At 72.2% G+C, this 57,671-nt stretch carries 46 protein-coding genes, 1 tRNA gene, 1 pseudogene and 1 CRISPR repeat array (1 of these 49 cut by a window edge); of the genes and pseudogenes, 29 read left to right on the top strand and 19 right to left on the bottom strand.

The features are described 5' to 3' along the window. Positions 1-42: 42 nt before the first annotated feature. Positions 43-948: a homoserine kinase gene (gene thrB / locus ACSJJR_RS02265; protein WP_435941901.1), complete on the bottom strand. Its 906-nt coding sequence runs from the start codon at positions 946-948 to the stop codon at positions 43-45. After that, on the bottom strand, positions 945-2,288 hold the full coding sequence (locus ACSJJR_RS02260) for a homoserine dehydrogenase (RefSeq protein WP_435941900.1): 1,344 nt from the start codon (positions 2,286-2,288) through the stop codon (positions 945-947). The genes thrB and ACSJJR_RS02260 overlap by 4 nt, the downstream gene beginning before the upstream one ends. Positions 2,289-2,523: 235 nt before the next feature. Here ACSJJR_RS02260 and ACSJJR_RS02255 point away from each other — a divergent pair, with 235 nt between their 5' ends. Genes ACSJJR_RS02255 through ACSJJR_RS02235 form a run of 5 tightly spaced genes read left to right on the top strand, consistent with a single transcriptional unit; the run spans position 2,524 to position 9,286 of the window. Beyond that, complete coding sequence (locus tag ACSJJR_RS02255; protein WP_435941899.1) at positions 2,524-3,120, top strand: ECF transporter S component; 597 nt, start codon at positions 2,524-2,526, stop codon at positions 3,118-3,120. Next, a complete protein-coding gene (locus ACSJJR_RS02250) occupies positions 3,117-4,883 on the top strand; it encodes an ABC transporter ATP-binding protein (protein ID WP_435941898.1) in 1,767 nt (588 codons plus the stop codon). Before ACSJJR_RS02255 ends, ACSJJR_RS02250 begins: the two co-directional genes overlap by 4 nt. Next, entirely contained in the window at positions 4,880-5,650 is a 771-nt protein-coding gene (locus tag ACSJJR_RS02245) for an energy-coupling factor transporter transmembrane component T (RefSeq protein ID WP_435941897.1), read from the top strand. Before ACSJJR_RS02250 ends, ACSJJR_RS02245 begins: the two co-directional genes overlap by 4 nt. Positions 5,651-5,675: 25 nt before the next feature. Then, complete coding sequence (locus tag ACSJJR_RS02240; protein ID WP_435941896.1) at positions 5,676-7,502, top strand: ABC transporter ATP-binding protein; 1,827 nt, start codon at positions 5,676-5,678, stop codon at positions 7,500-7,502. Beyond that, on the top strand, positions 7,499-9,286 hold the full coding sequence (locus tag ACSJJR_RS02235) for an ABC transporter ATP-binding protein (protein ID WP_435941895.1): 1,788 nt from the start codon (positions 7,499-7,501) through the stop codon (positions 9,284-9,286). Before ACSJJR_RS02240 ends, ACSJJR_RS02235 begins: the two co-directional genes overlap by 4 nt. Here ACSJJR_RS02235 and lysA read toward each other — a convergent pair. Together lysA and argS are read right to left on the bottom strand one after the other, a co-directional pair. Next, positions 9,275-10,771 carry a diaminopimelate decarboxylase gene (lysA, locus tag ACSJJR_RS02230; RefSeq protein WP_435941966.1) on the bottom strand — a complete coding sequence of 499 codons (1,497 nt, stop codon included), beginning with the start codon at positions 10,769-10,771 and terminating at the stop codon, positions 9,275-9,277. The genes ACSJJR_RS02235 and lysA overlap by 12 nt on opposite strands. Before the next feature lie 77 nt (positions 10,772-10,848). Next, entirely contained in the window at positions 10,849-12,525 is a 1,677-nt protein-coding gene (argS, locus tag ACSJJR_RS02225; protein ID WP_435941894.1) for an arginine--tRNA ligase, read from the bottom strand. A gap of 144 nt (positions 12,526-12,669) precedes the next feature. Between argS and cas3 the strand changes: the two genes are divergently transcribed. The 9 genes from cas3 to ACSJJR_RS02180 all read left to right on the top strand — a co-directional run bounded on the left by cas3 (position 12,670) and on the right by ACSJJR_RS02180 (position 25,663). After that, positions 12,670-15,624 (top strand): CRISPR-associated helicase Cas3', encoded by a 2,955-nt coding sequence (gene cas3, locus ACSJJR_RS02220; RefSeq protein WP_435941893.1) that lies wholly within the window; start codon positions 12,670-12,672, stop codon positions 15,622-15,624. Next, a complete protein-coding gene (gene casA / locus ACSJJR_RS02215; protein ID WP_435941892.1) occupies positions 15,621-17,279 on the top strand; it encodes a type I-E CRISPR-associated protein Cse1/CasA in 1,659 nt (552 codons plus the stop codon). The genes cas3 and casA overlap by 4 nt, the downstream gene beginning before the upstream one ends. Next, positions 17,276-17,968: a type I-E CRISPR-associated protein Cse2/CasB gene (gene casB / locus ACSJJR_RS02210; RefSeq protein ID WP_435941891.1), complete on the top strand. Its 693-nt coding sequence runs from the start codon at positions 17,276-17,278 to the stop codon at positions 17,966-17,968. Before casA ends, casB begins: the two co-directional genes overlap by 4 nt. Before the next feature lie 2 nt (positions 17,969-17,970). After that, entirely contained in the window at positions 17,971-19,101 is a 1,131-nt protein-coding gene (cas7e, locus tag ACSJJR_RS02205) for a type I-E CRISPR-associated protein Cas7/Cse4/CasC (protein WP_435941890.1), read from the top strand. Next, positions 19,098-19,829: a type I-E CRISPR-associated protein Cas5/CasD gene (gene cas5e / locus ACSJJR_RS02200; protein WP_435941889.1), complete on the top strand. Its 732-nt coding sequence runs from the start codon at positions 19,098-19,100 to the stop codon at positions 19,827-19,829. Before cas7e ends, cas5e begins: the two co-directional genes overlap by 4 nt. Then, complete coding sequence (gene cas6e / locus ACSJJR_RS02195) at positions 19,820-20,509, top strand: type I-E CRISPR-associated protein Cas6/Cse3/CasE (RefSeq protein ID WP_435941888.1); 690 nt, start codon at positions 19,820-19,822, stop codon at positions 20,507-20,509. The genes cas5e and cas6e overlap by 10 nt, the downstream gene beginning before the upstream one ends. 10 nt (positions 20,510-20,519) lie before the next feature. Next, positions 20,520-21,455 (top strand): type I-E CRISPR-associated endonuclease Cas1e, encoded by a 936-nt coding sequence (gene cas1e, locus ACSJJR_RS02190; protein ID WP_435941887.1) that lies wholly within the window; start codon positions 20,520-20,522, stop codon positions 21,453-21,455. Beyond that, positions 21,455-21,841, top strand: coding sequence for a type I-E CRISPR-associated endoribonuclease Cas2e (cas2e, locus tag ACSJJR_RS02185; RefSeq protein ID WP_435941886.1), 387 nt, complete (start codon positions 21,455-21,457; stop codon positions 21,839-21,841). The genes cas1e and cas2e overlap by 1 nt, the downstream gene beginning before the upstream one ends. A gap of 56 nt (positions 21,842-21,897) precedes the next feature. Beyond that, positions 21,898-24,674: direct repeats of the CRISPR family, unit length 28 nt; unit sequence GTTTCCCCCGCGCAAGCGGGGATGATCC. 913 nt (positions 24,675-25,587) lie between these two features. Next, positions 25,588-25,663 (top strand) — tRNA-Arg (locus ACSJJR_RS02180). Positions 25,664-25,834: 171 nt separating this feature from the next. Here ACSJJR_RS02180 and ACSJJR_RS02175 read toward each other — a convergent pair. The 5 genes and pseudogenes from ACSJJR_RS02175 to ACSJJR_RS02155 form a co-directional block, all read right to left on the bottom strand. Further along, positions 25,835-26,095: pseudogene (locus ACSJJR_RS02175) on the bottom strand (carboxylesterase family protein); the annotation flags it as partial. Between the two features lie 140 nt (positions 26,096-26,235). Continuing rightward, on the bottom strand, positions 26,236-27,045 hold the full coding sequence (locus ACSJJR_RS02170) for a glycerophosphodiester phosphodiesterase (RefSeq protein ID WP_435941885.1): 810 nt from the start codon (positions 27,043-27,045) through the stop codon (positions 26,236-26,238). Between the two features lie 24 nt (positions 27,046-27,069). Then, a complete protein-coding gene (locus ACSJJR_RS02165) occupies positions 27,070-28,083 on the bottom strand; it encodes a M23 family metallopeptidase (RefSeq protein WP_435941884.1) in 1,014 nt (337 codons plus the stop codon). A gap of 104 nt (positions 28,084-28,187) precedes the next feature. Then, entirely contained in the window at positions 28,188-29,255 is a 1,068-nt protein-coding gene (locus ACSJJR_RS02160; protein ID WP_435941883.1) for a hemolysin family protein, read from the bottom strand. Next, a complete protein-coding gene (locus ACSJJR_RS02155) occupies positions 29,252-30,580 on the bottom strand; it encodes a hemolysin family protein (protein ID WP_435941882.1) in 1,329 nt (442 codons plus the stop codon). The genes ACSJJR_RS02160 and ACSJJR_RS02155 overlap by 4 nt, the downstream gene beginning before the upstream one ends. 367 nt (positions 30,581-30,947) lie before the next feature. Here ACSJJR_RS02155 and ACSJJR_RS02150 point away from each other — a divergent pair, with 367 nt between their 5' ends. Further along, positions 30,948-34,832: a multifunctional oxoglutarate decarboxylase/oxoglutarate dehydrogenase thiamine pyrophosphate-binding subunit/dihydrolipoyllysine-residue succinyltransferase subunit gene (locus ACSJJR_RS02150; RefSeq protein ID WP_435941881.1), complete on the top strand. Its 3,885-nt coding sequence runs from the start codon at positions 30,948-30,950 to the stop codon at positions 34,830-34,832. A gap of 267 nt (positions 34,833-35,099) precedes the next feature. Next, positions 35,100-35,690 (top strand): GDSL-type esterase/lipase family protein, encoded by a 591-nt coding sequence (locus ACSJJR_RS02145; protein WP_435941880.1) that lies wholly within the window; start codon positions 35,100-35,102, stop codon positions 35,688-35,690. A 20-nt stretch (positions 35,691-35,710) separates the two neighbouring features. On the opposite strand, the gene ACSJJR_RS02140 is transcribed toward ACSJJR_RS02145, so the two are convergent. The 3 genes from ACSJJR_RS02140 to ACSJJR_RS02130 form a co-directional block, all read right to left on the bottom strand. Then, positions 35,711-35,995, bottom strand: coding sequence for a hypothetical protein (locus ACSJJR_RS02140; RefSeq protein ID WP_435941879.1), 285 nt, complete (start codon positions 35,993-35,995; stop codon positions 35,711-35,713). Positions 35,996-36,384: 389 nt separating this feature from the next. Beyond that, the gene (locus ACSJJR_RS02135) at positions 36,385-37,371 is read right to left on the bottom strand and encodes a LysR family transcriptional regulator (protein WP_435941878.1); all 987 of its coding nucleotides are present in this window, start codon (positions 37,369-37,371) and stop codon (positions 36,385-36,387) included. 26 nt (positions 37,372-37,397) lie between these two features. Beyond that, on the bottom strand, positions 37,398-38,048 hold the full coding sequence (locus tag ACSJJR_RS02130) for a TetR/AcrR family transcriptional regulator (protein ID WP_435941877.1): 651 nt from the start codon (positions 38,046-38,048) through the stop codon (positions 37,398-37,400). Between the two features lie 72 nt (positions 38,049-38,120). On the opposite strand from ACSJJR_RS02130, the gene ACSJJR_RS02125 reads away from it, so the two are divergent. Both ACSJJR_RS02125 and ACSJJR_RS02120 read left to right on the top strand, forming a co-directional pair. Then, complete coding sequence (locus ACSJJR_RS02125; protein ID WP_435941876.1) at positions 38,121-39,059, top strand: ATP-binding cassette domain-containing protein; 939 nt, start codon at positions 38,121-38,123, stop codon at positions 39,057-39,059. Next, the gene (locus tag ACSJJR_RS02120) at positions 39,056-40,660 is read left to right on the top strand and encodes an ABC transporter permease (RefSeq protein ID WP_435941875.1); all 1,605 of its coding nucleotides are present in this window, start codon (positions 39,056-39,058) and stop codon (positions 40,658-40,660) included. Before ACSJJR_RS02125 ends, ACSJJR_RS02120 begins: the two co-directional genes overlap by 4 nt. Before the next feature lie 233 nt (positions 40,661-40,893). Here ACSJJR_RS02120 and ACSJJR_RS02115 read toward each other — a convergent pair whose 3' ends face one another. From ACSJJR_RS02115 to ACSJJR_RS02105, 3 genes are all read right to left on the bottom strand, one after another. After that, on the bottom strand, positions 40,894-40,968 hold the full coding sequence (locus tag ACSJJR_RS02115; RefSeq protein WP_396121345.1) for a 50S ribosomal protein bL37: 75 nt from the start codon (positions 40,966-40,968) through the stop codon (positions 40,894-40,896). 103 nt (positions 40,969-41,071) lie between these two features. Further along, the gene (gene rsrA / locus ACSJJR_RS02110) at positions 41,072-41,410 is read right to left on the bottom strand and encodes a mycothiol system anti-sigma-R factor (protein WP_435941874.1); all 339 of its coding nucleotides are present in this window, start codon (positions 41,408-41,410) and stop codon (positions 41,072-41,074) included. After that, the gene (locus ACSJJR_RS02105; protein ID WP_435941873.1) at positions 41,410-42,099 is read right to left on the bottom strand and encodes a sigma-70 family RNA polymerase sigma factor; all 690 of its coding nucleotides are present in this window, start codon (positions 42,097-42,099) and stop codon (positions 41,410-41,412) included. The genes rsrA and ACSJJR_RS02105 overlap by 1 nt, the downstream gene beginning before the upstream one ends. Before the next feature lie 215 nt (positions 42,100-42,314). Here ACSJJR_RS02105 and ACSJJR_RS02100 point away from each other — a divergent pair, with 215 nt between their 5' ends. The 6 genes from ACSJJR_RS02100 (at position 42,315) to ACSJJR_RS02075 (ending at position 49,213) form a co-directional block, all read left to right on the top strand. Then, the gene (locus ACSJJR_RS02100) at positions 42,315-42,734 is read left to right on the top strand and encodes a DoxX family protein (protein ID WP_435941872.1); all 420 of its coding nucleotides are present in this window, start codon (positions 42,315-42,317) and stop codon (positions 42,732-42,734) included. A gap of 39 nt (positions 42,735-42,773) precedes the next feature. Continuing rightward, positions 42,774-44,999: an NADP-dependent isocitrate dehydrogenase gene (locus tag ACSJJR_RS02095; RefSeq protein WP_435941871.1), complete on the top strand. Its 2,226-nt coding sequence runs from the start codon at positions 42,774-42,776 to the stop codon at positions 44,997-44,999. A gap of 210 nt (positions 45,000-45,209) precedes the next feature. Then, a complete protein-coding gene (locus tag ACSJJR_RS02090; protein ID WP_435941870.1) occupies positions 45,210-46,694 on the top strand; it encodes a 3-phosphoshikimate 1-carboxyvinyltransferase in 1,485 nt (494 codons plus the stop codon). Further along, positions 46,694-47,806, top strand: a complete 1,113-nt coding sequence (rsgA, locus tag ACSJJR_RS02085) for a ribosome small subunit-dependent GTPase A (RefSeq protein ID WP_435941869.1) — start codon at positions 46,694-46,696, stop codon at positions 47,804-47,806. The genes ACSJJR_RS02090 and rsgA overlap by 1 nt, the downstream gene beginning before the upstream one ends. Beyond that, the gene (locus ACSJJR_RS02080) at positions 47,806-48,486 is read left to right on the top strand and encodes a GNAT family N-acetyltransferase (protein WP_435941868.1); all 681 of its coding nucleotides are present in this window, start codon (positions 47,806-47,808) and stop codon (positions 48,484-48,486) included. The genes rsgA and ACSJJR_RS02080 overlap by 1 nt, the downstream gene beginning before the upstream one ends. A gap of 10 nt (positions 48,487-48,496) precedes the next feature. Continuing rightward, positions 48,497-49,213, top strand: a complete 717-nt coding sequence (locus tag ACSJJR_RS02075; protein WP_435941867.1) for a helix-turn-helix transcriptional regulator — start codon at positions 48,497-48,499, stop codon at positions 49,211-49,213. A 34-nt stretch (positions 49,214-49,247) separates the two neighbouring features. On the opposite strand, the gene ACSJJR_RS02070 is transcribed toward ACSJJR_RS02075, so the two are convergent. Genes ACSJJR_RS02070 through ACSJJR_RS02060 form a run of 3 tightly spaced genes read right to left on the bottom strand, consistent with a single transcriptional unit; the run spans position 49,248 to position 53,522 of the window. Continuing rightward, positions 49,248-50,795, bottom strand: a complete 1,548-nt coding sequence (locus tag ACSJJR_RS02070) for a multicopper oxidase domain-containing protein (RefSeq protein WP_435941866.1) — start codon at positions 50,793-50,795, stop codon at positions 49,248-49,250. Next, positions 50,788-52,257 (bottom strand): hypothetical protein, encoded by a 1,470-nt coding sequence (locus ACSJJR_RS02065; RefSeq protein ID WP_435941865.1) that lies wholly within the window; start codon positions 52,255-52,257, stop codon positions 50,788-50,790. Before ACSJJR_RS02065 ends, ACSJJR_RS02070 begins: the two co-directional genes overlap by 8 nt. Beyond that, a complete protein-coding gene (locus tag ACSJJR_RS02060) occupies positions 52,254-53,522 on the bottom strand; it encodes a hypothetical protein (RefSeq protein ID WP_435941864.1) in 1,269 nt (422 codons plus the stop codon). Before ACSJJR_RS02060 ends, ACSJJR_RS02065 begins: the two co-directional genes overlap by 4 nt. A 97-nt stretch (positions 53,523-53,619) precedes the next feature. Between ACSJJR_RS02060 and ACSJJR_RS02055 the strand changes: the two genes are divergently transcribed. The 3 genes from ACSJJR_RS02055 (at position 53,620) to ACSJJR_RS02045 (ending at position 55,526) form a co-directional block, all read left to right on the top strand. Next, complete coding sequence (locus tag ACSJJR_RS02055; protein WP_435941863.1) at positions 53,620-53,943, top strand: DUF2249 domain-containing protein; 324 nt, start codon at positions 53,620-53,622, stop codon at positions 53,941-53,943. Between the two features lie 99 nt (positions 53,944-54,042). Beyond that, positions 54,043-55,200 carry a GTP 3',8-cyclase MoaA gene (gene moaA / locus ACSJJR_RS02050; protein WP_435941862.1) on the top strand — a complete coding sequence of 386 codons (1,158 nt, stop codon included), beginning with the start codon at positions 54,043-54,045 and terminating at the stop codon, positions 55,198-55,200. A gap of 56 nt (positions 55,201-55,256) precedes the next feature. Further along, positions 55,257-55,526 carry a MoaD/ThiS family protein gene (locus tag ACSJJR_RS02045; RefSeq protein WP_435941861.1) on the top strand — a complete coding sequence of 90 codons (270 nt, stop codon included), beginning with the start codon at positions 55,257-55,259 and terminating at the stop codon, positions 55,524-55,526. 37 nt (positions 55,527-55,563) lie between these two features. On the opposite strand, the gene ACSJJR_RS02040 is transcribed toward ACSJJR_RS02045, so the two are convergent. Further along, positions 55,564-55,998 carry a molybdenum cofactor biosynthesis protein MoaE gene (locus ACSJJR_RS02040; protein ID WP_435941860.1) on the bottom strand — a complete coding sequence of 145 codons (435 nt, stop codon included), beginning with the start codon at positions 55,996-55,998 and terminating at the stop codon, positions 55,564-55,566. Between the two features lie 168 nt (positions 55,999-56,166). On the opposite strand from ACSJJR_RS02040, the gene ACSJJR_RS02035 reads away from it, so the two are divergent. Beyond that, positions 56,167-57,552, top strand: coding sequence for a molybdopterin molybdotransferase MoeA (locus tag ACSJJR_RS02035; RefSeq protein WP_435941859.1), 1,386 nt, complete (start codon positions 56,167-56,169; stop codon positions 57,550-57,552). A 33-nt stretch (positions 57,553-57,585) separates the two neighbouring features. Further along, positions 57,586-57,671 carry the 5' end (the start) of a cyclic pyranopterin monophosphate synthase MoaC gene (gene moaC / locus ACSJJR_RS02030; protein WP_435941858.1) on the top strand. It continues 412 nt past the right edge of the window, so 86 of the gene's 498 nt are visible here — the first part of the coding sequence; its start codon is at positions 57,586-57,588; its stop codon lies off the right edge, out of view.

Here is a 57,671-nt window from a genome sequence, read left to right as displayed (position 1 = left end):
GCTGCCTTGGGTGGGAGGCGTCCCGCACCAGGCCCCGGGTCCTCAGACCAGCCTGGCCCCCTCGAGGTCGATGCCCGGGCGCAGCACGGTCCAGCCGTGGTGCTGCAAGGTCATGCGCGTGTGCTGCGACAGGTCGGACAGCACGAGCACCGTCGGGCCCGCCCCTGAGATCACCGCCGGGTAGCCCTGCTCACGCAGGGAGTCCATGACCGCCATCGACTCCGGCAGGACCCCACGCCGGTACTCCTGGTGCAGGCGGTCCTGCGTGCCGGCCATGAGCAGGTCGGGACGGCCAGCCAGGGCGAGCATGAGCACCGCGGCCCTCGAGGTGTTGAACAGCGCGTCCGCGCGCGGCACCGAGTCCGGCAGGACCTTGCGGGCCTCCTCGGTGGACAGCCGCGTCGCCGACGGGGGCACCAGCAGGCTCACCGGAAGAGTGGCGTCCACCGGCATCGGGGCCGCGTGAGCGGTGCCGTCCGCCTCCGTCCAGGCCACCGTGGCACCGCCGTAGACGGCGGGGGCGACGTTGTCCGGGTGCCCCTCGAAGCCGGTCGCGAGCTGGAAGACGAGGTCGTCGTCCAGCAGCCCCGGGTCATTGACGAGCCCGCGGGCGAGCATGAGGCCGGCGACCGCGGCGCAGGCGGACGAGCCCATCCCACCCCCGTGGGGGATGCGGTTGACGCAGTGCATCTCGAAGCCCGCCTGAGGGGCTCCGACGGCGTCGAGGCCGGCCCTCAGGGCACGCACGACGAGGTTGGAGTCGTCCGCGGGGACCACCCCCGCACCAACACCCTCGACCGTGACCGTCGTCGGGCCGGTGACCGGGCGGACCGTGACCTCGTCGTAGTAGCGGAAGGCCATGCCGAAGGAGTCGAAGCCGGGCCCCATGTTCGCGGTGGTGGCGGGGACCCTCACCGCGGCGACCTCGTGCGACAGGCGGACGCTCACTCGCCCTCCACCCGCTGGACCGACATGACGTCGAGGACACGCTCCTGGGATCTCAGCGCCTCGACGGCGGCGTCCAGGCGCCCCACGGCGGCCGGGTGGGTGACGATGGTGACGACCGCCTGGTCCCCGCCGACGTACGCGCTCTGGCGCACCGAGTTGATCGAGACGTCGTTGGCGGCGAAGGCGGCGGCCACCGCGGCCAGGGAGCCCGGCTGGTCGTCCACGCACAGCTGGACCTGGTAGCGGGTAACGGCCTGCTCGGGCCCCAGCACCGGCAGGTCCGCGTAGGAGGACTCGCGCGGCGCCTGACCGCCGTTGACGCGGTGCGCGGCGGCGGCCACGACGTCGGACAGGACGGCGGAGGCGGTGGGAGCGCCGCCGGCACCCTTGCCGTAGAACATGAGCCGGCCGGCGGACTCGGCCTCGACGAGCACGGCGTTGAAGGCTCCGTGGACACTGGCCAGAGGGTGGTCGGCGGGCACGAGGGCCGGGTGGACGCGCACGCTCACGCCCTCCGCCCCCTCGGGGCCGTCGGCGAGGGCGACACGCTGGGCGATGGCCAACAGCTTGAGCTCGCAGCCCGAGGCGTGGGCCTCGCGGATGTCCTCGGCGGTGACCGAGCGGATGCCCTCGACACTGACGTCGTCGATGCCGACGCGGGTGTGGAAGGCGAGGGAGGCGATGATCGCGGCCTTGGCGGCGGCGTCGAGGCCATCGACGTCGGCGGTGGGGTCCGCCTCGGCGTAGCCCAGCTCCTGCGCCGCGGCGAGGGCGGCCTCGAAGCCCAGGCCCTTCGCGCTCATCTCGTCGAGGATGTAGTTGGTGGTGCCGTTGACGATGCCGAGCACGCTGGTGACCCGGTCCCCCGCCATGGACTCGCGCAGCGCGTAGACCACGGGGATCGCCCCAGCGACGGCGGCCTCGTAGTAGAAGTCGACACCGGCCGCGGCGGCGGCGGCGTAGAGCTCGGGGCCGTGGGCGGCGATGAGGGCCTTGTTGCCGGTGATGACCGAGGCCCCGGCGCGCAGGGCCGCGAGGATGAGGGTGCGGGCGGGCTCGATGCCGCCGATGAGCTCGATGACGATGTCGTTGCCGGTGGCGACGGCGGTGGCGTCGTCGGTCAGCAGCGCGCGAGGCACCGCCGGGTCCCGGGGGGCCGAGAGGTCTCGCACGGCGATGCCGGTGACCTCCAGCAGGGCCCCGCTGCGGGCGGCGAACTCCTGCGCCTGCTCGCCCAGGAGACGGACCACCTGCGTGCCGACGGTGCCTGAGCCGAGGACGCCGACCCTGAGGACGGGCCGTGCGGCCGGGGGCGCTGCGGTCGGGGCCTGCTGGGTCATGGAACCACCTTCGTCTCGTACGGCGGACAGGGCCGGGGCCAGCATAGACGGGGCCGCGGACACGCTGCGCGGACGTCCCGCCGGGGCCGTGAGCACCGCGGCGGCAGCTGCGAGGAACCCCTTGACCACTACTGAGAAGCGCTCCTACCTTAGGCCTGCCTACCCTGACCCCCGCTCGTCCTGCCGGAGATGCCTCCCCTCCCCCGCCGGGCCCCGATCATCCCCTGAGGTCCCTATGAGCACCACCCCCGTCACCCCGCCTCCCATCCGCACCTCCGCCCGCTCGGGCCTGCGCGACTCCGTCCTGGGCACCCGCAACCTCATGACGGTGGCCGCCCTCGGCGTCGTCGGCTCCCTGCTCGTCGTGCCCCTGACCTACGTGTCCGCCATCGTCGCCGTCAGCCCCCGCGGCGTGCTCGTCATGTGCGCCCTCATGGGCGCCTGGATGGTCCCCTTCCTGCTGCCCGGCGTCATCGTCAACAAGCCGGGAGTCTTCGTCGTCGCCGGCCTCGTCATGGGAGTTGTCAGCGCCTTCCTCACTCCACAGGGCCCCGCTGCCATCGTGAGCAACCTCCTCGGTTCCGTCCTCGTCGGCGCCCCCATCGCCGTCCTGCTCTACCGGCACTGGACCTGGTGGGCCTACCTGCTCTCAGGTGCCGTCTTCGGAGGCGTCAACGCCATGCTCTACTCCACCGGCTTCCGCGTCGCGCTGACCACCCAGGAGACCGTCCTCGGTGCCATTGCGTCGGTCCTGTCCTGCTGGGTCGCCGTCGGAGTGTGCCTCCTGCTGCGCCGGGCGCTGGAGCGCACGGGCCTGGCCGTCTCCCGATGAGCGCGGCCCCTGCCGTCGCCACCCTGCAGGACGCCGCTGTCCGGTACGCCCACACCCGCAGGTGGGTCCCCCGGGGTGTCACCCTCACCCTGCGCCCGGGCACGACGACGCTCCTGCTAGGCCCCTCCGGCTGCGGCAAGTCCACCCTCACGCGCCTGCTGCCCGGGCTCGTGCCCCACTGCCTGCCCTCCTTCTACCAGGGCTCTGTGCAGGTCGGCGGGACAGAGGTCGCCGAGGCCGAGGTCTCCCACCTGGCCGGCACCGTCGCCGTGGTCATGCAGGACCCGGACGCCCAGGTCGTCACCACGAGCGTCCTCGACGAGGTGTGCTACGCGCTGGAGAACCTTCGCGTGCCGGCCCCGCAGATCGAGCCGCGCGCCCGGCGCGCCCTGAGCGACGTCGGGCTCTTAGGCCGCGAGGGCACGAGCCCCTGGGAGCTGTCCGGCGGGCAGCGTCAGCGCCTCGTGCTCGCCTGCGCGCTGGCCCAGGACCCGGACCTGCTCGTCCTGGACGAGCCCACCGCCAACCTCGACCCGGCGGCCACCACCGCCTTCTACCGGCTCCTTCCCCGCGTCCAGTCCCGGGGAGCGGCCGTCCTCGTCGTCGAGCACGACCTTGACGACGTCGTCGAGCACGTCACCCACGTCATCGCCCTGGGCCGCGCTGGCGAGACCCTCGCCTACGGGCCCGCCGACCAGGTCCTGGCCCGCCACGGCCGTGCGCTCGCCCGCGCCGGGGTGCGCCTGCCCTCGGCCACCCGGCTGAGCCACCGGCTCCAGGACGCCGGGCTCACCGGGACCACCGAGCGCACCGGGCAGGGCGACGACCGCCCGGGCGCCGTCGCCCTCACGCTCGCCGATGGCGCCCGCCTGCTCGCCTCGGTCCGCCTTCCCCGCCCCGCAGCCCGCGCTGACCGCTCCTCGGAGGCCTTGGCGCAGGCCCGGCCCGCTGCCTCCCACCGCGCTCACCCAGCCCTCGAGGTCCGTGGGCTCGACGTCCCCCGCGGACGGCGCTCACGCCGTCACACGGTCCTCACCGGTGTCAACCTCACCCTCGGCCCGGGGCAGGTGCTCGCCGTCACCGGGGCCAACGGCTCGGGCAAGACGACACTCCTGCGTGCCCTGGCCGGCCTCGAGCCCTGGGCGGCAGGCACCGTCACCGTCGCCGGCCGCCCGCGCCGCCCGGGAACACCTGGACCCGAGGTCACCCTCGTCACCCAGAACCCCGAGCACCAGCTCCTCGAGCGCACCGTGGCTGACGAGCTCGCCCGCGGTCTGCGCCTGGCGGGCGCCGACGAGCGGCAGGTGCGGCGCTCGGTCGCCGAGCGCCTGGAGAGGTTCGGCCTCGCCGACCACGCCGCGACAAACCCCTTCCTCCTGTCCGGGGGCCAGCAGCGGCGCCTGTCCGTCGCCTCCGTCCTGGGCCGCCACCGGGACCTCATCTGCCTCGACGAGCCCACCTTCGGGCAGGACCAGCACAGCTGCGACGCCCTCATGAGCCTCCTGCGCTCCATCGCCGACGAGGGCACCGCCGTCATCCTCACCACCCACGACATGGGTCTCGTCGCCGAGCACGCCGACCGCGTCCTCGTCCTGGCCGCCGGGCAGGTCCTGGCCGAGGCAGGACCCGAGCAGGTCCTCGCCGACGCGCAGCTGCTGGCCCGGGCCGGACTCGCGCCCCCACCGGTGGCACGCATGCGCCAGCTCGCCCTCGCCACGGGCGCGAGCCTGCCCCCACTCACCCGGTGGGAGGACCTTCCGTGACCGGGCGCGCCGCCTTCGACCCCCTGGCGCCCTTCGCGGCTCTCCTGCCCCTTATGGTCCTCACCGCGCTCATGACCACCGCCCAGGTCCCCCTCCTCGTCCTGGCCGTCAGCACGCTCCTGCTGCTCGCCGCCGACCCGCGCCGCGGCGCGCCCGCCGCGCTCACCATCCTGGCGGCAGCCTGCGTCATCGGCCTGTCCCTGGCACTGAGCACCCCCACGGGACGGGTGGGAGCCTCTGAGACCGTCCTGGCCCTGGGGCCGATCGAGCTGCAGCGTAACCAGCTGCTCGTCGGCCTGAGGCTGGGAGGCAAGCTCGGCTCCGTCATGGGCCTGTGCGTGCTCACGGGGCTGCTCTCAAGCCCCGAGGACCTGCTTCGCGCCCTCACCACCCATCTGCACGTGCCCTACCGGCTCGCCTACGCGGGCGTCGCCGCGCTCAGCTTCCGCCAGCGCCTGGCCGCCGAGTACCGGGTGGTCCGGGAGGCGCACGCCCTGCGCGGCACCCGAGCGCCCCTGCCGGTGCTGCGCCCCCTCGTGCGGGCGTGGACGGCGGTGCCCGCCCTCACCACCGGGGCCGTGCGCCACGCCGAGCGGGTGGCCGCCTCCATGGACGCGCGCGGATTCGGGGCCTACCACGAGCGCACCGAGCGCCACCCGCCCCGCTGGCGGCGGCGCGACACCGTCCTCGTCCTGTGCGGCTGGGCCCTGGCCGCCTGGATGGCCCTCTCATTCGCCCACAACGGCCTCGTCCTCCACGACGTCTAGCCCGCCCCTGCCCCTGGGAGACCTCATGACCAGCACCCGCGCCACCGACCTCACGCGCGCCCCCTCAGCCGCACACCGGCCGCAGGAGGGCGCCAGGACCACCGCTGCGCCCGCCACACTGAGACAGGTCCTGGCACCGGTGAGCGGCAAGATCGCCCTCACCGCGCTCGCCGGGCTCATCGCCTCCGGCTTCTCCCTCCTGCCCGCCGTCGCGGTCACCGCGCTCGCCGAGGGAGCCGTCGCCCACACCCTGACGGCGCACGAGGCCTGGCGGTGGCTGGGCGCCGTCATCCTCGGTCTCACCCTGGGCCACGTCATCGCGATGCTCTCCACCGGCTGGGCGCATGACGTCGAGAGCGCCTTCCGCACACAGCTGCGCCTGAGGATCGCCCGGCACCTGTCACGGCTGCCGCTGGGCTGGCACACCAACGAGTCCTCAGGACGCACCACGGTGCTCATCACCGAGGACACCACCGCCATCCACACGCTCATCGCCCACTACGGCACCGACCTGGGCACGAGCGTGGGCGGGCTCGTCCTGGGCTTCACCTACCTGTTCACCCGCTCGTGGCAGCTCGCCGCCGTCCTGCTGGCGTGGATGCTCCTGGTCCTGGTGCTCACGGCGACGGCGGTGGCCAGGTCCCAGGGGACCGTCAACGAGGACTACCTCGAGGGGATGAAGAAGGTGGGCTCCTCCACCGTGGAGATGGTGGACGGCATCGCCACCGTCAAGGCCTTCGGCCTGAGCGGGACGGTCTTCCACCGCTTCGACGAGGCCCTCGACCAGTACACCGACTCCGCTTACCGCTACATGAGAGGACCAGGCCGCCCCATGGCGCTTCTCGGGGTCCTCATCTCCCCCGCCGGGATGCTCGTGCCCGTGCTGCTCGCGGGGGTGTGGATGGCCGGGCACGGGGTCCTGAGCCCCGTCGGCCTGCTGCCCTTCCTGCTTGTCGGCATCGGGCTGCCCAGCGGCCTCATCAGCCTGGTCTCGCTCGTCAACCAGGTGACGCTGGGCGTCGAGGCCGCTGGACGGCTCGGCGCCCTGATGAGCGAGCCGGTGCTGGCTGAGCCCGAGCACCCCACCCAGATCGGGCGGGACCCGGACGGTGGGGTCGGGGTCGAGCTCGACCACGTGTCCTTCCGTTACGGGGCCCGCGACGGCCAGGCACCGCTGCCGCTGGCGGTGCAGAACGTGAGCCTGCGGCTTGAGCCGGGCACCGTCACCGCCGTCGTCGGTCCCTCCGGCTCCGGCAAGAGCACCCTCGTGAGGCTCATCGCCCGGTTCTGGGACGTCGAGTCCGGCAGCGTGCGCGTCGGCGGGACGGATGTGCGCGAGGCCTCCAGCGCCGACCTCCTGTCCCACCTGGGACTCGTCTTGCAGGACACCGGGACCCTGGCGGACACCGTGCGCGCCAACATCGTTCTGGGGCGCCCCGGCGCCACGGACGCCGAGGTCCAGGCCGCCGCCCGGGCCGCCCGGATCCACGAGCGGATCCTTCAGCTTCCCGACGGCTACGACACCGTCCTCGGCTCCGAGGGCGCCCACCTGTCCGGTGGTGAGCGCCAGCGCATCGCCCTGGCCCGCGTGTTCCTCGCCGACGCCCCCGTCCTCCTGCTGGACGAGGCCACCGCCCAGGCGGACGCCCACTGCGAGCGGGAGATCCAGCAGGCGCTGGCACGGCTCGCCTCCGGGCGCACCGTCCTGGTCATCGCGCACCGCCTGGCCACCGTCGTGGACGCCGACCAGGTGCTCGTCATGGACCACGGCCGCGTCGTCGAGCGCGGTACACACGCCGGGCTGCTCGCGCAGGGCGGCCTGTACGCACAGATGTGGAGGGCACAGCAGTGATCCGTCGTCTTCAGCGGTGCCTGGGCACCAGCAGCAACCTCGTCCCCCTCGTGTCCGCGCACGTCACCGCCGGAGCCCTCCAGGGCCTGAGCCTCGTGCTCCTCGTGCCCTTCCTGCGCTCCTTCCTGGCGAGCGGGCCCAGCGGCGGGTGGCTGGCCGCCGTCGTCGTCACCGCCCTGCTCAGCCTCGCCGTCTCCTGCGTCACCACCGTGCGCTCCTACGCCATCGCCTGCTACGACGTGTGCGGCAGCCTCGTGCGCACGCTGGGCCACCGGGTCCAGCAGCTGCCCCTGGGCTGGTTCACCTCCTCCACCACCGGGCAGGTCGCCACCGCCGTCTCACGTGACACGGCCAACCTGTCCCACCTGCCCTCCATCGCCCTGCCCCAGATCGCCTCGATGAGTGGAAGCGCGGCGGTCATCGGGGTCAGCACCCTGCTCATGGAGTGGCGCATGGGGCTGGCGCTCCTGCTGGCCCTGCCCGGAGCCCTGCTGTGCCTGCGCTGGCTGCACCGGGCTGTGCGCGGGGAGTTCACCGCCTCGCAGGACGCCGCCGAGACGCTGGGCGCCCGTCTGCTGGAGTTCAGCCGCCTCCAGGCCATCCTGCGTGCCACAGGGGCGGTCAACGGTCAGGGGCAGGATGCGGTCGGAGGCCAGGCGGGCAACAGCACGTGGGTGCCCCTGGAGGTGGCTCTGAGGGAGGACCACCGGGCGGCGCGTCGCGCCCAGCACGCCAAGGGGCCGGCTGGCCAGGCCTTCCACACCTGGGTGGAGGCAGGCGTCGTCGCCAGCCTGGCGGTGGGCCTGCACCTCCTGCTGGGTGGGTCCCTCGACCCGGCTGTCTTCATCACCCTGGCCCTGATGTCCATCCGCTTCGCCGAGCCGGTGGGCATGCTCGCCTTCTACGTCGATCCCCTCCACCAGTCCGACGTCGCCCTGGAGCGCATCGAGGCGATCCTGGGCGCCCCGGTCCTGAGCGAGCCGGCCGCGGGCAGGGCCGCCTCACCCCGTCCGGCCGCCGGGGGCGGCCTGGACGTGAGCCTGGAGCGCGTGTCCTTCGGCTACGTGGCAGGCCGTGAGGTCATCCACGACGTCACCCTCACCTTCCCGGCGCGCTCCGTCACCGCCCTCGTGGGGCCCTCGGGCTCGGGCAAGTCCACCCTCACCCGTCTCGTGGCCCGTTTCTGGGACGTCTCGGCAGGGACGGTGCGCGTGGGAGGCGCGGACGTGCGCGACCTGCGTACGGACGAGCTCATGGCGCAGGTGTCGATGGTCTTCCAGGACGTCTACCTCTTCGACACCACCATCGAGGAGAACGTGCGCATCGGGCGCACGGATGCCACCGATGAGCAGGTGCGGGAGGCGGCCCAGAGGGCGGGCCTGAACGAGGTGGTCGAGCGCCTGCCGCACGGGTGGCAGACCCGTGTCGGAGAGGGCGGCTCCTCCCTGTCCGGGGGCGAGCGCCAGCGCGTGGCCATCGCGCGCGCCTTCCTCAAGGACGCACCCGTGCTGCTGCTCGACGAGGTCACGAGCGCCCTGGACGGTGTGAGCGAGGCCGGGGTGACCCGGGCGATGGAGGAGCTGAGCCAGGGGCGCACAGTGCTCGTCATCGCGCACCGCCTGTCGACGATCCGCCGTGCGGACCGGATCGTCGTGCTCGTCGACGGGGCCGTCGAGGCCGTGGGCACCCACGACGAGCTCTATGAGGCGGGCGGGACGTACCGCCGCTTCTGGGACGACCAGAGCGCGGTGGACCGGTGGAGGCTCGTGGGATCAGGGGCCTGAGGTTCTCCAACCGCCCCCGGTGGCGGCTGCCGTCACCGGGGGCGGCGTGCGTCGCTGCTCGCCCTCAAGGGCGAGCAGGTCCTCAAGGGTCTCGGGCCGCAGCACCCAGCCCTGCTGGCCGTCACGTACCCAGGCGACGCCGGGGCGGGTGAACAGGTTGTAGTTGCTGGCCAGGCAGCGTCCGTAGGCTCCGACGGCCGGCACCGCCAGGACGTCACCGACGGCAAGATCCGCCGGCAGGTCCACGTCACGGACGACGATGTCCCCGCTCTCGCAGTGCTTGCCGACGACGCGCGCACGGGCCAGCCCCGCGGCCGGGTCAGGGCGGCGGTTGGCGACAAGCGCTGTGTAAGCGGCGTCGTACAGGGCGGGGCGGATGTTGTCACTCATGCCGCCGTCAACACTGACGTACAGGCGCGAGGCACCCTCGTCGAGAGCGACGCGCTTGAGACCGGTGACGGTGTAGAGCATGACGGTGGAGGGGCCGACGACGCTGCGGCCGGGCTCGATGGACACGTGCGGGACGGGGTCACCGAGCTCGGCGCACAGCGCGCGCACCGTCTGGGCGAGTGTGCGGGCCACCTCAGCCGGGCTGGGCGGCACCGGGTCGGCACCGGTGTAGGCGATGCCGTAGCCGCCACCCAGGTCCAGCTCGGGGACGATGACGCCCGTGGCGGCGGCGACCTCGTGGCGCAGGGTGAGCACGACGCGGGCGGCCTCGCGGAAACCGGCCAGGTCAAGGATCTGGGAGCCGATGTGCGAGTGCAGCCCATGCAGCTCGAGCTCGGGGGCGGCGATGATCGCGTCGATGGCCTGCCGGGCGGTCCCGGCGTGGACGGACAGGCCGAACTTCTGGTCCTCGTGGCCGGTGGAGATGAACTCGTGGCCACCGGCGTGCACGCCGGTGGTCAGGCGCACCATGACCTTGCCGGTCTCCTCGGCCCCGTAGACACCGCTGGCGCGCAGGTCGCGCACGGCGCGCGCGGCGAGCTCGATCTCCTCCAGGGAGTCGAGGACGAGGTGGCCCAGGCGGTGGGTGAGGGCGACGGCGATCTCGGCCTGTGTCTTGCCGTTGCCGTGCAGACCCAGGCGGGTGGCGCTCGCGGTTGCGTCCTCGCCGTCGACGGCCTCCAGGGCGGCGAGGGAGACGGCGAGCTCACCACGGCTGGCGGTGTCGATCCCGATGCCCTCCTGGAGGACCCACTGGGCGACCCTGGTGGTGAGGAAGGCCTTGCCGGCGTAGAAGGCCTCGCCCCCGGCCATGCCGTAGCCGGGCCAGAACTCCTCGTGCATGGCCGCGGACCAGGCGGCGGCGCGACCGCGCAGGTCCGCCTCGTCGAGGACGAAGACGGGGGTGGGGGCGTCGTCGAGCACCTGGCTCAGGTGGCGCCCGCCGAGGGTGAGGGCGCCGTCGGGGCCGCGACGGACCGTGCAGGGCCACAGGTCGGGGCGCTCGTCGGGCTCGGGGGTCACGAGGCTGCCCAGCGGGGCCTCCCCGGCGGGGAGGGTGGGCTCACCGCCGAGGACGGGCGGCTGTGCGGCGGGGGCCTGGTCGGTGGTGCTCACATGCGCTCCGGGGCGGTGACACCCAGCAGCGCCAGTCCGTTGGCAAGCACCTGGGAGACGGCGTCGTTGAGCCACAGTCGGGCGACGTGGCCGGCGTCCACCGGGTCCTCGCCGCGCGGGGTGACGCGGGTGGCGGCGTACCAGGTGTGGTAGGCACCGGCCAGCTCCTCGAGGTAGCGGGCCACCCGGTGCTGCTCGCGCATACTCGCCGCCTGGGAGACGATGGCCGGGAACTGGGCGAGGGCCCCCAGCAGGGCGGAGTCGGCGGGGGTGTCGAGGGCGGCGGGCTCGAAGCCCGCCTCGCGGCTCACACCGTGCTCGGCGGCGTTGCGCGCCACGTTGCGGGTGCGGGCGTGGGCGTACTGGACGTAGTAGACGGGGTTGTCGTTGGAGGCCGAGGACAGCAGGTCCAGGTCGATGTCGATCATGGAGTCCATGGAGGCGCGGGCCAGCGAGTAGCGGGCCGCGTCAACGCCGACGGCGGCCACCAGGTCCTCCAAGGTGACGATCGTGCCGGCCCTCTTGGACATGCGCACCGGCTCGCCGTCCTTGACGAGGTTGACGAGCTGGCCGATGAGGATCTGCATGTTGGTGCCCGGCTCATCGCCGAAGGCGGCGCACATGGCCATCATGCGGCCGATGTAGCCGTGGTGGTCCGCGCCCAGCAGGTAGATGGCGCAGTCCGCGCCGCGCGAGCGCTTGTCCAGGTAGTAGGCGACGTCGCCGGCGAAGTAGGCGGCGTTGCCGTCGGACTTGATGAGGACGCGGTCCTTGTCATCGCCGAAGTCGGTGGTGCGCAGCCAGGTGGCGCCGTCGCGCTCGACGATCATGCCGCGCTCGCGCAGGCGGTCGATGGCGCGGCCGACGGCGCCCGAGGTGTGCAGGGAGTCCTCGTGGAAGAAGACGTCGAAGTCGGAGCGGAAGGCGTGCAGCTCGGCCTTGACGGCGTCGAACATGAGGGCGACGCCACGTGAGCGCAAGACCTCGGTGGCCTCGTCGTCGGGCAGCGTGGCCGGGTCGGGGCGGCCGGCGGCGAGCTCGTCGGCGGTGACGGTGGCAGCGATCTCGGCGATGTAGGCGCCGCCGTAGCCGTCCTCGGGGGTGTCCTGGCCGCGGGCGGCGGCGAGCAGGGAGCGGGCGAAGCGGTCGATCTGGGTGCCGTGGTCGTTGAAGTAGTACTCGCGGGTGACCTGGGCTCCGCAGGCGGTGAGGATACGGCCCAGGGAGTCACCGACGGCGGCCCAGCGGGCGCCGCCGAGGTGGACGGGGCCGGTGGGGTTGGCGGAGACGTACTCGAGGTTGACGCTCTGGCCCGCAAGGGAGTCGTTGTGCCCGTACGCCTCGCCGGCCTCGACGATGGTGCGGGCGAGCTCACCGGCGCTGGCGGCCTCCAGGCAGATGTTGAGGAAGCCGGGGCCAGCGACCTCGGCGGAGGCGACGCCGTCTAGAGCGGCCAGGCGGGGGCACAGGAGCTCGGCCAGGGCGCGCGGGCTGGTGCCAGCCTTCTTGGCCATCTGCATGGCGACGTTGGTGGCCCAGTCGCCGTGCTCGCGCGAGCGCGGACGCTCGACCTTGGGCAGGGGCACCTCCTCGACGGCGAGGTTGAGGGTGCCGTCGCCGGCGGCGGCGAGAAGGACGGTGCGGATCGCGTCAGCGAGCTCTTCGGGGGTCACGGGCACAGGGTAGCGGAGGGGTGGGACAGGTATTGGCTCCCGTCCGGGCGGCCCGGTGGCCCTGCCCCAGCAAACCCCCACCTCCCCACGAGCACTCACCACATACTGACCTCACCCACATCTCCAACGAAGGAGACCCTTCCCATGCTCCTGTCCCCACGGGCGGCGTCCGTCTGGGCGAAGTCCGGCTACGACCCGCAGCGCCGCCGCTGGTTGCCACTGTGGCTGCACCTGCTCGACGCCGCTGAGATCGCCGACCACCTGGCACGCACGTGGCTTGCCCCCACCATCAGCGACCTCATCGAGCGCGAGCTCGCAGGATCCGCCTCCGGCCTGTCCCCCACCGACGAGTTCTGCCTCCTGGCGTCTTGGCTGGCGGGCGTGCACGACATCGGAAAGTGCACTCCGGCCTTCAGCGTGCAGGTTCCCGAGCTCGACGACAAGATGCGTGAGGCGGGGCTGAGGCACCCGCCGATCGACCCGAAGGAGCGGCGCAAGGCCCATCACTCGCTCGCAGGGCAGCAGGTCCTGTGCGACTGGCTCACCGACGATCACGGATGGCAGTATGAGCCCGCCGAGGCCCTGGCCTCCGTCGTCGGAGCCCACCACGGCATCCCACCGACCGCTGAGGCCCTCAACGAGCTCTACGGCCGTGAGCACCTTGTCGGCGAGGACGACTGGGCCGCGACCCGCGGCGAGCTGCTGGACCTCATCACCGAGCGGACCGGCGCCACGCCCCTCCTGCCCCACTGGTCACAGCGGGAGTGGTCACAGCCCTTCCTCGTCGAGATGTCCGGCCTCGTCATCGTCGCCGACTGGATCGCCTCCTGCGAGGACTACTTCCCCCTCGTCCACCTCGACGACGTCGGGCTCGACCTCCTTCCCGAGGCCGCCCACGCGCGCCGCGCCGCTCAGGGCATCACCCGCCTGGAGATTCCCGAACCGTGGCGCCCCCGCGACGACGGCAACGAGGCCGACACCCTGCTCGCCTCGCGCTTCACCCTGCCCGAGGGCTCGCGCGCCACCGAGGTCCAGAGCCGCGCCGTCGAGGCCGCCCGCACCATGGAGCTGCCGGGGCTGCTCATCATTGAGGACTCCACCGGCGGAGGTAAGACCGAGGCGGCCAATCTCGCCGCGGAGGTCCTGGCTGCGCGAAGCGGTCGCTCCGGCGTGCTCTTCGCCCTGCCGACCCAGGCGACGACGGACGCCATGTTCCACCGCAGCCTCGGCTGGCTCGAGAGGATCGAGGAGGCCTACGCCTGCGACGGCGCCCCCTCAGCCTTCGCCGTCAGCCTCCAGCACGGCCGTGCCCGGCTCAACGAGGAGGCGCGCCGGCTGCGCCGCACGGGCTGGGAGATCCATGACCGGCTCCTCGGTTCCCTGGGCGGTGAGGCTGACGAGGGGAGCCTCCCCCGGCCGACCGACGTCGGCCGTGACGAGGACGCGGCCCGCGTGCGCCACGCGACCGCGCAGGAGGCCTCCCGTCGCGCCGACGTGGCAATCCTCGCCTGGTTCAGCGGGCGCAAGAAGTCGATGCTCTCCGACTTCGTGGTGACGACCATCGACCACCTCCTCTTCGGGGCCATGCGCTCCCCGCACCTGGCCCTGCGCCACCTGGGGCTCTCACGCAAGGTCGTCATCGTCGACGAGGTGCACTCCTACTCCACCTACATGAACGTCTACCTGGACCGGGCGCTCACCTGGCTCGCCGCCTACGGCGTGCCCGTCATCCTCCTGTCGGCGACGCTCTCCGAGGCCCGGTGCTCGGCGATGGTGGACGCCTACCGCCGGGGGCTGCGTCTGGGCGCGGGAGCGCCGGTGCCGGTGACACCGGCACCCGAGCCCGTCCGCACGCCCTTCCCCTGCCTCGTCGCCGTGGGTCGCGGGCGCACCGAGGTCATGCCCACCACCTCGGCGGGACGTCGTTCGACGGCCCGGCTGGCGCGGCTGGGTAAGGAGGACCTGCTGCCGCTGCTGCAGGAACGGCTGGCCGACGGCGGCTGCGCGCTCGTCGTGCGCAACACGGTCCGCCGGGCGCAGGAGACCTACGAGGCGCTGCGTGAGGTCTTCGGCGAGGAGGTGAGCCTCAACCACGCGCGGTTCACCATTGGCGACCGGCAGGCCAAGGACGCGGACCTTCTCAGGCGCTTCGGTCCGCCGCGCTCGCACCCACGGCGCCCGCACCGCGCCATCGTCGTCGCCACGCAGGTGGTGGAGCAGTCCCTCGACATCGACTTCGACCTGCTGGTGACGGACCTCGCCCCGGTCGATCTCGTCATTCAGCGCCTGGGGCGCCTGCACCGTCACGGGCGCCCTCGCCCGGCACGGTTGACGGATCCGGTCTGCTACGTCGACTGGTTGCCGTCCGTCCACTCAGCCGCGCCCAGCCTGGAACCGGGCGCCAAAACGATCTACGGGGAGGAGGACATGCTGCGCAGCGCGGCCGTCCTCGACCGGGTCATCGCAGGCACGGGCACGGTGACGACGCCGGACGACGTCCACGGGCTCATCGAGGCCGTGTACGGCGGTGAGGGCGTCATCCCCGAGGCGTGGCGGGAGGTGCTCGCCGCAGCCCACCGCAAGGCAGAGGAGGCGGCGGAAGAGAAGCGGACCGCCGCCAAGGGATTCCTCCTCGAACCGCCCGGCCGTGCGGGCGATGAGACCTCGCTCGTGGGCTGGCTGCACACGGCAGCCTCCGACGACGAGGAGAAGGGGCGCGCGCAGGTGCGCGACGGCGAGGACTCGCTGGAGGTCATCCTCGTTGAACGCCGCCGCGTCGGCGGGCAGGAGGAGCTGCGGACGCTGCCCAACGCCCCTGGGGCTCCCGGCGCGATCATCCCCGTCGACCGCGTCCCCGATGGGAAGGTCGTGCGCGCCATGGCGATGTCTGCCGTACGGCTGCCCCCGCGGCTGACGAACCCAAGCAGGATCGACGAGGTCATCACTCAGCTCGAAATTCATGTCGTACCCGCCTGGCAGAGTGATCGCGAGCTCGCCGGGCAGCTCTTCCTCGTCCTGGAGGAGGGGCGCGCCGAGCTCGCAGGCGTCGTTCTCGAGTACTCCCCATCCACCGGTCTCAAGGAGGTCCCATCAGCATGAGCCAACACTTCAACCTTCTGGACGAGCCCTGGATCCGGGTGACCCGCCTGGACGGCGAGGCCGACGAGGTCTCCCTGCTGACCCTGTTCCGCGAGGCAGCTGACATCGAGGGGATCCACGGGGAGATCGCCAGCCAGGACGTCGCCATCCTCCGGCTCCTCCTGGCGATCTGTCACCGGACCATGGACGGCCCGCCGGACCTGGCCACGTGGAGGGAGTACTGGCAGACGCCGGGGAAGCTGGGGACGGAGGCCTGCGCCTACCTCGAGCGCTTCCGCGACCGCTTCGACCTGCGCGACCCCCAGCGTCCCTTCTTCCAGGTGGCGGGGATTCACGCCGCCTCCGGTAAGACCTCAGGCCTCGAGTCGCTTATCGCCGACGTCCCCAACGGGAACCCGTTCTTCACCACCCGCATCGGCGCCGGCGTGGAGTCCATCGGCTGGGCAGAGGCTGCCCGGTGGCTCGTCCACGTCCACGCCTTCGATCCTTCCGGTATCCGCTCGGGTGCCGTGGGCGACCCGCAGGTCAAGGGCGGCAAGGGCTATCCCATCGGTCCGGGCTGGGCGGGGCAGATCGGCGTCATCACGACCAACGACGACAGCCTGGAGCGCACGCTCCTGCTCAACACGGTGGTGTGTGCCGTCACGCCGGGGCTCATCGAGGTCGACCCGACGCATGACCTCGCCCCGTGGGAACGGGAGCCCGATGGTCCTGCCGGCTCAACTTCCGTGCAGCCGACCGGCCCCGTCTCGTGCTACACGTGGCAGACACGTCGTGCGCTTCTCCACGGCGACGACGCCCGCGTCACTGCCCTTTTCCTCGGCAACGGGGACAAGGCGACACCGCAGAACCGGTACCTCGTTGAGCCGATGACTGCCTGGCGCTACTCCGAGCCCCAGACGAAGAAGCATGGCGGCACCGTGTACATGCCGCGCAAGCTGGAGACCGACCGCGCCTTCTGGCGTGGGTTGTCGTCGCTGGTCGCCCAGATGAGCCCATCGGTTCCGGTCAAGCACGCCGGGGACGTCACGCGCTTCCGGCCGCCCGGCGTCGTCGCCTTCTACCAGGAGCTCATGCGCCGTCGACTGGTACCCAAGTCGGGCCTGCTGCCCGTGCACGCCACCGGAATCGAGTACGGCGCCCAGGAAGCCGTCATCACCGAGCTCGTTGATGACGCCCTGTCTCTGCCCGCAGGCCTCCTCGATCCCGACAGCAAGCGCCTCGTCACGGTGGTCAAGGACGCCATGGAGGAGGCTGAGCAGACGGCGTCGGCGCTGCGCAACCTTGCAGCGAACCTGGACCGGGCCAGTGGTGGCAGCCCCAACACCGCGGCAGCAGCTCGCGATCACGCGGGCGCCGCCTTCTTCCAGGTCATTGACGAGCAGTTCCCCCGATGGCTCGCCTCCCTCGACGGTGCGGACCCGGATGCCGCCCGTGACGAGTGGCGCAGGCTGCTTCGCCGCGAGGCACACGGGCAACAAAGAACTCTGACCTCACAGGTCCCGGACACGGCCTTCGCAGGACGCGGCGACGGAGCCGACCGGATGGATGTGAGCAAGGCCCTGTTCTTCTTCACCCGAGCCCTCAACAAGGCCGTCCCCGCACCTGAGCAGCCCTCTTCCCTCACCAGCACACAAGAAAGGACAGTCGCATGACGATGCCGGACCCCACCGGCTCCTCTGGACACGAGGAGCGACAGCCGTCTGCGCCCCGCAACCCACGACGGCTAGGAGACGCCGGTCGCCTGGTCGAGAACCGGATTCTCGGCCCTCGCGGGCTCCAGAACAGGTACCCGGACGAGTCCTCGGGCAGGGCTGAGATGGCGGCTCTCCGGGCTGCCGTCACCAAGACCCCTGGCCAGAACCCTGAGATCTGGCACCTCACGTCGGTTCCGGGAACAGACGGAGCGGGCGACGAGCCGACACGTGAGGAGTGGGCCGTCCACACCGCCATGACGCTGTACGCGGTCCACCAGCAGTCCCGGACGGAACCCATGTGCGTCTCGGGGCGCGGGATCGGTCATGCCGCACGTGAGCTCATCGGTCCTGCGAAGGAGGAGAACCCTTCCGCCAGAGCACGGTTCAACGCCCTGGTCACGTCCACGACTCTCTCAGAGCTCCGCAGCCACCTGCGCAGCCTCGTCTCCCAGCTGCGGTCGAAGAAGATCGCCCTTGACTACGCCATGCTCGCCGACGATCTCGTCGCCTTTCAGCGTCCCGGCGGAGCCAAGAACGTCCGCCTGCGCTGGTCACGCCAGTACGCCTTCCTCTCCACACGACCGGACGCCTCCGACGCGTCCTCAGACTCCTCCTCATCCCCGTCCGCACCTACCTCGGAGAACTGACCATGAGCACCTACGTCGACATCCACGTCATCCAGTCCGTCCCGCCGTCCTGCGTCAACCGCGACGACTCAGGCTCACCCAAGTCCGCCCAGTACGGCGGAGTGCGGCGTCTGCGGGTGTCCAGCCAGTCCTGGAAGCGGGCGACCCGCCTGTACTTCAACGACCGTCTCGATGCCTCCGAGCTCGGGGTGCGAACCAAGCGGGTCGTCGAGACGCTCGCGTCACGAATTGCGCAGAAGTCCCCCGAGCTCTCTGAGTCCGCGGTCGCGCTGGCTGAGGACGTCTTCAAGGCCGCCAAGATCAAGCTCTCTGCTCCTCGCGGCAAGAAGGACGCGCCCCAGGAGTCCGGCTACCTCCTCTTCCTGTCCGCGAGCCAGATCGACCGCCTGGCCGACCTCGCCGTCGGTTCGTCCCGCAGCGGGGAGGCTCTTGATGCCAAGCAGGTGAAGAAGATCTTCAAGGAGACCCACTCGGTCGACATCGCCCTGTTCGGCCGGATGGTGGCAGACGACGCAGACCTCAACGTCGATGCCGCCTGCCAGGTCGCGCACGCCATCTCCACCCACGCCGCGGAGAACGAGTACGACTTCTTCACCGCTGTGGACGATGAGAAGAACCGCTCCGAGGAGGAGGACGCCGGTGCGGGCATGATGGGCACCGTCGAGTTCTCCTCGGCCACGATGTACCGCTACGCGACGATCAACCTCGACATGCTGGCGGAGAACCTGGGCGGCGGCGCTGCGGCGCTGCACGCGCTGGAGGTCTTCATCGAGGGCTTCTGCCTGTCCATGCCGACCGGCAAGCAGAACACCTTCGCCAACCGCACTCTGCCGGAGGCCATCGTCGTCTCGGTGCGCGACGACCAGCCGGTCTCCCTGGTCGGCGCCTTCGAGAGGCCCGTGCGCGCAAGCGATACCAGCGGCTATCTCGGCGCGTCCGTTGACGCCCTGTCCGCGTACTCCAGGACCATCGAGGACAACTACGGGCTCCACCCCCTCGCACGCCTCGTCGTCTCCTTGAACGACTCCGACGCCGTCGCGGCGCTCGGCGAGCGCGTCTCCTTCACGGAGCTCGTGGGTCGCGTGCACGACGCGGTGGCACCTCTCGTCGACGCCGAGGGGCAGGATTCATGACGGTCCTGCTGCTGCGGCTCGCAGGGCCGATGCAGGCGTGGGGCGTGCAGTCGCGGTTCACAGAGCGACGCACCGAGTCGGCGCCCTCGAAGAGCGGGGTCATCGGCATGCTCGCCGCTGCGGTTGGCCGACGCCGGACCGACCCGATCGAGGATCTGCTGTCCCTCCGATTCGGGGTCCGCAAGGACCAGCCGGGCACCGTCATCCGTGACTTCCACACGGCACGGACGCTCGACGGCAAGGACCCCATGCCCCTGTCGAACCGCTACTACCTTGCAGACGCCGTCTTCCTCGCCGGGGTCGAGGGCGAGGCAGGGCTGTTGGCCGGACTCAGTGAGGCCCTGCGCCACCCGGCGTTCCCTCTCTATCTCGGCAGACGATCCTGCCCGCCCACGCACCCGATCTCCCTCGGGCTGCGCGAGACGGGCCTCCTTGAAGCCCTGAGCGCCGAGCCGTGGCAAGCGTCCAGGTGGTTCCGCAAGCGGCACCACACCACCGGGCAGTTCCAGGCCGAGATCCTCATCGACCAGGAGTCCGTTGCCGTTGACGCGCGCGGCGACTCCTACGGCATCCGGGACGTTCCGGTGTCGTATGACCCCCGTAGACGCGACTACGGGTTCCGCAACGTCGAACGACGCATGGTGGGCGTAGGACCGGCATCTCAGAGTACGCGGGAGGACTGTCACGACCCCATGGATGTGGTGGAGGAGGCGTACCAGTGTTCCTGACACGTGTGTTTCTCGACCCGAGTAGACGGCTGGCGCGCAAGTACCTGGGCTCGCCGCAGGTCATGCACGCCGTCGTCCTCAAGGCGACAGGGGGCGACGAGTCCGATGGCCCCGGACGTGTCCTGTGGCGTGTTGGCCGGGGGCAGACGACGGCGCTGTACGTGCTCTCGCCGACGGAGCCCAACTGCGCTCAGATCCTCGAGGAGGCAGGCGTTGCCGGCGGCGCGGCGCGGACTTTGGACTATGAACCCTTCCTGGCTCAGCTAGCCAACGGCCAGACATGGGGGTTCAGGCTGACCGCCAACCCATCCCGGGCGATCTCCCAGGGACCGGGGGTGCGAGGCAAGCGCAGCGGGCACGTCACCGTGGCGCAGCAGCGGCAGTGGCTCCTCGACCGGGCACCGAGGCTCGGGTTCAGTCTGGAACCCGTCGGTTCCGGCAGTGAGCCGGAGTCTTCAGAGCCGTCGCTCACCGTCGTCCGACGTGCCCGGCCGGTCTTCGGTCGGGACAACCCTCAACGTGAGCAGCGTGATCGCGTGACGATCAACCAGACCGTGTATGAGGGGATCCTGCGGGTGACGGACGCGGCCACTCTCCGGCATTCGCTTGTGGCCGGGATCGGCCGGTCCAAGGCCTACGGGTGCGGTCTCATGACCCTGGCGAGAACTCGGCAGAACTGAGAGAGGCGCCATGGCACGTATGCCGCCGGTACCGGTCACCGCGCTGCCGCGGGTAGAGGACCGGATGTCGTTTCTCTACCTGGAGCACTGTGTGGTACACCGCGAGGACGGGGCGCTCACGGCACGCAACGACCAGGGCACTGTCCGGGTACCGGCGGCGTCCTTGGTCGCCGTGTTCCTCGGCCCGGGCACGTCGGTGAGTCATCAGGCGATATGCCTGCTGGGCGAGTGTGGGACGACGGCCGTGTGGGTGGGCGAACGCGGGGTGCGCTACTACGCGCACGGGCGTTCCCTGGCCACCTCGACGCGTCTGCTCGTTGAGCAGGCCGCGCGTGTCTCATCGCCGCAGAAGCGGTTGGGAGTAGCCCGCGAGATGTACTGCATGCGCTTTCACGGCGAGGACGTCGACGGGCTCACCATGCAGCAGCTGCGCGGACGCGAGGGAGCGCGCGTGCGAGAGGTCTACCGCGAGAACTCGCGCAGAACCGGGGTGCCGTGGACCCGACGGGACTACAGGCCCGACAGTTTCGAGGACTCCGATCCCATCAACCAGGCACTCTCCGCGGCGCACGCGGCCCTGTACGGGATCGTCCACGGGGTCATCGTCGCTTTGGGCTGCTCGCCGGGACTCGGGTTCGTCCACACCGGTCACGAGCGTTCCTTCGTGTACGACGTCGCTGACCTGTACAAGGCGGACACGACCATTCCGATCGCCTTCGACGTCGTCGCGGAGGGCATGGCCGATCTCGCTGGGACCACGCGTCGTCGCGTTCGCGACAGGGTGTTCGATCTGAGGGTCATCGAGCGGTCCGTGAAGGATATCCATCAGTTGTTGAAGGTTGACGAGTCCGACGATCTGAGCGTCAATGTGGTCTCGCTGTGGGACTACCAGCGGCGGGCGGTCGCCGGAGGAGCCAACTACGCCGAGGAGGCCGGTGCGTGGTAGTGATCGTGCTGTCCGCCGCTCCGGCCTCCTTGCGCGGCGCACTCACGCGCTGGCTCATGGAGGTGTCGCCGGGCGTGTTCGTCGGCCACCTGTCGGCACGAGTGCGTGAACAGCTGTGGGAGCTGGTACGCGCGTACATCGGGGACGGGCGGGCTCTGCTCGTGTGGTCGACGCGCTCAGAGCAGCGTTACGCGGTGGCGTCACTCGGTCACGACCGTGAACCCGTCGACGTCGAGGGCTGTCTCGTCATGAGAACGCCCTACCGTCAGATCGAGGGCTCCACCGCCGTGCCCGGCGCTGTCAAGGCGCCGAAGGAGTCCTGGTCGATCGCGGCACGCCGACGTCGCTACCGCAGTTACGCGGAGCGTACGCTAGGTTCGCAGTGAAGGCAGAAGGTCACACGTAGGTCACGACGCAGTGGGGACACCAACGATCTCCAAGTGTTTCCCCCGCGCAAGCGGGGATGATCCTTCTCTCGCAGGCGTCAAGACGCGAGTTTAGCGGTTTCCCCCGCGCAAGCGGGGATGATCCTGCAAGGTAGCATGAATGTTTGCACGAATATAGGTTTCCCCCGCGCAAGCGGGGATGATCCTGGTGTCCAGGCGCTCTATCACACCCGGGCGCCGTTTCCCCCGCGCAAGCGGGGATGATCCTAGTCGTGGACGCGCTGTCGGAAATCAGATCACGTTTCCCCCGCGCAAGCGGGGATGATCCTTGAGTGGTGATGCAGGAAATAATTAGTCGCAAGGTTTCCCCCGCGCAAGCGGGGATGATCCGGTTATTCAGGTCAGGCACCCTGACGTGGAAAAGTTTCCCCCGCGCAAGCGGGGATGATCCCACCGTTGTCCCCGGGGGCCAGGCTGTTGACGGGTTTCCCCCGCGCAAGCGGGGATGATCCCATTTGATTACCGTACACAATAAACTTGGTCGGGTTTCCCCCGCGCAAGCGGGGATGATCCTACGCCATTGGCGGCGGTGGCTTCACATCGGTAGTTTCCCCCGCGCAAGCGGGGATGATCCTTGAGTATACCTACGCACTCAATAAGTTGAATGAGTTTCCCCCGCGCAAGCGGGGATGATCCCTTGCGCTACAGGCTCGCTCTCCGTGCCGGCCGGTTTCCCCCGCGCAAGCGGGGATGATCCCTCGCCCGTGTCGTGGCGGTGGCCGGCGGGGCAGTTTCCCCCGCGCAAGCGGGGATGATCCCCGCCCCCGGGACACCCCGGGAGTCACCCCCCTGTTTCCCCCGCGCAAGCGGGGATGATCCCCCGATCTGACGTGACGTAGGTCACACAAGGAGGTTTCCCCCGCGCAAGCGGGGATGATCCGTACTCCCCGCCGGGGAGTGTCACCGTCACCGCGTTTCCCCCGCGCAAGCGGGGATGATCCCTCGCCCGTGTCGTGGCGGTGGCCGGCGGGGCAGTTTCCCCCGCGCAAGCGGGGATGATCCCGCAGTAGGCGAACACCTGCCGTTCGCGGCCAAGTTTCCCCCGCGCAAGCGGGGATGATCCCATCCTCAAGACGACCGACCGGGTGCTCAACGCAGTTTCCCCCGCGCAAGCGGGGATGATCCGCCCGACGTCGGCGTGTGGGAGGGCACGGTCACGTTTCCCCCGCGCAAGCGGGGATGATCCCGAGTTGCGGGACCAGGTCAACGACCTGCGTGAGTTTCCCCCGCGCAAGCGGGGATGATCCCTCAGCGAGAGGATTCTCCCAAATCATGTCGCGGTTTCCCCCGCGCAAGCGGGGATGATCCTTGTGACCTCAATAACACCATTGTCCCCAGGGGGTTTCCCCCGCGCAAGCGGGGATGATCCCAATACCCCAGGCCCACACCCTAGTGTCGTCAGGTTTCCCCCGCGCAAGCGGGGATGATCCTATTGGTAGCGCGAATATTTCTGCCCAGGCTGCGTTTCCCCCGCGCAAGCGGGGATGATCCTTTATCTACCTGCGTCGCTACAAGTCTGAGTTAGTTTCCCCCGCGCAAGCGGGGATGATCCCTACCCAACTCGGCATCGCCGTAATGGAAACAAGTTTCCCCCGCGCAAGCGGGGATGATCCGGAGCAGGCAATGACCACCACCGAGGCCGAGGCGTTTCCCCCGCGCAAGCGGGGATGATCCCAGGCCCCGGATGAGGGTGAAGAACCCGGACAGGTTTCCCCCGCGCAAGCGGGGATGATCCCACCGAGATCGTCCCCACGCTCGACCCCCGCCCGTTTCCCCCGCGCAAGCGGGGATGATCCCGTCCAGGTCCCCGACAAGGACTGGACCGTCGTGTTTCCCCCGCGCAAGCGGGGATGATCCCTCGCAAAACACAGCACTGACTAATCTGGGGAAGTTTCCCCCGCGCAAGCGGGGATGATCCGCAGTGGCGTCTCTGACTGCTCCGGCTATTGTTGTTTCCCCCGCGCAAGCGGGGATGATCCGCCCTCTGGCAGGGGAGGGAGGCTCGCAATAAGGTTTCCCCCGCGCAAGCGGGGATGATCCCGTTAACGGGAAAACCAACTCCCGCACGAATCAGTTTCCCCCGCGCAAGCGGGGATGATCCTTATCAGTGTGAGCAAGTTCGCGCCTGCAATTAGTTTCCCCCGCGCAAGCGGGGATGATCCTGAGATCACAAATCTTAAGACGCGGAATTACGAGTTTCCCCCGCGCAAGCGGGGATGATCCCGGCGTCGGGCAGTTGGCGACATTCTCCATGAGGTTTCCCCCGCGCAAGCGGGGATGATCCGATGCATTGAGTCCGTGTCCGCGTAAAGAAACCTGTTTCCCCCGCGCAAGCGGGGATGATCCGTGGAACATCGTCATCACAGCCGACAACGCGAGGTTTCCCCCGCGCAAGCGGGGATGATCCTGGGTGGCTGGCGCAGGGTCGCGAAACATGGACGTTTCCTCCGCGCAAGCGGGGATGATCCCTCGATCTCCTGCGCCGCGCCCGGCGGCACGCGGTTTCCCCCGCGCAAGCGGGGATGATCCCAGCGCGGACGACGGTAACACTGGCGTGTCCGCGTTTCCCCCGCGCAAGCGGGGATGATCCCAGCGCGGACGACGGTAACACTGGCGTGTCCGCGTTTCCCCCGCGCAAGCGGGGATGATCCCACCTTCCTGGCCGACACCGCCCGCGCCACCGAGTTTCCCCCGCGCAAGCGGGGATGATCCCGACCTGCGTGAGGCGGTCGCCCGGGCCGAGAAGTTTCCCCCGCGCGAGCGTGGATGATCCGCAGACGCGCCATGAGACTCGTCCGTCTGTGTGGTTTCCCCGCACAGCGGGGATGGCCCAAGCCTGTGGGTCTTCGACGGTTCGTCGATGAACCAGATCGATCTGGACCACACATAAGTGCAGGACGCGAGCCCCCGCTTTCAGACGGCCCATTATGTCAGGGCTCGCAGAGGTTACGTCCTGCCCAGTCATTGTACCGCGAGTGAATCGGGTACGCCCCGTCTTCCCGCGCCAGCGGAGACGACACCGAGAAGGCAGTAGAACGTCCCCTCATTCAGACGCCGTCTTGTCGCGGGGTGCGTAGAAGTCCCTCCCCCGCCACCAACCGCGTGTGTCCACGGTGCAACGGCAACACCCAGCCGCCCGACCCGGCGCTGCCGACACGAGGCCGGAATGGTCCTCGTGCAGTGCGCCAGTGCAGACCGGCTATCAGGCAGCTGCTCGCGAGGACACGCTCACAGGCATACCTGTGACACAGCAGGCAAGGACCGCGTACGCAATCGGCCCGCACCGGGACGCGTGGCGTTAGTGGGCAACAGACACGTCGCCGCCTTCGCGCCTCACAGGAATGAGCCCATGGCCGTGATCGGCGCGCGCCTCCGCCTTGGGCAGGAGCACGTCCCAACGAGTTTCCGTGACGATGCTGCCCTCCGGCTCGAGCTGAGCGTCAGCGAGGGCGTGGCGTGTTCTCCGCTCAAGCCCCTTGACGCCCAGGGCGTGCCGCCGCCTCGGACAACGGCGCTCAGCCCGCCACCGTCGCACTCACCGAGCAACGCGTCCCGGACGCGCCGGCATGCCAACCACGACGCCGTCGTCACTCTCGCTGTCGTCAAGGCATGCCCGCACACCCGTGATCAGCCAGCCGCCCCGTATTGGCAACCTGCGCCCCGACGCTGGTAGAGTCCCGCCCCGGGCCCCGGTAGCTCAGTGGATAGAGCGTCTGCCTCCGGAGCAGAAGGTCGCAGGTTCGAATCCTGTCCGGGGCACCAACGAGGGCCGCCCGCTCGTAGCAGCACACCGCTGTGGCGACGGGCGGCCCTGCTACTGACTCCCGGGCGGCCCTGCTGCTGATCCCAGGTCACCCCTGCTGGCCCCGGGATGGCGGGGTCGTCGAAGATCAAGCCGCGCTGCGGGGTCGTCCCCGGCAGCAGGGCCTCGCGCTCCGCCGCCCAGGGGCCACGCCGCACGGGCGCCATGAAGCGCCGCTCCCCCGTGGGCTCCTCGGCGTAGGGGATGGCGTGGAAGGCGGCGGAGCGGCTGTAGCGGGGCTCAGGCCCGCTGCGCTCGGGGTGGGAGACGATCTCCCGCCACAGGCCCCGGACCGCCCCTGCGGCCGTCTCGACACGGGCGGTGTCCTCGGTGGGCACGGCGATGGGGGTGGTGGCCACGTGCTCGGTGGTGCTGACGTTGCGCAGGATCATGGGGGTTCCTCTGAGGCCGGGGTCGCAGGATAACGGTCCGGGCCAGGACGAGGGCGGAGACCGCCGCGCGCGAGCATCCCGGCCCGTCCCCGGACCACCGCAGGACCCGACCCCTCCCCGGGCGGCCCCGGGCCCCGCCCTCAGCGGCCCAGGACCTCCAGGGCAAGGCTCGGCACGTCGGTGACGACGGCGTCCACGTGCATGGCGGCCAGGCGCCGCATCTGGGCGGGGTCGTCGATGGTCCACACGTGGACCTCGAGCCCGGCCCGGTGGCTGGCGGCGACGAAACGCTCGGTGACGACGGGCACGCCGTGGTAGGCGACGGGCACCTGCACGGCGTCGGTGCGCGAGCGCTCCTGCGACCAGCTCCACCGGGTGCGCGGCAGGCTGAAACCGGTCTCGGCGCTGACCATGAGGCCGACGACGTCGCTCACCCCCAGGGAGGTGCGGGCACGAGGCTCCTGCCGTCTCAGGACCGCCAGACGGCGCCCGGAGAAGGAGGCGAAGCGCACACGCTCCAGGGCGTCGGCGGCGCGCACCACCTGGATCGCGCCCTGCACGACGGCGGAGTCCTTGAGGTCAACGTTGAGGCACAGGTCCGGGTGGGCGCTGAGCACCTCGTCCAGGCGCACGGGTGCACGCCCGTCGCCGGCGTCGAGCCGGGCCAGCTCCTCCCAGCTGAGGTCGGCGATGGCGCGAGGGTCCCCAGCGGTGCGTGCCAGGTCCGGGTCATGGGCGAGGACGACGACGCCGTCGCGGGTGGCCCGAAGGTCCGTCTCCATCCACTGGAGCCTGAGCCGGGCGACGTGTTCGACGGCGCTCCACGTGTTCTCTGGCGCCTCAGCCGCTCCACCGCGGTGGGCGATGACCTGGCACCGGCGTGCGGGGCCAGTGGTGCCGTCCCACCCGTCGTGGCGGGTGCCGGCGTGCCCGGGCTGAGGTGAGCTCATGGTTACCTCCGGTCTGCGGCTGCCTCAGGAGCAGTCGGTGGTCAGGTCGATGGCGTGGTGCTCGACGAGCCAGGCCGCCGGGTTGACGGTGGTCTCGTCGGAGGAGTCGTCCGCGGTGCGCACCTCGAAGTGCAGGTGCGGTCCCGTGGAGTAGCCGGTGGAGCCGACGCCGGCGATGAGCTGGCCCGCCGTGACGGTCTCGCCCCGCTGGACATAGATGCCGTCGGCGTACATGTGCAGGTAGGAGGTGTACCAGACCTCGCCGTCGATCTCGTGCCGGATCGTGACGGTACCGGTGGAGCCGACCATCCCGGCGGTGGTGACGGTCCCCGCGGCCACGGCGTAGATGGGTGTGCCGACGGCGGCGGAGTAGTCCTGGCCGGCGTGGAGCTTGAGGTAGCCCAGGGTCGGGTGGATGCGGTAGCCGTACTCGGAGGAGACCGTGTACGTGCCCGCGACCATGGGGTTGAACAGGTGGGGGACGGTGTTGAAGGCCGTGGTGTCCCCGGAGGCGCCCGAGGGCTGGGGCGCGCAGGTGACGGCGGCGTTCTGGCGGGCCTCTCGGATGCGGGCCAGGGTGGAGGCGTCCGGCACGTTGGACAACGGGGCGTCGGTGGTGGAGTCAACGTCGGCGTCTGAGCCCAGGACCGCGGCGGCCACCGAGGTGGCGGCGGGGGTGGTGGCGGGGGCAGGTCCGGCGGTGCCCTCGCCCCTGGCAGTGACGGCGCTCGTGACCCCGACGGCGGCGGGCACGCCGAGGTAGTCGGACAGGGGCGCCAGGACGGTGACAGCGGCGAGGACCGCGAGGACGCAAGCGCGTGCGACGGCACCCAGCGGCCCGCCCTCGTGCCGGCGTGGCTGCGGGCGGTGGCGGCGGTGGGCCTCGGCGGCGACGGGGACGGTGACCGTGCCGGCGGGGGCGGCAAGAGGCTCTGGCACCTCGGCGGTGCCGTCCTCACGCAGGCGTGCAGCGCCAGCACGGGCGGCGGCTCGTTCCGCCTCTCGCCTCTCGCGGCGGGTCATGGGCTGCGCGGTCACCCGAGGGACGATAGCCCCGCCCGCAGGAGCGCGCCAGGACGGGGCTCACACGGCGGCCTCACAGCGCTCTGGCGCCACCGTGCCGCAGCTGTGGGTGTCCGCTGTCAGGACTGCCCGAGCTCGCGGCGCAGGTACTCCTCACGCTGCATGGCGTCGTTGACCTCTCCGACGAGCTCCTCGAGGATGTCCTCAAGGAAGACGACCCCCAGCAGCCTGCCTCCTGGGTCCTCGACCCTGCCCAGGTGCGCCCCACTGCGCTGCATGGCGACGAGGACCTCCTCCACCTCGTCCTCGGGGCGCACGGGGACCATCGCCCGCTCCAACCACGACGGCACGGGCTGCTCGCGCTCCTCGTCCTCGGCGTAGAGCACGTCCTTGAGGTGCAGGTAGCCGCGGACCTCGCCGTCCTCGGCCGCGACCGGGAAGCGCGAGTAGCCGGTGACGGTGACGGCGTGCTCGACGTCGGCGGGCGAGCAGCCGACGGGCAGCGTGACGAGGTCCTCCGGCAGGATCATGACGGTGGCGGCGGTCTCCTCGGAGAACTCCAGGGCGCCTGTGAGCAGGCCCGTGTCGTCCTCGAGGACCCCCTCGGCCGTGGAGCGCTCGACGATGGAGGCGACCTCGGCGGCGTTGAAGGTCGCGGAGACCTCCTCCTTCGTCTCGACGCCGAAGAGGCCCAGCACCCAGCCGGCGAAGCCGTTGAGGACGGTGATGACGGGGCCGAAGAGCCTTGAGACCCACACGAGCGGCGGGGCGAGCAGGCGCACCGCGGTCTCGGGCGCGGAGATCGACATGTTCTTGGGCACCATCTCGCCGAGGACGACGTGGACATAGACGACCAGGACCAGGGCAATGAGCACGGCGAGCGCGTGGGCGCCCGCCGCCCCGGCACCCACGCGCTCGAGCAGCGGCTGGACGAGGTGGGCGATGGCCGGCTCGGCGACGACGCCCAGGCCGGTGGAGCACAGGGTCACGCCGAGCTGGGCGGTGGCAAGCATCCGGGACACGTGCTCCAGCGTCCACAGGGCGGTGCGCGCGCTCGAGTCCCCTGCCTCAGCCAGGGGCTCGAGCTGGGCGCGGCGCGCGGAGGTCACGGCGAACTCGGCACCGACGAAGAAGGCGTTGCCCGCCAGCAGCAGGACGGTGACGAGCAGGGCGACGGGGATGCTCACCGGCTCGCCCCCTGCTCGTCGTCGGCCTCGGGCACAGGGGTCACGCGCAACCGGGTCACGCGTCGGCCCTCCATGGCCACGACGGTCATCAGGGCACGCGGCGTGCTCACCTGGTCCCCGATGGCGGGGACACGGCCGAGCTCGGACATGACCAGGCCGCCGAGGGTCTCGTAGGGGCCGTCGTCGGGCACGTGCAGGCCCGCGGTGCTGGCCAGCTCGTCAGGGCGCATCCACCCAGGCACAAGCCAGTTGCCGGAGGCGTCGCGGTGGGCTCCGCCCCGGCGGCGGTCGTGCTCGTCGGCGACGTCCCCGACGATCTCCTCGACGGCGTCCTCCAGGGTGACGACGCCGGCGGTGCCACCGTACTCGTCAACGACGAGGGCCATCTGGCTGCCGGCAGCACGCAGCTCGACCAGCAGGCTGGCCAGCGGCATGGTCTCGGGCACGCGCGGCACGGGGGTCATGAGGGAGCTCGAGGAGACCCTGACGGCGCTGCGCCGCTCGTAGGGCACGGCGATGACACGCCGCAGGTGGACGACGCCGAGCACGTCGTCAACATCCTCACCGGTGACGGGGAAGCGCGAGTGCCCGGTGGTGCGGGCCAGGGCGACGACGGCGTCGGCGGTGTCGCCCGCGTCGAGGGTGTGCAGGCGGCCGCGGTCCGTCATGACGTCAACGGCGGTGAGCTCTCCCACGCCGATGGACCGGGTCAGCAGGGTCGCGGTGGAGACGTCGAGTGTGCCCTCCTCGGCGCTGTGGCGCACAAGGGCGGCGAGCTCGCTGGAGGACCGGGTGCCGCTGATCTCCTCGGAGGGCTCGATGCCCATGCGGTGCAGCACGGCGTTGGCCGTGTCGTTGAGGACCGTGACCAGGGGTCCCAGGACGGTGGAGAAGGCCATGAGCAGCGGGGTGACGAGGCCGGCGGCCCGCAGGGGGTCGGCCAGGGTCGCGTTCTTGGGGATGAGCTCGCCGAACACCATGGAGAAGGCGTTGACGATGACGAGGGCGGCGACGACGGCCACCCCGGTTGCCAGGGACTGCGCCATCCAGGCGCCCATGAGGCGCGTGAGGAGCGTTGCCAGCGCGTCCTGCATCGTGTAGCCGAGCAGGATGGTGGTGAGGGTGATGCCGACCTGCGCGCCGCTGAGCAGCGTGGACAGCCGCGACATGGCCCTGCGGACCGTCTCGGCGCGGCGTTCCCCGGCGACGGCGCGGGTCTCGACGGTGGAGGGGTCGAGGGCGACGAGGCTGAACTCGCCGGCGACGAAGACGGCGGTGCCGGCGGTCAAGAGGACGCCGACCAGGATCATGCCCCAGTCGCTCACGCTGCCTCCCGGCTCGGGGCCGCGAGCGCGGTGCGGGCACGTCGGGCGGTCGCGAGGTGGGGACTATCGGGCTCTGCGGGCTGGGCGCTCGCGCAGGCGGTGCGCCTACGGGCCCGGCGGGAGTGTCGTCGCATAGTGGAGCGCACGCTACCACCCGGGGTCAGACGCCCCCTGGCTCCTCGCCGCGGGCGCGCCCGGCACCCACAGGGGCATCCAGGGGTAGCCCATCAGCCAGACACAGGCCCAAGGTCCTACTACCATGCTGGTCCAGTGCACGTGACGGGCCACCAGGCCCGCCGCGGGCCCGCAGTGCCACCGCAATGAGGAGGGACCCACTGTGACGACCCATGACGGCCATTCTGGGGACGTGAGCGCATCAAGCCGCACGGGCGGGGCCGGGACCGCCTTGCGCTTCGGCCCCAACGAGTGGGTGGTCGAGGACAAGCGCGACGCCTGGCTCAAGGACCCGTCCTCGGTCTCCGAGCAGTGGCGAGCGCTTTTCGAGGCCGAGCCCCGGGCAGGCGCCGCACCCACCGTCACTGGCTCCCCAGAGGCCTCCACCTCCCCCGCAGGTGGGCAGCGTCCCGGGCCGGCACAGTGGGCACACGCGCTCCAGTGGGCGGAGCCGGTCCAGTGGCCCGAGCTGGACGAGCAGGCCGCCACGGCCTCCAGCGCCTCCCCGGCCCGGACGGGCAGTACCGTCCAGGACGTCACCCGCTCCGACCTGCCCCCAGCCCCGCCCTCCGGCGTCACCCCTCCGACCTCCCCCTACGCGCACCACTCCCGGCAGGGGCACCCCCACCCCCTCGGGGAGCCCGCCGAGGCCGGTGTGGGCACACGCCTGAAGGGGGCTGCGGCACGCACCGCCAGGAACATGGAGGAGTCCCTGTCAGTCCCGACAGCGACCTCCGCACGCGCCGTGCCCGCCAAGGTCCTCATCGAGAACCGGGCTGTCATCAACACCCACCTGGCACGCACCCGCGGGGGTCGTGTCTCCTTCACCCACCTCATCGGGTGGGCCGTGGTTGAGGCCCTGGTGGAGATGCCCGCCATGAACGCGGCCTACAGCACCGACGAGGCCGGCCGTCCCCTGCTCGCCCAGCCCGCTCACGTGGGCCTGGGCCTGGCAGTGGACGTTGCCGCACCGGGTGGCGCACGCCGCCTGCTCGTGCCCTGTGTCCGGCAGGCGGACCTGCTGGACCTGGCGGGCTTCGTCGCGGCCGCCGACGACGTCGTGCGCCGCTCGCGCGAGGGCTCCCTCACGGTTGAGGACATGACCGGCACGACCCTGACCCTGACGAACCCGGGCACCCTCGGCACGCTGCACTCCGTCCCACGGCTCATGCCGGGCCAGGGAGCCATCATCGGCGTCGGCTCACTGGCCCTCCCCGCGGCCTATGCCGGCGCCAGCCAGGAGACGCTGGCCCGCCACGGGATCGGCAAGGTCCTGACCCTGACCTCCACCTACGACCACCGGGTCATCCAGGGCGCGGTGTCGGGCGAGTTCCTGCGGCTGCTGGAGACCAAGCTCCTGGGTCTCGACGGCTTCTGGGAGCGCGCCTTCGAGTCGCTGCGGGTGCCGCACGCCCCCATCCGCTGGGAGCAGGACGCCGACTACGACCCCGAGGTCGAGACCGGCAAGCCGGCGCGCGTGGCCCAGCTCATCCACGCCTTCCGCCAGCGCGGGCACCTCGCGGCGGACACGGACCCGCTGGCCTACCGCTCGCGCCGCCACCCGGACCTCGACCCGGCCACCTACGGCCTGACGCTGTGGGACCTGGACCGCACCTTCCCCACCGACGGGCTGGGCGGCACCGAGCGGGCCACGCTGAGGGAGATCCTCAACCGGCTGCGCGAGGCCTACTGCCGCACGGTGGGCCTGGGGTACATGCACATCCAGGACCCGGCGCAGCGCCACTGGTGGCAGGAGCGCCTGGAGAACGGGTGGACCGAGGTCAGCGGGGACGAGCGCCGCCGCATCCTGGCCAAGCTCCAGCAGGCCGAGGCCTTCGAGACCTTCCTGCAGACCAAGTACGTGGGCCAGAAGCGCTTCAGCCTCGAGGGCGGGGAGTCCCTCATCGTGCTTCTCGACCGCTTGCTCGACCACGCGGCCCACGACGGCCTGGACGAGGTCGTCATCGGCATGGCCCACCGGGGCCGCCTCAACGTCCTGACTAACATCGCTGGCAAGTCCTACGGTCAGGTCTTCGACGAGTTCGACGGCAACAGCATCATCGAGGGCGCCTCAACGGGCGACGTCAAGTACCACCTAGGCACTGCGGGAGTGTTCACGGGCACCGACGGTGTCACCACCCGGGTGTCCCTGGCCGCCAACCCCTCCCACCTGGAGACGGTGGACGGCGTCGTCGAGGGCATCGTGCGCGCCAAGCAGGACCGCATCGGCCTCGGCGAGCACGGTTACACAGTCATGCCGGTGCTCGTGCACGGCGACGCCGCCTTCGCCGGCCAGGGCGTGGTCTACGAGACGCTCAACATGAGCCAGCTTCCCGCCTACCGCACGGGCGGCACGGTCCACGTCGTCGTCAACAACCAGATCGGCTTCACCACCGGGGCCGCCTCAGCCCGCTCGACCACCTACGCGACAGACCTCGCCAAGGGCCTGCAGGTCCCGATCTTCCACGTCAACGCGGACGACCCTGAGACGGTGGCACGGGCCGCCCGGCGGGCCTACGAGTACCGGGCGGCCTTCCACAAGGACGTCATCATCGACCTCATCTGCTACCGCCGCCGGGGGCACAACGAGGGTGACGACCCCTCGATGACCCAGCCGGTGATGTACCGGCTCATCGACTCCCTGCCCTCGACCCGGGCGGTGTACGTCCGCGCCCTCGTGGGCCGTGGGGACATCTCCGCCGAGGACGCGCAGGCCCTGGAGCGCGGCTTCCAGCACGAGCTTGAGCGGATCTTCACCGAGACGCGGGCGGCGCGCGGCGGGGAGGCGGCCACGCGGGCCGAGGAGGAGGCGGCCTCGGTCTCCCTCACGGACCCGACGGCGGTGGGGGTCGAGCGCGCCCACCTGGAGGTCCCCGCCGCCCAGCGGGCGGGTGCCGGCATGATGATCGGCTGGACGAGCGCGGTGGCACGCGAGGTGGTCGAGCGGGTGGGTGACTCCCAGACGGCCGTCCCGCCGGGCTTCGACCTGCACCCCAAGCTGCGCGCGATGCTGGACAGGCGCCGCAGGGCCACGCGCGAGGGCGGGATCGACTGGGGGCTGGGCGAGCTCATCGCCCTCGGCTCTCTGCTCATGGAGGGCGTGCCGGTGCGTCTCGTGGGCGAGGACGCCCGCAGGGCGACCTTCGCCCAGCGCCACGCGGTCCTGCATGACCAGTCCTCGGGCGCGGAGTGGACGCCCCTGTCCTTCCTCACCCCGGACCAGGCCCGCTTCGAGATCTACGACTCACTGCTGAGCGAGTACGCGGCACTGGCCTTCGAGTACGGCTACTCGGTGGAGCGGCCCGAGGGACTGACGCTGTGGGAGGCGCAGTTCGGCGACTTCGCCAACGGCGCGCAGTGCGTCATCGACGAGTACGTGACCTCGGCGGCCCAGAAGTGGGGGCAGCGCTCCGGCCTCGTCATGCTCCTGCCCCACGGCCAGGAGGGGCAGGGTCCGGACCACTCCTCGGCCCGGGTGGAGCGCTACCTGCAGATGTGCGCGCAGGACAACATGCGCGTGGCCATGCCCTCGACGCCTGCCAACCACGTCCACCTGCTGCGCGAGCAGGCCTACCAGCGCCCGCGCCGCCCCCTCATCGTGTTCACCCCCAAGCAGCTGCTGCGCCTGCCGGCCGCGACGAGCCGGGTGGAGGACCTCACCACGGGCTCCTTCGTCCCGGTCATCGCGGACAAGGACCCGGCCGTGACCCGCGGCGTGGGTGTGGACCGGGTGCTGCTGTGCTCGGGGCGGGCCTGCTACGCGCTCGAGGCCGAGCGCCGCCGCCTCGGGGACACCCGGACGGCGGTCATCCGACTCGAGCAGCTCTACCCGCTGCCCGTGGCGGAGCTGGAGCGGGCGCTGTCGCCCTTCGACGGCGCCGAGCTCGTCTGGGTGCAGGACGAGCCCGAGAACCAGGGGGTGTGGCCGCACCTGCGTCTGAGCCTGCCCGGTGGAGCGCTCGGCGGACGCGGCCTGCGCCTGGTGTCGCCTGCGGCCTCGGCCTCCCCGGCCCTGGGCTCCCTGGGGGCCTACCGTCACCAGCAGGAGGCGCTGCTCGCCGCGGCCTTCGCCCGCTGACGGCGCGACGGCTGGAGCGGACAGGAGGAGCGGCCCAGGGGTCGAGGGGGGAAAAAGACCCCAGAAAGGGGGGAAGGGGCATCGGTTTTTGTCCCGCAGGTAACGCTTGGAGCGAAAGAGAGGAAGGCCTGGGGGTGAGGGCGGCACCGGCACCCCTGGACGGGGCGCCGGTGCCGCGGTTCTCGGCCCGGCGGGCGCACGAGGCGGCCGTGACGCGGTAGCGTCACCGCAGCAGGTGTGAGCACGTCCGGGCACAGGGAGGCGCACGTGGAGGAGACACGGATCCACTTCGTCGGCGACGAGCTCGTCGCGGGCTACGGGGACGCCCGGGCGCTGGGGTGGACGGGTCGTGTCATGGCCCGCACCCGGGGCCTCGATGCGATCGCGACCACCCTCGCCGTCCCCGGTGAGACAACCGCCCAGCTCGCCGAGCGCTGGGGGCCGGAGGTGGCACGCCGCTCCGTCCACCCGGGGGCCAACCGCCTCGTCATCGGGGTGGGGGTGGCTGACGTCCTCGCCGGGGTCTCGGCGGCGCGCAGCCGCCTGGCACTGGCCAACATCCTCGACAAGGCCGCCAGTGAGCACCGCAGCTGCCTGGTGGTGGGCCCTCCCCCGCTGTGGCACGCCGATCCGGACGCGACGGCCGCGCTGTCGCACGCGCTGGGCGAGGTGTGCTCGCGGCGAGGCATCCCCTTCGTGGAGACCTTCGAGTCGCTGCGCAACCACGAGCAGTGGGCGAGCGACGTCCAGCGCCATGACGGCCGCTACCCGGGGCAGGCGGGCTACGGCCTGCTCGCGTGGCTGGTGCTGCACCGCGGCTGGTACGAGTGGCTCGGCGTCGGGCAGCCCACGCACTGAGCAGCCGCGGGCGCGCGGCCTCAGGCGACGCTGTAGACGCGGATGTCCGGGTCGGCCTTGAACAGCGGGGTCAGGCCGGGGACCACCTTGGTAGTGAACAGCTCGCTGCTCAGGTAGGCGTTGGCCTGCTCAGCGGTCTCGAAGCCGTGGAGGACCTGGACGTCCTCGTCGCGCACGAGCAGCTCCTTGGTCCTCGCACCGGGGACGGTGTCGAGGAACTCCTGCAGGTAGTCGGAGTAGACCTTGGCCCCGGCGGGGCGGTCGGCCGGGTCGATGGTCATGATGATCTGGAGGTATGCGGCCATGAGGGCTCCTTCGCTGTCGGGTGGCGGCCTTCGACGGCGCGCCACTGGCCTCACCGTAGGAGTGGAGGGGGCAGCGCGGTAGACGATCCTCGCTCATACGGGTATCACTCGAGGTGATGGCTCGATGCCTCGGCGGCCTCGGCTGGCCCAGGTCGGCCCCAGCGGAGCCCTCTACCACGGCCCGGAGTGACGTGACCGGGGGATGGTGACCATGCAGCGGACATGACTCGGGCGCCACGGCCCAAAGCAGGAGACGATCGGCGCAGTACCGCGGTTCGCCGCCGGCTTGCCCTCCCGCGCATCCGGTCATGTCCGCTCAGTGGACACTAACGGGGATGGCACCCACCACGGGCCCGCGTCGGCGCGGCGGTCAGGGAGCAGCGCGGCGGTCAGACGGCGAGGAGACCCGCCAGGGCCTCGAGCTCGCCCGCGATGGGCGAGGTGCCGTCCCACGCCGCCTCGTAGGTGATGGTCACGGCCGCGCCGTGGGCGTCGACGACGGGCAGCACGCGTGAGTCGGCGCGAGTCACTTTCGAGCGGGGAAGGAGCGCGCTGCCCAGTCCCATCCCCGCCCAGTCCTCGAGCACCCGGTAGCTGGCGGCCTCACCCAAGTAGGCGCGCAGTGGCAGTCCACGCTCGGCGAGCAGGCCGCGGGTGAAGGTCGTCAACCCACACGTGTCAGGGACCAGGAGCAGGGTGCGGCTCGCGACGTCGTCGATGCGTGCGGACACCGCAGGGGTCGGGGTGGGCACCAGAGCGTCGTCCCCCACCTGCGCCGGGCTCGCGGGACCCGTCGGGCTCGCGGGAGCCACCGGGACCCGCGAGTCCGCAGCCCCGCCTGTCCCCGGTTCGACCAGCACCACCGGCTCGCGACCAATGACGTGACGACGGTAGCGGGTGAGCTCAAGGACCACGGGGACGATGATGAGGTCGACCTCGTCGTCGTCGAGGGCCGAGCACAGCTCGGACAGATCGGCTTCGCGCAGGACCAGGCAGTCCTCGCCGCGACCAGGCAGACCCGCCACGGCACGGTGGGCACGGGCAACGACGTCAGCGCTGATGAGCGGGGACACGCCCACGCGCACGGGCCGCCGGGTCTCGGCCGAACGCCAGGACCGGGCCTCCGCGATGACGGTGTCGAGCGCGGCCAGGGCGGCGTCGATCCGCGGCAGGATGGTCGCGCCGAGGACCGTGGGGCGGGCGCCGCGCGTGCTGCGCTCGAAGAGCCGTGCCCCGAGGCTCTCCTCCAGGCGACGGATGGCGTTGGACAGCGCCGGCTGGGTGACGTCGTACTCGCGGGCGGCCGCGCTGAAGGAGCCGGTGCGGGCGACCGCCTGGGCGTAGCGCAGACCCTCGAGGCTGAGTCGGCCGTTCACACGCGCAGTCTACGAACCTGCACGTTTCAGGACGCGGGCGGCGTGCCTTCCAGGCGCGACAGCAGGTCGACGACCTGATCGAGGTCCGCACGCAGATCACCCGTCCCGTCCTGCTCGTGCCAGGTGCGCAGGACCGCCACGATCCCCCACACGGTCGCCGAGGCCAGAATCCTGGCCCGCAGCAACGGCATCCGCCGCAACTGGCTCACAGCGCGGGCAACACTCTCCGCCTGCTCGTTGACCAGGACCCACATCGAGCCCTGGATCGTGGGGTGCTCGAAGCACCAGCGGGTGCGCTCCCAGGAGGGCCCGGCGTCCTTGACGAAGTGGTCCTCCCACAGGTCGTCCAGCACCCGGGTGAGCACATGAGCCAGGTCACCGTCGCGCTGGAGGTAGTAGACGAGCAGCTCAAGGACGCGGTCGTCGTACTCGTCATGGACGACGAGTCCCTCCTTGGTCCTGAAGTAACGGTAGACCGTGGACGGCGAGACCTCGGCGGCATCGGCAACCTGCTCGATGCTCACCGCATCAAAGCCGTGCTGCCCGAACAGGTCGAGGGCGGCGGCCTGGATGCGGTGCATCGTTGCCGCCTTCTTGCGCTCGCGCAGGCCCGGACGGGGCGGGCGGGCGGCGCCCGCAGAGCCGTCGTCGGCGGTGCGCCTGGGGCTGTCGGGCACGGGGCTCTCCTCGGGCGTCGGAGGTTGTCATCAGCTCTTGACAGCCTCACCCTAACAAGTACAGTGACCGTCATGTGCGAGTCGCTATCAGCTTTTGTCATTGAGGCCCGCTCACTCGTCAAGCGCTTCGGACCCGTCACCGCCCTCGACGGCCTGGATCTGTCCGTGCGCGCCGGCGAGGTACACGGTTTCCTGGGCCCCAACGGCGCCGGCAAGTCGACCACCATCCGCGCCCTGCTCGGCCAGCTCCGGCTCAGCTCCGGCACAGCCACGGTCTTCGGCCAGGACAGCTGGCACCACGCCGTCGACATCCACGCCCGGCTCGCCTACGTACCGGGCGACACCATGCTGTGGCCCAACCTCACCGGCGGTCAGTGCATCGACCTGCTCGGCGGCTTCCACGGCTCGATGAGCCGGGCACGCCGCGACGAGCTCGTCGAACGCTTCGAGCTCGACCCCTCCCGCCGCGTGCGTACCTACTCCAAGGGCAACAGGCAGAAGGTCGCACTCGTGGCGGCACTGGCCTGCGACGTCGAGCTGCTCGTCCTGGACGAACCCACCAGCGGACTCGACCCCCTCATGGAGGCCGTCTTCCAGACCGTCGTCACCGAGCGTGCCGCCGCCGGAACCTCCGTCCTTCTCTCCAGCCACATCCTGGCCGAGGTCGAGACCTTGTGCGACCGGCTCACGGTGGTGCGCAACGGACGAGCCGTCTTCACCGGGTCATTGACCCAGCTGCGCGCCAGCGCCGCGACCACCGTCGACGTCGTCACCTCCACGGCACTGACCGCACTGGAGACGATCGACGGCGTCAGCCACCTGCGCTCCCAGGCAGAGCCACATGGCCGACGCACCACCCTGCTGGCGGAGACCTCCGCCCTGCCCGCCGTGCTCTCCACGGTCGCGGCCGCCCAGCCACGGCACGTGTCCGTGCACCCGCCGAGCCTCGAACAGCTCTTCCTGGACCAGTACACCCGGCAGGACGACAACAGCGACGGTGAGCCACGATGACACGGTCCACCTCACACCGCAGCCGCCCTCTCGCAGGCCTGGGGCGCATGACGCTCCTGGGCCTGCGCACTGCCTGGCACGGCCCCGCACTGGTCACCGTCATCTGCATCGCCCTGGTGTCCGCGATCGCCGTCGGCGTCGAGGGGCTCTACCCCCAGGCGGCCCAGCGAGCCCAGTACGCACTGACGGCAGGCGCCTCGGGCATCTCCACCGCCTTCAACGGCCGCGGCTACGCGCTGACGACCCTCGGCGGGATCACCGGCGTCGAGGTCGGGTTCATGGGGCAGATCCTCTTCCCGGTCCTCGGGGTGCTGATGGCTATCGGACTGACCCGCCGCCAGGAGGAGGCGGGGCGCACCGAGCTGCTCACCGCATCGCGCGTGGGACGCCTGTCCCCGTTGGCCGCCGCCACCGTACTGGTTGCCGTAACCTGCGCCGCCACCGTCACAGGACTCACCGTCTCCATGACGCTCACCGGCCTACCCGTGGCCGGCTCAGCCTGGTACGCCGCCAGTGTCGGAGCCTGCCTCCTGTTCTTCGCCGCCGTCGGCCTCCTGCTGGGTGAGCTGTGCCAGCAGGCGCGCACCGCCCAACAGCTCGGCCTGGGAGCAGTCACCGCGGCCTACCTCACCCGCTTCGTCATCGACGCCGTGGAGGGGGACGCCGCATGGGCAAGTCCGCTGGGATGGCTGCCGGAGGTGCGCGCCTTCAGCTCGCCGCGGGTGTGGCCCCTGGTGGCCTACATCGTCACCGCCGTGGCGCTCGTAAGCGTGGCCGCGGTGGCGGCGGCGCGCCGCGACGCGGGCGCGGGTGTCATCGCCCCACGGCCCGGTCCCGCGCGCGGCTCGGCACGCACCGCCGTCACCTGGGTGCTGGCACTGCGGCTGGAACGCACAGTCACGGGAACCTGTCTCACGCTGGTGTGCCTGTGGGCACTGCTCATCGGGCTGTTCAGTCAGGAGATGACCGAGGTCATCGCCGCCAACCCCACGATACTGTCGAGCATGGGGCTCGTGCACGCCTCAGACCTGGTGGTGCAGCTGGCGGCCATCATCATGGTCGTCGGCAGCACCGCAGTTGCGGTGCAGGGCGCCACGCACCTGGCCGCCGAGGAGTCCTCGGGCCGCCTGGGCCTGCTGCTGTCTACCCGGCTGGGGCGCCGACGCCTCTGGCTGGGGTGGTGGGCCGCGACGCTGCTGTCCGCAGCCGGCGTCCTCATCCTGTCCGCCTCGGTGCTGGCCGTGAGCATTTGGGCAGTGGCCGACGGGTCCGTCCCGGTCGGCTCAGCCCTGGAGGTCGGCTGGGCCAACCTGCCGGCCGCAGCGCTCATCGGCGCCCTGCAGGCGCTGCTGGCATCCCTCGGCCCCCGCTGGCACGTGCTCGGATGGGTGCCGGTGGCGTGGACGGCCGTCGTCGGCTTCCTGGCTGAGGCACTGCGCCTGCCCGAGTGGGCACGTGATCTCTCACCGACGCACATGATCGGTCGCCTGCCCGTCGACGATCCCGACCTGAGGGTGGTGGCCGGGCAGTGCGCGGCCACGGCAGTGCTGCTGGCGCTATCCCTCGCCGTGTTCGGCCGCCGCAACCTGTGCGCCGGGTGAGCAGCCGCGTCCTCGTCCTGGCCCCGTGCCGAGTGCCCCGGCACCCGGTATCGGGCGACCGGCCACCGCCGCAGCCGGCACCCCGGGCCCGGCAGCCGGTCACCGCCGTCCCTCGCCTGGACGCCAAACGGCCGACCACCCCCGTGGGGTGACCGGCCGTCCGTGTTGGTCCGTGTAGGCGGGTCAGCGCTCGTCAGTGATGACCTGACCGGCCGCCGTCGGGCGGACCCGGCTCAGGCGTTGGGACGCTTGCCGTGGTTCGCACCGGACTTGGCACGGCTGCGACGCTTACGACCGCGCTTGCTCATCATGGTCTCCTCAATGTCTGGGCAGCCCCAGACGGGGCGCTGAACAGGCGTCATCCTCGCACACCGGGCCCGAGCGATTCCACCTGCCGCCAGGTTGCGCGGGTCACGCCTGCGAGCGGACGACCCTCACCGTCTGGCTGCGCACCGTCGTCGTGCCGTCGCTGACGACGGTCGTGGAGGAGGTCACCGTCGTCGCCCGCATGACGGACAAGCGTCCGATGACGCGCTCGCGCAGCTCGGGCGGAGCCTGCTCGGCGCAACGCGAGCGCAGGATCTCACGCAGGTGGTTCTCGGCGTCGGCCAGGCGCGAGCAGTGCTCGCACGTGGCCACGTGCCTCGCCAGGCGCGTGGACAGGTCCCCGTCGCACTCGTGGTCGAGGAAGGCCTCCAGGTGGGCGCGCGCCTCCGTGCAGGAGCAGTTCTGAGCAGCGTCCTGTCCCATCAGCCCCGGCCTCCGTCGTCGTCGGTGGTGTAGCCCAGCTGGCGGGCGTGGTCGGCCAGGAGCTCGCGCAGCTGACGGCGCCCGCGGTGCAGGCGGCTCATGACCGTGCCGATGGGGGTGCCCATGATCTCGGCGATCTCCTTGTAGGCGAAGCCCTCGACGTCGGCGAGGTAGACGGCCAGGCGGCGCTCCTCACTCAGCTCACCCAGGGCGGCCTTGATGTCGTCGTCGGGCATGTCGTCCAGGGCGAGGACCTCCGCGCTGGGAAGGCCTACGGAGTCGTGCGAGGCGGCGCGGTGCAGCTGCCAGTCCTCGACCGTGTCCGCGTCCGACTGCAGCGGCTCGCGCTGCTTCTTGCGGTAGGAGTTGATGAAGGTGTTGGTGAGGATCCGGTACAGCCAGGCCTTGAGGTTGGTGCCCGGACGGTACTGGTGGAAGGCCGCGAAGGCCTTGGCGTAGGCGTCCTGGACCAGGTCCTCGGCGTCGGCCTGGTTACGGGTCATGCGCAGGGCCGCGCCGTAGAGCTGGTCGAGGTAGGGAAGGGCGTCGGCCTCGAAGCGGGCGGCGCGCTCGGCCTCAGTCTCGTCAGCGGGGGCGCGGTCCGTGCCCGCGAGGTCGTCAGCGTCCTCGGTGCCGCCAGGTCCGACGGCGAGCGCGTCGAGCCGCTCGCTGGTGGGGGTGTGGGTCATCACCCACGAGCCTAGTCCACCCGGGGGGCGGGCAGGATCCTCCTCGGCCGCGGCGAGGCCCACGGGGCGGAACAGTCGGGGCACGGCCTGATCGCGGGCCGCTGCCAGGGTGCGTGCAGTCATCACGGGGTCCAACACGTGCGCCCGCGGCCTTGTTCCCGGTGCCGGCACCGCCGCACGAGGCCCAGCCGGGCGCCGTGGGACAGGATGGGTCCATGAACCTGCTGCCCGCCATCCGCGTCCTGCTCGCCGCTCCCTTCGTCGTGGACGGGGTGGACGCCCTCCTGCGGCCCGGTGTCCACGCCGCCCGGGTCCAGCGGGCGGGCGGCCCTCTCACCCGGGCAGGCCTGCCTGCCCTGCCCGGGACGGCGCTGCGCCTGGGCAGCCGGGCGATGGGGGCCGTCAGCCTGGCCTCGGGCCTGGCCCTAGGGGCAGGCGCGGCACCACGGGCCTGCGCGCTTGTGCTGGCCGGGCTCAATGCGCCCGTCACGCTCGTCAACGCCCCGGTGTGGGTGGCGGACGGTGCCGAGGAGCGCGCGCGGCACGTCTCCCACCTCACCCGCGGCGCGGCGCTGGGGGCGGGGCTGCTCCTCATGGCCCTCACCCGGCAAGGCGGCTTAACCCCCACCCGATAGGCTGGCACCGTAGCGCCCGCACCCCTCAAGGAGCAGCACATGAGCCGCCTGTCCGACGCCGACGTCATCTACACCTGGACCGACGAGGCGCCGATGCTGGCCACCCACTCCCTCCTGCCCGTGGTCGAGGGCTTCCTGGGGGCGGCTGGAGTGAGCGTGGCGACGGCGGACATCTCACTGGCCGGGCGCGTCATGGCGGCCTTCGACCTGGCCGAGGACGACCTCGCCGCGCTGGGCGCCCTGACCGCCTCGCCGCGCGCCACGATCATCAAGCTGCCTAACATCTCCGCCTCCGTGCCCCAGCTCAAGACGGCCATCGCCGAGCTGCAGGCCCAGGGCGTGGACGTGCCCGACTACCCGGACCAGCCCTCCACCGCCGCCGAGCGCGAGGTGCGCGCCCGCTACGACGCCGTCAAGGGCAGCGCGGTCAACCCGGTGCTGCGCGAGGGCAACTCGGACCGTCGCGCCCCGCGCGCCGTCAAGGCCTACGCGCGCACGCACCCGCACCCCATGGGTACCTGGGGCCCTCGCTCGCGCACGCGCGTGGCGACCATGGCCTCGCACGACTTCCGCCACAACGAGCGCAGCGTCGTCGTCCCCGAGGCCGGTGTGCTCCAGATCCGGCTCCTGCCCGCTGACGGCGCCGCGCCGGTGGTGCTGCGCGAGACGCTGGCCGTCACCGCGGGGGAGGTCGTGGACGCGACCTTCATGAGCGCGGCGGCGCTCGACGCCTTCCTCACCCAGCAGGTCGCCGCCGCCAAGGCCGAGGACGTGCTGCTGTCCGTGCACCTGAAGGCGACGATGATGAAGGTCTCCGACCCCATCATCTTCGGCCACGCCGTGCGCGCCGTCCTGCCGCAGACCTTCGCCCGTTACGGCCAGGTACTGGCGGCGGCGGGCCTGCGCGCGGACGACGGCCTGGGGGCGGTCCTGGCGGGGCTGGAGACGCTGGAGGAGGGCGAGCAGGTGCGGGCCTCGATCGAGGCCGAGCTCGCCGCCGGGCCGGCGATCTCCATGGTCGACTCCGAGCGCGGCATCACGAACCTGCACGTGCCCAGCGACGTCATCATCGACGCCTCCATGCCGGCGATGATCCGCGGTGGGGGCACGCTGTGGGACAAGGACGGGGCGCGGCGCGACACGCTGGCGGTCATCCCCGACTCCTCCTACGCGGGCGTCTACCAGGCGGTCATCGAGGACTGCCAGACCCACGGCGCCCTTGACCCGGCGACGATGGGCACGGTGCCCAACGTCGGCCTCATGGCCCGCAAGGCCGAGGAGTACGGCTCGCACGACAAGACCTTCCTCGTGCCCGCGACCGGCACCGTGGAGGTGGTCGTCACCGAGGGCGCGGGCGTCGAGCCGGGCACCGTGCTGATGTCGCACGAGGTCGAGGCGGGTGACATCTGGCGCGCCTGCACCACGCAGGACGCCCCGGTGCGCGACTGGGTGCACCTGGCGGTGGTGCGCGCCCGCGCGACCGGAGCCCCGGCCGTGTTCTGGCTGGACCCCGAGCGCGGTCATGACGCGGTCCTGGCAGGGCTCGTCGAGCGCTACCTGGCTGAGGAGGACACCGAGGGCCTGGACATCCGCGTCATGGACCCGGTGGCGGCCACGCGCCTGTCGCTGGAGCGGGCGCGCCGCGGCGAGGACACGATCTCCGTGACCGGCAACGTGCTGCGCGACTACAACACGGACCTGTTCCCGATCCTCGAGGTGGGCACGAGCGCCAAGATGCTCTCGGTGGTGCCGCTGATGAACGGCGGAGGCCTGTACGAGACGGGGGCGGGCGGCTCGGCCCCCAAGCACGTGCGCCAGCTGCTGGAGGAGAACTACCTGCGCTGGGACTCCCTGGGCGAGTTCCTGGCCCTGGCGGAGGCGCTGCGGCACGTCGCCGAGGTCAGTGGGAACACGCGGGCGGCCGTGGTCGCGGAGGCGTTGGACGCGGCGACGACGACGCTGCTGGAGGAGGACCGCTCCCCGGCGCGGCGCCTGGGAGCGGTGGACAACCGCGGCTCGCACGCCTGGCTGGCGCTGTACTGGGCGCGCGAGCTGGCGGGGCAGACGGCGGACGCCGGGCTGGCGGCGCGTTTCGCCCCGGTGGCGGCGCAGCTCGAGGGCGCGAACGAGGCTGTGCAGGCCGAGCTCGTGGCCGTCCAGGGCTCACCGGTGGACATCGGCGGCTACTACCGGCCCGACAACGCGCTGACGGACGCGGTCATGCGCCCCTCGGCGACCTTCAACGCCATCATCGACGCCCTCTGAGCGGGGGGCTGTGTGGGGCAGCGTGGGCCCGTCGGATCACCTCCGCACCGTTGGATCACGTGCATGTCGTTGGATCACCTGAATCGCGCACGCAGGTGTCCAAGCGCACGCAGGTGATCCAACATGAGCCACGAAGCCGCCGCCGACGACGGGTGGGTGTCTCCGGCCGCGTTCCCCGGCCACGCGCAGCGCCTGCCACCGCCTGACACAATGTCGCCCGTGACCAGCCAGGACGGGCTCAGCGCCCCCACCCCCGACCACCCCTGGGCCGCCCCCGCGGCCACCGGCCCCCTCAACGCCGTGGTCACACTCCCCGGCTCGAAGTCCCTCACCGCCCGCGCCCTGCTGCTCGCCGCCCTCGCCGACACCCCCACCACCCTGGCCGGCGTGCTCCACTCGCGCGACACCGAGCTCATGCGCGCCGCCCTGACCGCCTTCGGTGCCCGCTTCACCGATCTCGACGGCGACGACGGCGCCCGCCTGCACGTCACCCCCGCCCCGCTGCCCCTGCACGTGGCCACCGGCCCCGACGGCGTGGGCCGCATCGACTGCGGCCTGGCGGGCACGGTCATGCGATTCATCCCGCCGCTCGTGCTGCTGGCCGACGCCCCCGTCATCCTCGACGGCGACGACGGCGCCCGCCTGCGTCCGCTTGCCCCCCTGATGGAGGCGCTGGCCGACCTCGGCGTCGGCGTCACCTGGCTGGGCGAGCCCGGGTTCCTGCCCATACGTCTCGCCCCTCCCACCGCCGCCGGCCCTGCCCGCGGCGACGTCAACGCTCCCGCCGGCGCCCTGTCCCCCACCAGGGTCAGCCTTGACGCCTCGGCCTCCTCCCAGTTCCTCTCCGCCCTGCTGCTCACCGGCTCCCTGCTGCCCGGCGGCCTCGCCGTCACGCCGACGGGCGCGGTCCCCTCCCTGCCACACGTCGCCATGACCGTCGCCGCCCTGCGCGAGCGGGGCGTCGCCGTAGACGAGCCCAGCGCCCTCCTCCCTGAGGGCCGTCGCACCTGGCGGGTGCACCCGGGCCGCCCGGGTGGCGGACAGGTGGGCATCGAGTCGGACCTGTCCAACGCCGGTCCCTTCCTCGCCGCCGCCCTCGTTGCGGGCGGCACCGTCAGCGTCGAGCACTGGCCGGCCTCCACCACCCAGGCCGGCAACGCCTGGCGCGCGCTCCTGCCCCGCCTGGGCGGCACGGTCACCACCGAGCCCGACGGCGTCGGCACCCTCCGCCTCACCTGCCGCGGCACCGGCCGGATCGACGGCATCACCGCGGACCTGTCCGCCGTCGGGGAGCTCGCCCCCACCGTCACCGCGCTGGCCGTCCTCGCCTCGGCCCAGGGGCACCCCTCACGCCTCAGCGGCATCGCGCACCTGCGCGGCCACGAGACCGATCGCCTGGCCGCCCTCGTGGCCGAGGCCCGGCGCCTGGGCGCCAGCGCCCGCGAGCGCTCCGACGGCATCGAGATCGACGCCTTGCCCGACGGCGCCCGCCTGACTCCGGCCCCAATGCGCGCCTATGCCGACCACCGGATGGCGACCTTCGCCGCACTGGTCGGCCTGGCCGTGCCGGGCACCACCCTTGACGACGTCGCCTGCACCTCCAAGACCCTGCCGGGCTTCCCCGCCCTGTGGGAGGCGGTGCTCGCCCAGGGCCCGGACGGGCACCGCCCCGCAGGGCACAGGAGGAGGCGCTGATGGCCCGCCGCGACACGGGCACCGACGACCCGCGCGTGCGGGTGCGGCCCGGTAGGGGCTCGCGACCGCGCACCAAGCAGCGTCCCGCACACACCAACGCCCACCACGGCACTGTCACCCGCATCGACCGCGGGCACTACCGCATCCGCCTGGAGGAGACCTCCCTCACCAAGGACGGATCGGGCGACATCACAGCCATGAAGGCCCGCGAGCTCGGGCGCGGCAAGGTCGTCGTCGGTGACCGAGTGGCCGTCGTCGGGGACGTCAGCGGCCGCAAGGACACGCTCGCCCGGATGGTGCGCATCGAGCAGCGCCGCACGCTGCTGCGCCGCAGCGCCGAGGACGGTGACGCAGCCGGCACCGAGAAGCCGGTGGTCGCCAACGCCGAGCTGCTCGTCATCGTCACCTCTGTCGCCAGCCCCTCGCCACGCCCGCGTATGATCGACCGCTACCTCGTGGCCGCCTACGACGCGGGCATGGAGCCGCTGCTCGTGCTCACCAAGTCGGACCTGGCCGACGCCGCCCCCCTGCTGGCCCTCTACGAGCCGCTCGGCATCCGGTCGGTGGCCACGCGCCTGGACGAGTCGAGCCGTGCCGAGGCCTCGCGGGCGGGCGGCTACGGCGTGGAGGCGGTGCGCGAGGTCATCGGCGGGCGCACGAGCGTCTTCGTCGGGCACTCCGGAGTCGGCAAGTCAACCCTCATCAACGCCCTCGTGCCGGGGGCGGACCGTGTCACCGGGCACGTCAACGAGGTCACGGGACGCGGCCGCCACACCTCGACGAACCTGCAGGCGCTCGAGCTGCCCGACGGCGGCTGGGTCATCGACACCCCGGGGGTGCGCTCCTTCGGGGTCTCCCACGTCTCCAGCGCGGACGTCCTGCGTGGCTTCCCGGACCTGTCTGAGGTGGCCGAGGACTGCCCGCGCGGCTGCACGCACGAGGCCGGCGTCATCGACTGCGCCCTGGACGCCTGGTGGGGCGCCGCAGGACAGGACGACGGCGTTGGCGCCCGGCGCCAGGCCCGCGTTGACTCCTTCCGCCGGCTGCTGGCGCCCTCGCTGGAGGCCGAGGACCCGGTTCCTGTCTCACACCGCAAGGAGCGCGAGCACTGATGCGCACGTCCGTCGACATCCGTCCCGGGACCCCCGCGGACCTCGAGGCCGTCACCGCCCTGCTCACCGACGTGTTCCTCACCGACCCCCTCATGGGTGCCATCGCAGCGGCGGCCCCGCACGCGCGCCGCGCCCTGGAGCACCTGCACCGGGTCGAGCTCGCCGACCACTACCTGTGTGCTGATCCCTCCCGGCGGGCGGACGCCGTCGTCGACCTGGCCGTGGGCACCGGTGCCCACGGCCAGGAGCGGCTGCTGGGGGCCACCCTGTGGGACGCCCCCGTGCCGGCCGAGGAGGACGGCGACCCGGCGGGACCGCTGGGGCCGGGCAACGAGGTCCCTGCGGGCCTTGACCTGGAGGTGCTGGGAGGCGCCTGGGACCTCGTCCTGCTCGACGGCGCCCAGTGCGAGGCCGCCCGCCCGGCCCAGCCGCACTGGTACCTGTACATGGTGGCCGTCGCGGCGCACGCGCGCGGCACCGGCACGGGCACAGCCCTGCTGCGCCACGGTCTGCGGCGGGTGGACGCCCAGGGCGCCACCGCGCACCTGGAGTCCACCTCGCCGGGCTCACGCCGCCTGTACGAGCGCCTGGGCTTCCACCAGACGGCGGTACTGGACCAGGAGCCGCTGCCGGCCTACTGGGCGATGACGCGTCCGGCACGCCCATCCGGCCGGGTCTAGGGTGAGGTGCGTGTCCCCGTCCTCGTCCCATCGTGCGCCACGCCCCTCGTGGGCGGACCTGTCAACCCGCTCGGCGCTGCCGCCCACGCGCCGCAGGGTGCTTGAGCACGTGGAGTCCTGCACCGAGGCGGTCACGGCCCTGGAGGTCGCCACGGCCCTGGGCCTGCACCACAACACGGTGCGCGAGCACCTGGACGCCCTCATCTCGGCGGGGTTCGTCGCCTCGCAGAGCCGCGCGACGGGCCGGCGCGGGCGCCCCTCGATCCTGTACTCCTCGACGGCGCCGGACCCCGAGGATGTCCTGGACTCCTACCTCACGCTCCTCGACGTCGTGTGCGAGACCATCGGGACCGATGAGTCCGGGCTGCGCTGCGCCCAGGAGATCGGCCGCCGCTGGGCGGTGGTCACCGACGCGCCGCCGGTCCAGGGGCGCGAGGACAGCACGCCCATGAGCGACGAGGAGCGCGTGGCAGCCCTCGAGCCGCACCTGACGAGGATGGGCTTCGCGCCCGAGCACCACGGCGGCGGGTGCGTCCTGCTGCGCGCCTGCCCCCTGGTGACGCGCTCAAGGGCGCCTCACACCCTCGTGTGCGTCATGCACGAGGCCTTCCTCAACGAGGAGCTGCGCCGCAACGACGCCGCGACTAACCCGGGCGGGCGGGAGCGGGCACGGGTCGTCGTCGAGCCCCTGCGACCCGACGGCTGCCACCTGCGTCTGGTGGACTGACGCACCGCTGCTGGTGGGCCGGGCCCTGCCCGGCTCAGTCGGTGGCCTTGAGGACCGCCATGGCCCCCTTCTCCATGTCAGCAAAGGCATGGGTGACCATCGGGTAGCGGCCGGCCGCGGGCACGACCGCCTCGACGAACCCGCCTTGCGCCGGCTGCAGGCCCAGCGCCTGGGACCCGCCGCCCCAGGCCCGTCCCAGGCCCTCGGGCCCGCCAAGCGTGTAGGCGCCCTCGAGGAAGACCGTGTCGAACTGCAGCCCGACGACGTGGAAGGAGGAGGCCAGTGAGGGCCCGGCGTCGAGCACCCACAGGCGCACCCGCTCGCCCGCCCGGGCCTCGAGGGGCGCCAGGGCGTACTGGAAGGCGACGCCGTTGAAGCACATGAGGTCCGGTGTCTTGGCCGCGACCTTGCCGGCGTCCGTGTCCCCGCCCTCGGGCCCGAGGTAGATCTCGGACTGGATGAGGACGTACTCGCGGTCCACCGGGGCCAGCCCGTCGGGGTCGATGACAACGGCGCCGTGCATCCCGGAGGCCAGGTGCACGCTCATGGGGGCGGTGGAGCAGTGGTAGAGCCAGATGCCGGCGTGGGCGGCGGTGAAGGTGTAAACGAGGCTCTCACCGGGGTTGATGGAGCGCATGACGTCGTCGGGTGGGACGATCCCGGCGTGGAAGTCGATGGAGTGGCTCATCGTGCCCTCGTTGACGAGGGTGATCTCGAAGACGTCGCCGACCCTGCCGCGCAGGACGGGGCCCGGGTAGGTGCCGTTGAAGGTCCAGCGGGTCTGGGTGACGCCGGCTCCCACGTAGGCGCCGTCGATCTCGGTGACGGTGAAGGTGTGGCGGTGGGTCGTGCGGGCCGGCGCGGGGGCGAGGGCGGCATCGAAGGGCTCGAAGCCCTCGGGAAGAGGAGCCTGGTAGTCGAGGACGGCCGCGGCGCCCGAGGCGTGGTGGTGGCCGGAGTGGCCGGCGTGCCCGGCGTGGTCGGAGGTGCCGTCGGTGGTGATGTGCAGGACCATGCCCTGGGCGCGGTGGCCGGCGATGGAGCACCAGCCCTCGGTGGGGCCGGTGATGACGCCCGCGTCGAGGGTGGCGCTGGCGCCTGCGGCGACGCGCCCGGTGGTGGCGCCGGTCTCTAGGACGAGGTCGTGGACCTGGTCGGCGGTGTTGTCGAGGGTGATGATCAGGTGGTCCCCGGCGGCGACGTCGATGGTCTCGGGCACGAAGCGCATGCCGTTGACGGTCACGGTGATCTCAACGGTGTTGCCGGTGGCCGCGACGGCGCCGACGGCGGGGGCCGTGGCCGAGGCGGTGCGGTTGGCGGCGACGGAGCCGACGACGACGGCCGCGCCGGTGGTGACGAGGCCGAGCAGGGCCCCGCGGCGGTCGGTGGACCGCGGGCCCTCGGGGGCGGTTCCCGCTGCCGTGCGCACCGGGCGGGCGGGCGCGGGGGCGGTGCCCGCGGTGACGGCGGCCCGTGGCGCCACCGACGGCCCGGCGCCCGCGGGGGCGGGCTGGGTCGGGTGCGCGGGAGCGTCGGCCCCGGGCTTGTCGCCGGGCCGGGTGGGCTCGGTGGTGTCACTCATCTCGGGCGTCCTTCTGGTCTGGCGGGGTCTGGGCGGGGCTGGTCTGGGCCGGGTCGGTCTGCTCGGCCGACGAGGGTCCGGGCGGGGTGGGTGCGGCGGGCACGGCCTTGCCGGCCGGGGTCCAGGTGGTGGGTCCTGTCCCGGGGGCGGCGCCGCCGGGGGCGACGGCGTCGGGCCCCTTCCTGCGGGGCAGGCGGCGCAGCGCCACCCAGCTCAGGGCCATGGCCACCGGGACGTAGGCGGCCACGACCGCGGCGACGAGGCCGGTGACGGCGCGCACGGGCCAGGCCAGGGGCGTGAGGACGGCGAGCAGGAGGCAGGTGTTGGCCGTCACCAGCCGGTAGCCGGCGGCGCGGTCCATGATCGCGTTGGTTGCCCGGGTGGCCGCCGGTCCCCCGCCCAGCATGACGGGCGTGAGGTAGGACAGGGCGGCGGCCAGGATCTGCAGGGCGAAGCCTGCGGCGAGCGGCACCCGCACGGCGTGGATAACGCCACGGGCTGCCCCGGGGTCGGCCAGGCCGGTGCCCGCGACGCTGATGCCGGCCCCGACCCACAGGACGCAGGCGACGAACCAGAGGACGGCGGCCGCCGCGGAGGCCGTGGCGAAGGAGGTGGGAGGAACACGCCCGGCGGTCTTCCAGGCGGGCACGAGCACACCCGCGGCACCGCCGAGGTAGACGAGGGCTCCGAGCGCCGCCAGGGGCGCCCACGTCCCCGAGGCGGCCACGAGGGCGGTTCCGGCGACGAGGACGGGCAGGCTCGCAGCGGCCCACCGGGGCGCCTCGGGCTCCATCTTGGTGCGCAGCATCGTGGGCCACAGGACGGTGAGGGTGCCCAGCACGGTGATGCCGACGAAGCCGAGGAGCAGCGTCATCGTGTGGGCGACGTAGAAGGCGGCGGACAGGTCGGCACGGCTGTTCTCGCCCGTCCACATGATGAGGTAGCCGAAGCTGACGCCGACGGCGAGCAGCACAAGGGCGACGGCATAGTGCAGGGCGAGGGCTGCCATACGTGGGGCGATGGCCCTGCGGTACTGCACGGTGATCGCCAGGACCCCGGTGAGGGCGGTGAGGATCACCGTGCCGACACCGACGACGGTGAGCGGGCCGGTGCCCGTGGTGGCGCCGATCAGGACGAGGGCGGCGCCGAGGCTGTGGGCGTACAGGCGGGCGTCGAGCAGGGCGGCGCCGCCCAGGGCCGGGCGGTGCAGCAGCGTGTCGGCGAAGTGCGCGGACCAGGTGGTGATGGCCGAGCCGATGCCGCCCAGGAGCAGGGCGTGCAGGGGCAGCCACGGGCTCCAGTCCTCGCGGCCCCCGGTCAGGACGATGAGGGCGAGGACGGCGGCCACGACGAGCCAGGCGAGGACGACGAGGTTGCGTCGCACCTGGGTGGTGCGGCGCGGGTGCCTGCGCAGGGGCGGGCGCGGGGCGCCGGGGGCGGCCAGAGGGATGGGTGGGGTCACGACGTCGTCTCCGCTCCCGCCGTCGGCGGCGAGACCTGTGCCGTCTCGGCCGGGAGCTCGGCGTCCCGGCCCTCGGACTGGTCCTCTCCCCGGCTCTCGCCCCGGCCCGCGGCCGGACGCGAGCCCCGCCCCGTGGCCCGCACGGCGCCCCGTCCGGCGGCGAGGGTCCCGCCGGTGAGGACGCGGGTGACGGCGATGGCCAGGAAGGTGAGCACCGCGACGACGCCGAGCACACCGCCCGCCTGCCAGGGTACGGCGGCGTCCGCGGCCAGGCCGGCGAGCCGGACGACCAGGCCGCCGTGCAGAAGCCCGTAGGGCAGCCACATGGCACGGTGGTAGGGCAGGCGGCGGTGGATGAGCGCCGGGATGATCGTGGGCGCGTGGGCCAGGACCATGGAGAAGGCGAAGCCGAGGGTGAGGCTGTGGATGACGGCCTCGTAGGCGGGGCCGGTGCCCCCGCGCAGGGAGAACAGGGTCCAGGTGGTGCCGGCGACGGCGAGCCAGACGTAGCCGGCGAGCATGGAGGCGGCCATGAAGCGGGGCCCGGCCATCGCGGTGCCGCGGGCCCTGACGGTGCGGCGGGCGACGTCGTGCCAGGACATGACGACGGCAAGCCCCAGCAGGGCAGCGCCAACCAGCACGTGGGCGGTCTCGACCACGCCCAGGAGGCAGACCCCGAGGACGGCGGCCAGGGCCAGTCCCCGTACGGTGCGCTCGACGACCTCGTCGATGAAGGCGACGCGGGCGAGCTCGAGGCGCTCCCCGACGATGGTGAGGGTGGGGAAGAGCAGCCAGAGGGGGACGGCGGCGGTGAGATCGTCGGGGGCCAGGAGCCAGACGAGGTCTCCCAGGGCAAGGCTGACGGCACCCAGGGACTCGATGTCGACGGCGGTGGAGGGGGCTCGGCGGTGCACGCGCCGGTAGACGGCGAGCAGGGTGAGGGCCCCGGTGAGGACGAGGCCCCGCCCCAGGGGCGCGGGGGCGCCGAGCAGGAGGGCGAGGCAGCCGATGGCCGAGCCGGCGGGGGCGAGGTGGGCCCAGGCCCGACGTGCGGCGACGGAGCGCTCGAGGGCGATGACGGTGCCGAGGAAGCCGACGAGCATGAGGGGACCGTGGAGAGCGGACAGGCGGGCGCTGAGGGAGGCGCCGTCTCCTGCGACGGGGGCCCAGGCGCCCAGGCGCAGGAGGGCCGAGTCGAGCCCAGCCAGGAGGCAGGCGGCTCCGAGGGCCAGGACGGCGAGGCGCGGAGCCACCTTGTTTCTCACAGTTCACACCGTAATAAAGTAGGGGGCGTGCGCCAAGGCGCTGCTGTCCACCCCGGGATCGGGAGGACGACCGCAAGCCCGTCAGAAGGAGCCCACCGTGAGCGAGCCCACCGAGTCCACTCGACCCCCTGAGCCCAGGCTCGTCCCCGTCCAGCCAACCCGCTCCCACGCGGGCTGCGGCTGCGGCCACGCAGACGGTCCCCTCACGCTGGACGCCCGCCCCATCCCCCACCGCCTGCGTCACCCGGCGATCATCGGCGCCGCCTCCAGCATGGCCGTCGGCGAGGGCTTCGACCTGCTCGCCCCGCACGTGCCCACACCGCTGCTCGCCCAGCTCGACCAGCTGCCCCTGAGCTTCGAGTACAGCGTGCTTGAGGTCGGCGAGGGCTTCGCCCGTGTCCACATCCTGCGCACCGCCTGAGTGCCGTGCGGGCGACGGCGCACCAGGTGTGACGCTGTCGCGCCGTCGCCCGCGTCACGCCGACGGCTGCCACGGCAGGCCCCTGGTTATCCTCAGCGCATGCCTACCCTGAGCCGCCGCACGGTCGTGGACCTGCCCACGCCCGCGCTGCGTGGCGCGCGCCGCGGGCCGCAGGACGCCCCGCAGGCGCCCGAGGCCCTCGCCACCGGGCCGATCACCCGGCTCGTGGACCGCCACGGGCGCACGGTGCGTGACCTGCGCCTGTCCGTCACGGACCGCTGCAACCTGCGCTGCACCTACTGCATGCCCGCCCAGGGGCTCCAGTGGCTGCCGACCCCGGACCTGCTGACGGTCGCCGAGCTCGCCCGCCTGGCCCGCCTGGCCGTCGAGCACCTGGGGGTCGAGAGGGTCAGGCTCACCGGCGGCGAGCCGCTCCTGCGCCGCGACCTGGAGGAGGTGGTCGCCGCCGTCGCCGGGCTGCGCACCCGCTCGGGAGCGCCGGTGGACGTGGGCCTGACCACCAACGGCCTGGGCCTGGACAAGCGGGCCGCGGGCCTGCGTGAGGCGGGCCTGGGCCGGGTCAACATCTCCCTCGACTCCCTCGACCCGGTCGAGTACGCCGCCGTCACACGCCGTGACCGCCTCGACGACGTCCTGCGCGGGATCGCCGCCGCCCAGGAGGTGGGGCTCAGCCCCGTCAAGGTCAACGCCGTCGCCGTCGCCGGGGCGCTGGAGGAGCGGGCGCCCCGGCTGCTGGCGCAGTGCCTGCGCAGCGGCTGGCAGCTGCGCTTCATCGAGCACATGCCGCTGGGCCCCCGGGAGACCTGGCGGCCCCAGGAGGTCGTCGGACGCGACGAGGTGCTGCGGGTGCTGGAGCAGGCGGGATTCGAGCTCGCCGCGATCGGCCGACCCGACCGGCGCCCGGCCACCCTGTGGCGGGTGGCCGCCGGCGAGGGCGCCTACGGGGCCTACCCGGGCGGCAGTGTGGGGATCATCTCCTCGGTCACCGCCCCCTTCTGCTCTGACTGCGACCGCACGCGTGTGACCGCGGACGGCAGGCTCATGACCTGCCTGTTCTCCTCCCAGGAGACGGACCTGCGCGCCCCGATGCGCCAGGGGGCCTCGGACGAGGAGATCATGCGGATCTGGGCCCAGACGACCTGGGGCAAGCCCCTGGCGCACGGGACGGACGAGCCCTGGCACACGCCGGACGGCTTCGAGCGCCCGTCGCGCACGATGTCCGCCATCGGAGGCTGATCCCCCACCGCCCCGTGGCGTTGCTACCGTGGGCCCGCCGAAGCAGAGGAGCCCCCATGACCCCGTCCCCGACGACCTCCATCGAGGTGCACTACTTCGCCGCGGCGGCTGAGGCCGCCGGGCGCCCGCAGGAACGCCTGGAGGTCGAGGCGGGCACGACGCTCGCCCGGCTGCGCGAACAGCTCGCCGGGCGCGACCTGGCGATGGCGAAGGTCGTGGGCGTGTGCACCTTCCTCGTCAACTCGCTGTCGACGCCGGCGGACTCCCTCACCCCCCTTGAGGACGGCGACCGGGTCGACGTCCTGCCGCCCTTCGCGGGCGGCTGAGCCCCCGGGTGCGCGGCGTGGCAGCGCGCGGCCCCGCTCAGGCGCAGTTGGACCACTCCTTGCTGCCGTCGTCGAAGGCCTGGTGCTTCCACACCGGCAGGCGCTCCTTGACCTCCTCAACGAGGTCGCGCACCGCGTCGAAGGCGGGCGCCCGGTGGTCGGCGCTCACGGCCACGGCCAGGGCCGTCTGACCGATGGACAGCTCTCCCACCCGGTGGACGACGGCGACGGCGCGCAGGCCCGGGCGTGCGGCGATCTGCGCGGCGATCTGGGCGACGACCTCCCCCGCCGTCGGGTGAGCGTGGTAGGTCAGCCCGGTGACGCTGCGTCCACCGTCGTGGTCGCGCACCATCCCGTCGAAGGTCACGACGGCGCCGGCGGCACGGTGCTCGACGGCTCGCGCCAGGTCACAGGCGCTGACGTCCTCCTGTGTGACCTCGGCGCGGACGACGACGGCGTGGCTCTGCGTCATGATTCTCCTTGTGCGGGCCGGGCGGCCCCGGGCGTGGGACGACGGTCCCGACCGTACACGTCGGGCACGTGCGGGCCCGACGCCGTCCACCGGCCCGGGCGCACACCACCGGCCCAGACCGCGACGTCCTGTGACACGACGCACGACCCTGTGACGAAAGGACCAGAGATGCCTCACCCGCAGCACCTGCGCTCATCCGAAGACTACCTCGCCGAGCTGCTGGGCGCGCTCACACCGCTGGAGGCGACCACGGTCCCGCTGGCGCGGGCCCACGGCCTCGTCCTCGCCCAGGACCTCACCGCCGCCCTGGCCGTGCCGCCGTGGACGAACTCGGCGATGGACGGCTACGCGGTGCGCGCCGCCGAGACCGCGGGCGCCGGTGAGGCCCCCGTCGTCCTGCCCGTCTCGGGTGACGCCCCCGCGGGCGCGGCCCCCGGCCCGCTGGCCCCCGGCACCGCGATGCGCATCATGACCGGCGCCGTCCTGCCCGAGGGGGCCGACGCCGTCGTCAAGGTCGAGGACACGGACCAGCGGCCGGGTGAGGCGCCCCTGCCCCGGGCTGTGGAGATCCGCGCCGAGGCGCGCGTGGGGCTCAACGTGCGCTACGCGGGTGAGAACGTGAGCGTCGGCTCCCCGGTCATGCAGGCGGGAACGGTGCTGTCGGCCGCGGCCCTGTCCACCCTCGCCTCCGTGGGCCGCGCCGCGGTGCTCGCCCACCCGCGCCCGCGGGTCGCCGTCGTGTCCACCGGTGCGGAGCTCGTGGACCCGGGCACGGCGCTCACGCCCGGAGCCGTCCCCGACTCCAACGGCCTGCTGCTCGCCGGCCTGCTCACCGAGCACGGCGCCCAGAGCGTGAGGGTGCTGCGCGCCGGGGACAGCGCGGCGGAGCTCGCGCGGGTGCTGCGTGAGGCAGCGGTGGGCGCCGACCTCGTGCTGACCTCGGGGGGCGTGTCCGCCGGGGCCTTCGACCCGCTGACGATGCTCGCCGCCTCCGCCGAGCACGGCCGCGACGCCAGCCTGTCCTTCACGAAGGTGGCGATGCAGCCGGGCAAGCCGCAGGGCCGTGGCACGCTGCGCACCGAGGACGGCCGGGGAGTGCCCGTCATCATGCTGCCGGGCAACCCGGTGAGCGTGCTCGTGTCCTTCACGGTCTTCGTGGCCCCCGCGCTGGCGGTCCTCGCCGGCAACGGGGCCGCGGCCGCCACGGCCGCGCTGGAACCGGCTCCGGCGCGCGCCGCCGTGGGCTGGCGCCCGGCCGGGCCGAGGCGCCAGTACGTGCCGGTGCGCCTGGTGACGGAGCCGCGGGACGCGCAGGCGGCCGCCGTCGGCGCCACCGCCCAGCGGCCCGGCCCCGAGCACCCGGTCCCGTGGGTGGAGCCCGTGCACCGGCTGGGCTCGGGCTCCCACCTGGTCGCCTCGCTCCAGGCCGCCCAGGCCCTGGCGGTGGTCGAGGCCCACACGCCCTCGGTCGAGGCGGGCCAGGAGGTCGGCCTCCTGGCGCTGTCGCGCCCGGCCGCGGCCCTGCACCTGCCCCCGCACCGCCTCCTGTCCTGACCCCGACCGTCCCGACCCCGAACGGAGAGACCCGTGACCGACCCCTCGCAGATCCGCCTGACCCACCTGGACGAGGCCGGCGCCGCCTACATGGTCGACGTCACCGCCAAGCAGCCGAC

The sequence above is a fragment of the Actinomyces sp. W5033 genome, assembly GCF_051303165.1.
Note: the sequence above shows the minus strand (reverse complement) of the source record. Positions and strands in the feature narration are given on the sequence as shown.

Coding starts and splice junctions, on each gene's coding strand:
- moaA (WP_435941862.1), top strand. CDS start 54,043: ATGCCTACCCTGAGCCGCCGCACGGTCGTGGACCTGCCCACGCCCGCG.
- ACSJJR_RS02240 (WP_435941896.1), top strand. CDS start 5,676: ATGACCAGCACCCGCGCCACCGACCTCACGCGCGCCCCCTCAGCCGCA.
- cas3 (WP_435941893.1), top strand. CDS start 12,670: ATGCTCCTGTCCCCACGGGCGGCGTCCGTCTGGGCGAAGTCCGGCTAC.
- ACSJJR_RS02105 (WP_435941873.1), bottom strand. CDS start 42,099: ATGACCCACACCCCCACCAGCGAGCGGCTCGACGCGCTCGCCGTCGGA.
- ACSJJR_RS02070 (WP_435941866.1), bottom strand. CDS start 50,795: ATGAGTGACACCACCGAGCCCACCCGGCCCGGCGACAAGCCCGGGGCC.
- ACSJJR_RS02255 (WP_435941899.1), top strand. CDS start 2,524: ATGAGCACCACCCCCGTCACCCCGCCTCCCATCCGCACCTCCGCCCGC.
- ACSJJR_RS02040 (WP_435941860.1), bottom strand. CDS start 55,998: ATGACGCAGAGCCACGCCGTCGTCGTCCGCGCCGAGGTCACACAGGAG.
- ACSJJR_RS02260 (WP_435941900.1), bottom strand. CDS start 2,288: ATGACCCAGCAGGCCCCGACCGCAGCGCCCCCGGCCGCACGGCCCGTC.
- ACSJJR_RS02090 (WP_435941870.1), top strand. CDS start 45,210: ATGTCGCCCGTGACCAGCCAGGACGGGCTCAGCGCCCCCACCCCCGAC.
- ACSJJR_RS02045 (WP_435941861.1), top strand. CDS start 55,257: ATGACCCCGTCCCCGACGACCTCCATCGAGGTGCACTACTTCGCCGCG.
- ACSJJR_RS02140 (WP_435941879.1), bottom strand. CDS start 35,995: ATGGCCGCATACCTCCAGATCATCATGACCATCGACCCGGCCGACCGC.
- ACSJJR_RS02100 (WP_435941872.1), top strand. CDS start 42,315: ATGAACCTGCTGCCCGCCATCCGCGTCCTGCTCGCCGCTCCCTTCGTC.
- rsgA (WP_435941869.1), top strand. CDS start 46,694: ATGGCCCGCCGCGACACGGGCACCGACGACCCGCGCGTGCGGGTGCGG.
- ACSJJR_RS02095 (WP_435941871.1), top strand. CDS start 42,774: ATGAGCCGCCTGTCCGACGCCGACGTCATCTACACCTGGACCGACGAG.
- ACSJJR_RS02170 (WP_435941885.1), bottom strand. CDS start 27,045: ATGAGCTCACCTCAGCCCGGGCACGCCGGCACCCGCCACGACGGGTGG.
- ACSJJR_RS02250 (WP_435941898.1), top strand. CDS start 3,117: ATGAGCGCGGCCCCTGCCGTCGCCACCCTGCAGGACGCCGCTGTCCGG.
- cas1e (WP_435941887.1), top strand. CDS start 20,520: ATGGCACGTATGCCGCCGGTACCGGTCACCGCGCTGCCGCGGGTAGAG.
- ACSJJR_RS02120 (WP_435941875.1), top strand. CDS start 39,056: ATGACACGGTCCACCTCACACCGCAGCCGCCCTCTCGCAGGCCTGGGG.
- casA (WP_435941892.1), top strand. CDS start 15,621: ATGAGCCAACACTTCAACCTTCTGGACGAGCCCTGGATCCGGGTGACC.
- rsrA (WP_435941874.1), bottom strand. CDS start 41,410: ATGGGACAGGACGCTGCTCAGAACTGCTCCTGCACGGAGGCGCGCGCC.
- casB (WP_435941891.1), top strand. CDS start 17,276: ATGACGATGCCGGACCCCACCGGCTCCTCTGGACACGAGGAGCGACAG.
- ACSJJR_RS02125 (WP_435941876.1), top strand. CDS start 38,121: ATGTGCGAGTCGCTATCAGCTTTTGTCATTGAGGCCCGCTCACTCGTC.
- ACSJJR_RS02035 (WP_435941859.1), top strand. CDS start 56,167: ATGCCTCACCCGCAGCACCTGCGCTCATCCGAAGACTACCTCGCCGAG.
- ACSJJR_RS02080 (WP_435941868.1), top strand. CDS start 47,806: ATGCGCACGTCCGTCGACATCCGTCCCGGGACCCCCGCGGACCTCGAG.
- cas7e (WP_435941890.1), top strand. CDS start 17,971: ATGAGCACCTACGTCGACATCCACGTCATCCAGTCCGTCCCGCCGTCC.
- cas5e (WP_435941889.1), top strand. CDS start 19,098: ATGACGGTCCTGCTGCTGCGGCTCGCAGGGCCGATGCAGGCGTGGGGC.